The sequence below is a fragment of the Rahnella sp. RcJ3 genome, assembly GCF_009498575.1.
GTDB classification, from domain to species: Bacteria; Pseudomonadota; Gammaproteobacteria; order Enterobacterales; family Enterobacteriaceae; genus Rahnella; species Rahnella aceris.
Window position 1 is genome coordinate 1 of record NZ_QSNX01000028.1, and the last position, 47087, is coordinate 47087.

Genomic DNA, 47087 nt, shown 5'->3' on the forward strand with positions numbered 1-47087 from the left:
GGCGAAATGGAAAATGTGAAGGTAAACAAACCGACATTACTAACTGACGGTTGTATCTAATCCTGGGGGCAGGTCACCTTTTCATCCCTTTTCCAAGACATCTCGCAAAACTGAAAACTGCCTAAAAATTCCTCTCACTGTATAAATTCCCACGTATTAGACTCTCTTCGCTGCGGCAAAATCCGCAGTCAGAATTAGCGTTCTGTCCTAGTTTGGTGCCATCAACTCTATGAAAATAGGGTAAATATGGTACGGTCTGCACTCACCCAAATTATGGTGGCTCAGACAGTGGCTTCTCACGAAGCACCGGATTCCAGACTGGCCGGAACGCTAACGCTGTTTGAGCTGCCACCATCGGGATTAGCGTCTCTGGAGGTAGTTAATCAACTATCAGCTGGAGTATTAAAATGGAATTTTCTAACACTGCTTTTTCAAACACCTCCGCACCGGAGGCCCACAATGCCTAACCTTTACGACAATACCTCGCTGGAACTGGAAGAGATCGTCGATCACTGTCGTGCGTTATCTTATGCCATTGTGTCGCTGGATAATCCGCAGGCAAAAGACCTGCTGGGATATATTCTGTGTGAACGGCTGGAAGTGCTGTATCAGACGCTGGAAATGCCATTCAGCGATGACGATGTGATAAACGTCGAAGCAGCGGAAAAAATTCAACTTCAATATTAAGGGCTAAAGAATAAAGAACCAGCGCATTAGATAAATGCACTGGTTATATAAATTAAAGATTTTATTGAGAATCACTTCATATCATTGAGCATTTTTACAATCGAATTTCCAATAGCAAATGAAAGATTTACAGGAACAGCATTCCCAATCTGTTTATACTTTGCAGAGATAGGTCCAGTGAATTCCCAATCATCTGGGAAAGTTTGTATGCGAGCATATTCCCTAACGGTGAGAGGTCGGGTTTCTTCAGGATGGCATCGTTCAGTCTGCTTCTGAGCCGGCGCACAAGTTAAGGTCAAGCTCGGTTCATCCCAAGACAGCCTTCTTGCCATACCTGTTTTGCCTCCCCCCAAGTAGAAACTTTTAAGCATGTACTCTTTTTGGATATCAATGGGGAGATCTCGCCAGTATCCTCCAGGTGGAACCATGGATAGGATCTCAGCTTTTCGTTTAGGATATTTTTGCCCTTCTGATTCCTCAACATCGGAATCATATAACTCCCCTTTCTTCAAGGCATCTTTCAGAGTAAGGACTTTATTATATGTTGAAGGCCATTCAAATTTTGCCTTGCCAACTAAATCTTTTCGGATCGCAATTAGTATCAAGCGTTCTCTTTTTTGGGGTACTTTATAAAATATAGCTTTCATGACCCGCGGTTCTATTAACTCGTAACCAAGATCATAAATAACTTCTTTTATAGTTGTTAGAGTCCTTCCTTCATCATGTGATAAAAGCCCCCTAACATTCTCAGCTAGAATTATTTTAGGTGATGTTTCTTTTACTGCTCTCGCGAACTCAAAAAAAAGGGTTCCCCGAGTATCTTCAAAACCTAATTTTTTACCAGCATAAGAAAAGGCTTGGCACGGAAATCCCCCAGCCAGAACATCAACTTTATTTTTGAAACGGGTGAAATCGATGTTACTGACATCGTCTTCTTCAACTAACCATTCAGGTCTATTTTTTCTCAACGTATTACAAGCATGACGATCAATTTCATTTAACATTAGAGCTTTCAATCCTGCTTTCTCAAGCCCTAATGCCATACCGCCTGCCCCAGCAAACAATTCGAGTACACTAAAATTGGATATTTGTTCATTCAATTTTTCTTCGACCCATTCATTACTAAATATGAACTGTGCTTGCTCAAATTTTTCTAACTGCGTTTTATTATATGTTCTATAATTATTATCAGCATTTCTATCTGACAGTAAAGTTCCATTGGCATCCCAACGTCTCAACGTCTCCTTAGAAACACCAAGGATATCAGCCACTTCTGCGAGAGAGTACACTTCTTTAGTCATGAGTTAAAATCCAACGTTAATCATGGTTACCACTGTACATGCTTCCAGTAACCCTGTCAAACCTTAGTCATGGTTACTCATCACCATACGCAAGATTAAAATATTGCATGAATTCTTCTCTATTAGGTAGCACATAGTGATCTTCTTTAAATCTATCATGACTAATGAATTCGATTGCATCAGGTAATGCATTATGCATCTCTCTCAGTGCATTAAACCGACCTGTTACAAGGGAATAAAAACTTGCGCCATCTATAATTCTAATATTCTCATTAATAGGACAAAGGCTACCTATTTTTTTATCTGAAGGCGTAAATGGTTTATCAAATCGCTCAGTCTTCTTAGGAATAATATTAACAAAATAAGAACAGTAACCTTTAAAACCGCTGTGTTTAGGAGAAACGAGATCACTCAAAGCCTGATATGTGCCCGCTAAATCCCCCCCTGTCACAGTAGAATATTTGTTTTTAACTTCAGCTATGATTTTCTTATCTTTATTAACAAGATCGATAATACTCCCTATATTCATATCTTCCCATCCTTCAACATGGCCTAATATTTTCTGATGGAAAGTACCAACATGGTTTTGTATTGTCTTTTGCCGTTGCCTCGCCATTTCAGAATTTCGCCAAGCTAAATGGCTTGGAAAACTTTGCGCTTCAAATAAAGCCCCAAAAGGATCAATAACATTTCTGTTAAAAGTTTTTTCTGCCTTTGTTTTTTGTGCTCTTGCTTTTGATAACAAGTTTTCTACTTCTTTTAGAAAATCATCATCACTAATAAACTCTAAAATAGCCATTATTGCCTCCGATGCGTTTTTCAGAAAGTTTAACATGAACGCAATAAAAGGAAATTTCTTTCTTAAAAAAGCCAGCGCAAATGCGCTGGCCTGATGATCCACGAGGCATGTGAATTAGAAATCGTAGAAAACGGTAACCCAGGTGGCGTCAGCTTCGTCGTCTGTGGTGTGCGCTAATGTGCGCTCCACGTAAACAGACAAACCGTAACCGATGGTGGTACCCGCGCCCAGATAAACGTGGTTCGCGTGATATTCTTCGCCGCCTTTCAGTTGCAGGGAATCGGCTGCAACGTATGGCTGGATAGATTTCAGGAACGGCTTGTCGATATTAAAGGTATAACCGACGAAACCTTCCACACCGTAACCGCTGCCTGCGAAGTAATGATCGACAGGATTTTCACGGGTGCTCGGCACGAAATCTTTGTAATAGCTGCCGGTCCCGACGATGTACCAGTTATTTGGCTGCCAGGTTAAAGCCGTACCAGATAACTGTTGATGATAATCTTTTTCGTTATATTGATTATCTTTAACCGTGGCATCAGTCAGGCTATAAGCCGCACTCCAGACTAAATCTTTGGTGAGTTTATAATCGAACCCTAAACCGCCACCATTATTGCGGCGATAATGCTGATTCTCGCCCGCCTGAATTTCATCTTCCGGCAATAAATAGTTGGCATATAACGTCACAGGGCCAAAGTCGTTGGTATATTTCAGGCTACTTTTCGGCTTATTCGCGCCATCGTAACTGCCGTTAATACCAATACCCGTACCGCCCGCATGGCCATCGTTATCCCAGACGTCACTTTTAATCCCGACAACGGAATAATAAATACCGTACTGGTGGCCGTAGGTTAATGTCCCGTAACGATCGTCTTTAAAGCCCGCATATAACTGACGCTGAGTATCACGCTGACCGCCTTCCGGATAATGATCATTCATACCCAGAAGGTTCGCCATGTCCACACCCAGCTCGTAGTAAGCGATGACGGAGGTGTCTTGCGTCAGTTTATAATCACCACGGAAGCGGAAACGGGTGCCGCCATCGTGACCATTTTTATAATAACCCGGCTCCGGGCCGTTATTGAAAATCCACTCAGGGCGGATGCTCCCGCCTACCTGTAAACTTAATGGCGCCAGCAAAGCATTACTCTGAGGATTTTTATCTAAAACAGTAATCTCGGCCTGGGCGCTGGCAGATAATGCCGACAGCACGACGCCGCCAATTAAGATTGACGCTTTTAAATTGCTCATTATTACCCTGTCTTTATTATTTATGTGATGTGTGTGCGGTCTTGCGCCGCGTATAAATAATTAACATAGGTATGACGGAGGACAAAGTGAAAATTCAGAAAGTTCCCTATAAGAGAAAAATATGTTTAGGTGAATTATTAAACAAACAGGTTTTTAAATGTAACTCATAGAAACATTATTTGTATTATTGATTAAACAGGTATCAATACGATGAGTAATCCATCAATCGTAAACGATAAGAATGCCAGAATTGAAATACTTAATAACAATTACATCAGAAAAATAGCATCAATAAGTAAATCATGCCAGCGTGATAATAACACTACGTGACAACCCCCCGCTTTCATTATTTTAATTTGAGTGGTTTTCAACATCGCCAGAATAATATCCGGTAAATACTGTTATTCATTCACCCATTTCAATTTTTATCTCATGAATAGCGTTCTGGTGGTGAATATCCCCAATTCCCGGAACGGATTTTGCGAGACACATTCCAGATCTGACAACAAAACACTGTAAATATAAACAGGTTATTTCTTTGGCGTACGAACAGGCATAGAGTTCTCTGGCAGCGGCAATCACCTCGCCAGTACCGGGGGCCTCGACTCACTGACAATGGAATGACTTGTATGACTGATTCTGATAACCACACCGCGTTCACTACTAACTCTATCTCCGTCTTTCGCTCGCTTATCGCCGGGCTGGATTTCAGTCACTTTGATGATGCTCAGCTGTATGACCTCAATGCGCTGGCGTCAGAATCCGCCGGCGGGTTATGTCAGGGGCTGTTGTGCTTAAGCGAAGGACTGGAGAACAGCGAGATATTACTCCCGGAAGGGATTTCGCAGGTCAGCGATTATCTGAAAGCTTCCGCTCACCTGATCCCTGTGCTCTTTGAATTATGCGAGCAGGCCAACAGCGGGCTCGCAAGAAGCAAAAAGCTTACGGTGTATCCGATGAACTGACACGCGCGGCGATATCCTGCATCACATTACGCGCTGTCTGGCTGATTCCACCGAGTTGGAAAAAACCGTGGATCACCCCCAGATAGCGCTGTGCGGTGCAATTCACGCCCTGCTCTGTCAGCCGGGAGAACAGCGCTTCACCTTCATCGCATAGCGGATCGTATTCCGCCGTGATGATGTGAACCGGCGGCAACCCAGAAAAATCATCACGCCATAACGGGCTGACTTCTGGATGCATGAAATCCGTTTGCGGATAATAAGCTTCGAACCCGCTGAGCAGCGTGTCGCTGGTCAGCACGTAATCATCGCCATTGCGCTTGTGGCTGTCAGATGCTGCCATCGCGTCCAGCATCGGGTAAATCAGTACCAGCAGATGCGGCAGCCACTGCCCGGTATTTCGCAGGCGCAGCGCGGTGATCAGAGCCAGATGTCCGCCTGCGCTGTCGCCCATCAGCGTTATCCGGCCAAGCTCTATGCCAAGCCTTTCAGCATTCTGCCAGATAAAATTTGCCGCCAGTTCTGCGTCGTCATGCGCGGCGGGGTAGGTGTGTTCAGGCGCTAAGCGATATTGCACCGCAATCACCCGACTGCCGCTGTAAAAAGCAAGCTGACGGAGTTGATTATCATGCGTTGCAAAACCGCCACTGACAAAACAACCACCGTGATAATAGATAACGGCAGGCAGTGCGCCTTCTGCATTCAGCGGAGAGAAGATGCGTAACGAGATGCCGTCGATAACCATATCCTCAACCTCTGCACGTGGCTCAATATCACCCGCTAAAACTGTGCTGGCGATATATCCGGCGTGGCGCTGTGCAAAAGTCTGACTGCGCGACGACGGGCGACCTGCAGCGATGAAGTCATTAACAAGCCCGGCGATTGCGGGTTCCAGTGCCATGAAGAATTTTCCTGATTTGGGGGGCGGGTAATTATTACATCAGTGTAAATCGCATGAGAGGGGGTGGAAAGTGCACAAAAAGCCCAAATGAACTGATTTTAGACATAAAAAAAGCCACCCGCAGGTGACTTAATTTACATACTAATGGTGCCGAAGGCCGGACTCGAACCGGCACACCTTGCGGCGGTTGATTTTGAATCAACTGCGTCTACCGATTTCGCCACTTCGGCACTGAAAGTAGTATGCGGAAAACGTGGGCATTATACCCAGCCCAGCCGGTCACGCAATAGTTATCCCGCCTTGTTCGGTTTAAGTGTTGAAAAAACAGTCATACACCGCAGCTCAGTGAGGATTTGCTGACAAAAATCTTCTGTTTACCCACGTTTTTCCAATGCCGTTTCTCAAACTTCGCATTAGTATACAAATCACGAATAGATCTTGCCCTGTTGATGGATACCAGCTTGTTGAAAAAACTCTCACTTTCGCTCCTCGCGCTGGCCTTCGCCAGTACGCCTTTATGGAGCCACGCGCAGCAGAATGCGCGTCTGGCGTCGCAGGTCGTGGATGACCATGCAGAACACATCTTTTACGGCAGCGGCGCGATGGGAATGGCGCTGGTTGTCGTTGATAACAATCAGCAGGTTTTCCGCAGCTTCGGGGAAACCCGTCCCGGTTCCGATGTGCGACCGCGTGAAGACTCTGTGGTGCGTATCGCCTCGCTGACCAAACTTATTACCAGTGAAGTGCTGGTAAAAATGGCGCAGCAGGGCAAAGTCAGTATTAACGATCCGTTGCGTAAATACGCCCCGGCCGGTGCCCGTGTTCCTGCTTACAGCGGCACAAATCCGATCACCCTGCTGAATCTCGCCACCCACACCAGCGGTTTGCCGCGCGAGCAGCCGGGCGGTGTCGCACATCGTGCAGTCTTCACCTGGCCGACTAAAAGTGATCGCTGGAGCTGGCTGAGTGTCGCCAAACTGACTGTGCCGCCGGGTGCACGCGCCTCTTACTCAAATCTGGCGTTTGACCTGCTGTCCGATGCGTTATCGAAAGCCGCTAATCAGCCTTATACCCAGTTACTGCGCGAGCAAATCACTCAGCCGCTCGGCATGGTCGATACCACGCTGACGCCAAACGCCAGCCAGTGTTCACGCCTGATGGAAGGTCTGCGTCCGAGCCCGTGTATCAACACTATTGCGGCAGCAGGCAGCGGGGGGCTTTATTCCACGCCTGCCGATATGGGCCGCTGGATGCGTCAGTTCCTCGGGCAACGCACCACGACCGCCGATATGGCGCAGAAGATGTATTACAAGCGTACGGATCTGGTCTCGCTCAAAGGAATGGATGTACCGGGAATGGCGGACTCGCTGGGAATGGGCTGGGTAACGATGGCGCCGACGCCGTTGCTGCCACGTATCATTCAGAAAACCGGCGGAGGTGGTGGCTTTATCACGTATGTCGCGATGGTGCCGCAGCGCGGTGTAGGCGTGTTCGTGGTTGTGACCCGCAGCGAACTGACCAAGTTTAAAAATATGAGCGATGGCGTGAACAATCTGGTGGCCGATCTGGTGCGTAATAACGAGATCTGACGGCTCAGTTCTCAATATTCAGAATTCAGAATTCAGATGTAAAAAGCAGGCCTCTGAAAAGAGCCTGCTTTTTGTTTATCTGTACTGCCGGATTTAGCGTTTTTTCAGCAGTAAGAACATGCTGATGACGAAGAAAAGCCCGCTCGGCAGCAATGCGCCCAGAATCGGCGGAATGCTGTAAACCAGGCTTAACGGGCCGAATATCTGGTCAAGCACGTAGAACAGAAAACCGAAGCAAATACCGGTCACCACGCGCACCCCCATCGGTACGCTGCGTAAAGGCCCGAAGATGAACGACAGCGCCATCAGCATCATCACCGCAACCGACAGTGGCGAGAAGATTTTACTCCACATATTCAGCTGGTAACGTTTTGCTTCCTGCCCGCTCTGCTTCAGGTATTTCACATAGTTGTGCAGGCCGCTGATCGACAATGCATCTGGGTCGAGCGCAACCACACCGAGTTTGTCCGGCGTCAGGTTGGTTTTCCATACGCCGGTCAGCGTCTGCGAACCGGTGATTTGCAGTTGATCCGTCAGATCAGATTCATCCACCTGAGAGAGTTTCCACTCACCATTATCAAAGGTCGCGGATGACGCGTAACGGACTGACTGCAGTTTATTCTCTTCATTGAAATGATAGATGTTGACGCCGGTCAGCTCTTTTTCACCCGCCACGCGTTCGATGTAGATAAAATCGTGACCGTCTTTTGCCCACACTCCGTTTTGCGTGGAAAGCAGTGAGCCACCGTACATCTGTTGCGCACGGTAGTTACGCGCCATTTGTTCGCCCTGCGGCGCAACCCATTCACCAATCGCCATGGTCAGCAACACCAGCGGAATCGCCGTTTTCATCACGGAGGCGGCAATCTGCATGCGGGTGAAACCGGATGCCTGCATCACTACCAGCTCGCTGCGTGTTGCCAGCGTGCCGAGGCCCAGCAATGCGCCCAGCAGCGCTGCCATCGGGAAGAAGATTTCGATATCCTTCGGTACGCTCAGCAGGGTGTATAAACCGGCGCCAGCGGCGGAATATCCGCCCTGCCCGACTTTACGCAACTGATCGACAAACTTGATGATGCCGGAGAGTGACACCAGCATGAACAACGTCATCATGATGGTGTTGAAAATAGTGCGACCAATGTAACGGTCTAATACGCCAAACATCAGGCAGCTCCTCTCAGACGCGCGCGGATCTTGCGAACCGGCAAGGTGTCCCATGCATTAAGCACCAATGCCAGTGCAAAGTAGAGCAGGTTGGTTCCCCACATCCAGAGCATCGGATCCAGCTTACCTTTGGCACCGTTGGAGCGCAGCGAGGTTTGCAGCAGGAAGAAAATCAGATACAGCAGGATCGCTGGCAGCATACTGAGTACACGCCCCTGACGAGGATTCACCACGCTGAGCGGAACCACCAGCAACGCCATAATAAAGACTGAAACGATCAGCGTTAAACGCCAGTTCAGCTCTGCCCGCGCTTCCGGTTCGTTGGAATTCCAGAGTTGCGTCATGGTCATCTGATCCGACTGATTAGGGTCAAGCTGTACAGCCTGATGCCCGATAACCGCCAGATAATCGGTGAAATCCGTCACGCGGAAATCACGCAACAGTGCAGTGCCTTCATAACGGGTACCTTTATCCAGCATCACCTGCTGGGAACCGTCCGCACGCTGCAACATATGTCCTTTATCAGCGACCACAACGGAAGGCCGCTGGTTGCCGTTCGGGCGCAGTTGAGCCAGGAAGACGTTATGAAATTCTTTCCCTTTAACACTGCCAACGAACAGCACCGCATTGCCGTTCTGGGCTTGCTGGAACTGGCCTTCGACCATCGCGGCCATGCTCGGGTTGGCTTTCGCCTCCGCCAGCACTTCATCCTGATGTTTCGACGACCACGGGCTGAGCCAGATCGCATTCACGCCGGCAAAAACTGACGTAAATAGCGCCAGAACCAGCGCGGCGATGACCAGTGACCGTTTTCCAAGACCACAGGCGTGCATGACCGTGATTTCACTGTCGGTATAAAGTTTACCGAGTGTCATCAGCAGGCCGAGGAACAGACTGAGCGGCAGAATAAGCTGCGCCATCTCCGGAACGCCAAGGCCCAGAAGTGAGAGAACTAAATTTGTTGGGATATCGCCATCGACCGCTGCTCCGAGCACTCTGACCAGCTTCTGACAGAAGAAGATGAGAAGCAAAATGAACAGAATGGCAAATTGGCTCTTGAAGGTTTCCCTAACCAGATATCTAATGATGATCACGCTTAATACGCCTGTGAAAACTTGTCTTTTTGAAGGAAAATCGCTAGTTTCATCGCTAATCCGTCATTTATTCTCATCATATGGCAACCTTCGCAGCTAAAATAGTATTACAACACCGAGAATTGGGGTGTCCTATAGGAACTTGCTTATAGCCGCCAAAATAAAAACTAACGCCGTTTAAGGTTAACACAGGTCGTTAACACAATGACGGGAGAGTGTCTCCGGCGACTCATTCTAGCCGTACCTCCCGCCCTTGTCTTTAAGATTCAGGAGAGTGCATGGAGTTCAGCGTAAAAAGCGGTAGCCCGGAAAAACAACGCAGTGCCTGTATTGTAGTCGGCGTTTTCGAACCTCGCCGCCTGTCACCGATTGCCGAACAACTCGATAAAATCAGTGATGGCTACATCAGCGCCCTGCTTCGCCGTGGCGAACTTGAAGGCAAAGTGGGCCAGACCCTCTTACTGCATCATGTACCGAATATTCTTTCAGAACGCATTTTGCTGATTGGGTGCGGCAAAGAACGCGAGCTGGATGAGCGCCAGTACAAGCAGGTTATCCAGAAAACCATTAACACCCTGAACGACACCGGTTCTATGGAAGCCGTTTGCTTCCTCACCGAGCTGCACGTAAAAGGCCGTAATACTTACTGGAAAGTGCGTCAGGCGGTCGAAACCTCCAAAGAGTCGCTTTACACTTTCGATCAGTTGAAAAGCAACAAAACCGAGCCGCGCCGTCCGCTGCGTAAAATGGTGTTCAACGTGCCGACCCGCCGTGAACTGACCAGCGGTGAGCGCGCCATTCAACACGGTCTGGCGGTGTCAGCCGGTATTAAAGCCGCGAAAGATCTCGGCAATATGCCCCCGAACATCTGTAACGCCGCATATCTGGCGTCACAGGCCCGTCAGCTGGCAGATGCATTCAGCACCAACATCACGACCCGCGTTATCGGCGAGCAGCAGATGAAAGAGCTGGGAATGAATGCGTATCTGGCGGTGGGTCAGGGTTCGAAAAACGAATCACTGATGTCGGTGATGGAATATAAAGGAAATCCTAACCCGGACGCTAAGCCTATCGTGCTCGTGGGTAAAGGTCTGACCTTCGATTCCGGCGGTATTTCCATTAAGCCCGCCGCGGATATGGATGAAATGAAGTACGACATGTGTGGCGCCGCAGCCGTTTACGGTGCGATGCGTGTGGTGGCTGAACTCAATCTGCCACTGAACGTCATTGGCGTGCTGGCAGGCTGTGAAAACATGCCTGGCGGTCAGGCATTCCGTCCGGGCGACATTCTGACCACCATGTCCGGCCAGACTGTCGAAGTGCTGAATACGGACGCCGAAGGCCGCCTGGTGCTGTGCGATGCACTGACCTACGTTGAGCGTTTCGATCCTGAGCTGGTGATTGACGTCGCTACGCTGACCGGTGCCTGCGTGATTGCGCTTGGTCATCACATCACCGGTTTGCTGTCGAATCACAATCCGCTGGCGCATGAACTGATCGGCGCGTCCGAACAGGCGGGTGACCGTGCATGGCGTTTGCCGCTGGCTGATGAGTATCAGGAACAGCTGGATTCTAATTTTGCGGATATGGCAAACATCGGTGGCCGTCCGGGTGGTGCTATCACCGCCGGTTGCTTCCTGTCGCGTTTCACCCGCAAATACAGTTGGGCACATCTGGATATCGCCGGTACCGCATGGCGTTCAGGCAAGAACAAAGGCGCAACCGGTCGTCCGGTTGCGCTGTTGTCACAGTTCCTGCTCAACCGTGCAGGGCTGGATGGCGATGAGTGATTCCTCTGCTAAATAAGATATAATCTCCACTATCAGGGTCTGGTTCGCCAGCCCCTCCACAGGCGGGCGCACCAGTTGCGCCCCTGTTTTTTCTCAGCAGCACAGTGAACTCATCATGAAACAGGCAACCTTCTTTCTTCTCGATGCGCCGGACGCCAGTGGCGAGCTCAGCTCGCACGAAGCACTGGCCTGTCTGGTCGCCGCTGAACGTTACCGGATGGGCAAACGTGTTCTGCTGGCCTGTGAAGATCAGAAACAAGCTGAGCGCCTGGATGAAGCGCTCTGGCAACGCGAGCCGAACCACTTTGTGCCCCATAATCTGGCCGGTGAAGGCCCGCGTTTTGGTGCGCCGGTAGAATTATGCTGGCCGGGAAAACGCGGCAATGCGCCACGCGACTTGCTCATCAGCCTGCTGCCTGAGTTTGCAGATTTTGCTACTGCTTTCCATGAAGTGGTAGACTTCGTTCCTTACGAAGATTCCCTTAAACAACTTGCGCGCGAACGCTACAAAGCCTATCGCAGCGTGGGTTTCTCTTTGACGACGGCCACGCCGCCCTCAGTCACCACATTGACCGACGAAAATACGAAGCGAAATGGATAAGACATATAACCCGCAAGACATCGAGCAGCCGCTTTACGAGCACTGGGAACAACAGGGCTATTTCAAGCCACATGGTGACACCAGTAAAGAAAGCTTTGCCATCATGATCCCGCCGCCGAACGTCACCGGCAGCTTGCACATGGGTCATGCTTTCCAGCAAACCATCATGGACGCCATGATCCGCTATCAGCGCATGCAGGGGAAAAATACTCTGTGGCAGGCGGGGACTGACCATGCGGGTATCGCAACGCAGATGGTGGTTGAACGTAAAATCGCCGCTGAAGAAGGCAAAACCCGTCACGATTACGGCCGTGAAGCGTTTATCAACAAAATCTGGGACTGGAAAGCAGAATCCGGCGGCACCATTACCCGCCAGATGCGCCGCCTGGGTGATTCCGTGGACTGGGAGCGTGAACGCTTCACGATGGACGAAGGCCTGTCTGACGCCGTGCGCGAAGTGTTCGTTCGTCTGTACAAAGAAGACCTGATTTACCGCGGAAAACGTCTGGTGAACTGGGATCCGAAACTGCGTACCGCGATTTCAGATCTTGAAGTGGAAAACCGCGAATCCAAAGGTTCCATGTGGCACCTGCGTTATCCGCTGGCTGACGGCGCGAAAACCGCTGAAGGCAAAGATTACCTGGTGGTCGCCACCACGCGTCCGGAAACCGTGCTCGGTGATACCGGCGTTGCCGTTAACCCGGAAGATCCGCGTTACCGCGATCTGATCGGCAAAGAGATCATTCTCCCGCTGGTAGGCCGTCGTATTCCGATTGTTGCCGATGAACACGCCGATATGCAAAAAGGTACGGGTTGCGTGAAGATCACCCCGGCGCATGACTTTAACGACTATGAAGTCGGTAAACGTCACGGCCTGCCGATGATCAATATCCTGACTTTCGATGGTGACATCCGCCAGACCGCTGAAATCTTCGATACTAACGGCGAAGAAAGCGATGCATGCGCCAACGATATCCCTGAGCAGTTCCGTGGCCTTGAGCGTTTTGCCGCACGTAAAGCCGTGGTCGCCGCCTTCGACGAAGCCGGTTTGCTGGAAGAAATCAAACCTCACGATCTGACCGTGCCTTACGGTGACCGTGGCGGCGTAGTTATCGAACCAATGCTGACTGACCAGTGGTACGTGCGCACTGCACCGCTGGCGAAAGTTGCGGTGGAAGCCGTTGAGCAAGGCGACATTCAGTTCGTGCCGAAGCAATACGAAAACATGTACTTCAGCTGGATGCGTGACATTCAGGACTGGTGTATTTCCCGTCAGCTTTGGTGGGGACATCGCATTCCGGCGTGGTATGACGCCGAAGGCAACGTGTTTGTTGGTCGTGACGAAGCGGAAGTGCGCAGCGAGAACAACCTGGGCGCAGACGTCGTGCTGACTCAGGACGAAGACGTGCTCGACACCTGGTTCTCTTCCGGTCTGTGGACGTTCTCCACACTGGGCTGGCCAGCACAGACACCTGACCTGAAAGCTTTCCACCCTTCAAGCGTGGTCGTCAGCGGCTTCGATATCATCTTCTTCTGGATCGCGCGCATGATCATGATGACCATGCATTTCGTGAAAGACGAAAACGGTAAGCCACAGGTTCCGTTCCACACCGTGTATATGACCGGCCTGATCCGTGACGACGAAGGGCAGAAAATGTCCAAGTCCAAAGGTAACGTTATCGATCCGCTGGATATGATTGACGGTATCTCGCTGGAAGATCTGCTGGAAAAACGTACCGGCAACATGATGCAGCCGCAACTGGCAGAGAAAATCCGCAAGCGCACCGAGAAGCAATTCCCGAATGGCATCGAACCGCACGGTACTGATGCCCTGCGCTTCACGCTGGCGGCACTGGCGTCTACCGGCCGTGACATCAACTGGGATATGAAGCGTCTTGAAGGCTACCGCAACTTCTGTAACAAGCTGTGGAACGCCAGCCGCTTCGTGCTGATGAACACCGAAGATCAGGATTGTGGCCTGAACGGCGGCGAACTTGAGCTGTCACTGGCTGACCGCTGGATCCTGGCGGAATATAACCGCACGGTGAAATCTTACCGGGAAGCGATGGATAACTACCGCTTCGATCTGGCTGCCAGCATTCTGTATGAATTCACCTGGAACCAGTTCTGCGACTGGTATCTTGAGCTGACCAAACCGGTCATGAACGGTGGCAACGAAGCGCAACTGCGTGGCACCCGTCATACGCTGGTGGAAGTGCTGGAAGGTCTGCTGCGTCTTGCGCACCCGATTATTCCATTCATCACCGAAACCATCTGGCAGCGCGTGAAATCGCTGAAAGGCATCACAGCAGAAACCATTATGCTGCAGCCTTTCCCTGAGTTTGATGCAGCAAAAGCGGACGAACTGGCGCTGGCCGATCTCGAGTGGATCAAGCAGGCGATCATCGCTATCCGTAACGTGCGTGCCGAGATGAACCTGTCTCCGGCCAAGCCACTGGAACTGCTGTTGCGTGGCGCGAGTGCGGATGCACAACGTCGTGTGGAACAGAACCTGAGCTTTATTCAGTCTCTGGCGCGTCTGGAGTCCATCACCATTCTGCCTGCTGGCGACAAAGGCCCGGTCTCTGTTACTAAGCTGGTGGAAGGTGCGGAACTGCTGATCCCAATGGCCGGTCTGATTGATAAAGATGCCGAGCTGGCACGTCTGGACAAAGAGATGGCGAAACTGGACGGCGAGATTGCTTCCATCGAAGGCAAGCTGTCTAACGAAGGTTTTGTGGCGCGTGCGCCGGAAGCGGTTGTCGCCAAAGAGCGCGAACGTCTGACGGCCTGTGGTGAAGCGAAAGTGAAACTGGCGGAACAGAAAGCCACGATTGCTGCGCTGTAATCTCAGCCAGATGTAAATGTTAAAATCTATAAAAACAGATGCCAGTCAGGGAAACCTGACTGGCATTTTTTATTCCTGCTACACCCTGATTAACGCGGGGAATTATTCTGAAATTCCTGCAAAAAAGTATCTGTCATTTTTCTCACCAGCGTTGAGAAAAACTGGTTATTAAGTGCTGCTTTATTGTAAACCATATAGACCGGTTGAGAAGGCAACGTCATATCCGTCGACAACTTCTGGATATCAAAAGCATTTTTCATTTTTTCATAGAAACGTTCTGTGATAAAAGCCAGCATGTCGGATGTTTCTACCATCGAGATAATGGAGAGAAATGAAGGGCTGATAAACCGACATTTCCTGTCAACTTGCAGCAAAGTATTAACATCCAACCTGTTAGATAAAAGACTAGTACTCTCGGAATCAACGAAAATATGGCTCTCTTGCGCAGCCTGCTCCCTTGACAGGCTCCCTCTAAGGCGAGGATGCGATCGGCGGCAAATCATCACCGGCACTTCGCTGGAAATATGCTGGCTAACCCGGGAATGGCTAACGTGCGGATGAACGTCAAAAATGATGTCAGCCTTACGGAAAATCAGAGCATCTTCAGTTTCAGCAATCGAATTGCCGCTCGTGCTGTGCACTATTTCACAGTCGGGTGCAATTTCATCCAGTACCTTGCGCATCACGTTTATCGTAAACATTGAAATGTAAGGTGAGCAGTGAACAACAAGTCGGGTCGGCAGAGAATCAAACGAGATATTCTGCAATTTCGCCACTAAATTGTCGTAAGCCTCCGCCAGGCCTTCGTGTATCCCGATCGCAACGGTGGTCGGTGCCAGTGCCTTACCATCCCTGATGAACAATGCATCATTATAATGAACACGTAAGCGCCCCAGTGCCTGACTGACAGCAGAAGGCGTGATGCCAAGGGCATCTGCGGCTTTGGTTCCGCTACGATGAATAAAAACAGCCTCAAACGTAGTCAATAAATTGAGATCAAAATTTTTCACCATTTTAAAACGATCGGTGAGTGTGTTCTCTTTCATCCTGTCCAGTCCCCTGACCTCTGGTGAAATACGAGAGTTCGTATTCTCAACATCAATCATAGTCAAGATACTCAATTTTGGTCTCCTTACCAGCAATTAAATTTCATGTATCACTCTGTAAAAATAAGGTTTTTGTCTAAAAAAACAAATAATGCCTTTCATTAACACCACGGTATATAAAGTAAATAGCAGGCTGCAAGACAGTTTTAGTTAAACCTTACTTAACTATACCTTTAACAAAGTTAAAGTAAAATCCACTTTTTTTTATAAAATATATTTTTTTCTTATAAATTTTCTATGATTCAAAAAGATATAACCATAATTAACTTTTCTGAAAAATATATTCAGCAAATAACACGAATTGAACCTCATTTTAAGCATTGTCGTTTTCGCCAATACGACTCGTCTCCTGTCCATCCCGATAAATGGAAAAATAAGGCGTGTTATCGGGACGAGTGTGATTTACTCATCTGCCATTTGGGGCGGGTGGTGGTGTGTACGAATCTTCACATTGAAAAAGAAACAACGAAGCCCCCAGTTTTCACCAGGGGCTTCGTTGTTTACCGCAATTAATTATACTGGATAACAAATGCTGCAGTGGCTTTCAGTTCGCCCCCCGTGATCTGCTCGTCAGTTTGTACATAACGTGCCTGCAACGGAATAGTGACATCCATTTCCCGGGTTGTGTTAACAATATTATAAGAAGTATTAAAATCCAGATCCTGACCATTCATTGCCAGACGGATCCCAAGTCCTTTTGCTTCACTATCTGAAGAAACAGGAATGATATTATTGCGACCTTCATTATTGAATACGCGGAAATAGACCGGAGTATTGGCACCGCAGGTAAGACGGATATTTGCATTAGCCGTTTTACTCGATTCACTGCCGATACCATCAAAGTCCTGATTACTCACCGGCGGCATAGGAACCAAGATGGATGAGGAATCGATAAAATCACAGCCAATTTCATTAACTGTCGCTTCAAAATTGTATGACCCTACTTTGTATTGGTTGCCATTATCATCATGTAAATACACGCTAAACAAAACGCCAGTTATCCAACCCGGCGTAACCGTGCCGGTTTTCAGAAATTCAATATTGACCTGAGGTGACATGAGAGGTGAAACCGCGCTCGTTCTAACAACGGTTGAATCATTGTTGACCACCTCTCCGTCTATTTTAACTCTGAAACCGACTCCTCCGGCACTACCTTGACCGGTCCCGCTTGCGAAAATATTATTTCCCATAGGCGTACGTGTGGCTTGCGTTTTAATAGTATAGAAGTAGGTACCAGTGCAAGAATCGGCAAATTTCTTCCCCCCTGCCGGATTGGCATTGGTATAGACAACACTGCCTATGGGTGTTTCACGAGTTATTGACAAAGGGTCTACAACCGTAAGGAACCTATTTTCAGATTGCACATTCTGACACCCCGCGCTTGCGGCAAAACAGGTCAAAGCAATGGCAATGAATAACCCCAGATTACATATCGATTTCAATAAAGGAATATTCTGTCTGTTCATTATCTTTCTCATAATTATTTGCATTGTGCAGAGGCTTGCTTGATCAAATCTTCAGCAGTTTCCGGGGTGCTCGCGAGTTGATAACTGGCATAGCATTGCTTCTCTGTGCCATTACCCCATTTCGCCAACAAGCGCCCTTGTGCTGCCAGCCCGGTCAGATAGACCTCGCCATTCTCACCAACAATGCCTGTATTGTCTGTTTCGCTGTCCATGACAGAAACTACAGTACCGAACGGCAATGGTGCACCTGCGTAAGTCATCGTAATTAACGCACGATCGCCTACTTTGGCATTATATTTCGCCAAGACGACTGCGCCCTTGGTCGGTATAACGGTTAATGAAGGTTCTGCAATATCCAGTTTCGAACCCATACTTTCGGTTCTTAGCCTCACTTCATTTTTCTTGTACGGCTGAGCGTAAGGTACGACAGCATAACCACGCCAGTCGGTACTCACACCCGTACTGTTTTCAATGTAAACATCAGATGCCCCAGGTGCTTTAACAAGCGTCACACTGTCGCCCATATATTGAGAAAGCGTTACACCATTTTCATGTACTAATACGCCACCTGACAGGCCATAGGTCATTTGTTTATTTTGATCGGTATAGCTATACCCCACCAGCGCTTCACCGGATGAACCTTTATAATCTAATGAGGAAGACCCTGAGGCACCGCCGCCTTTATTTTCATAACCTTGTTGAACGCTATAACTAAGGTTATTATTTTCAAGTAATGTTCCATTAACACCCGCTTGCTGTGTTGTTGAACCATCTTTACGCGAAGTCATATTATAACTTGCCCAGGCCTGAGATGAATTCATGAATGCGCTGAACGGAATAGACATATTAAATGCCAGAACCTGATCGGATTCATCAATACCCGGGTTTTTGGTATAACTATAATTCAGGCCGTAAGTCATACCTTTAAATGAGCTGGTTAATCCGGTTTGTAATGATAGTTCTTTGCCATCGCCTCCCCAATAATCTTGTTCACTGGCGCTAAAATAAATCGTAGCAAGGTCGGCGATATTCTGATTAATGCTGGCCTGAATTTTACTGCGAGCATTATGGGTACGATTAAACTCGTCCAGCCCGTCTTCCGTTTCTGCGCTAAATTTCTGCACATCGTCAAAGGAATAATATCCTTTGGTGGAATAACGATAACCAGCAAGTTGCAAGTTGGTATCGGTTTGATCGATATTTTTCGCATACATGAGGCGGTAGGATTGCCCGGTCTTATCACCGATACCCTCAAGGGTACTGACTGCATGGGTGACGTCTAAAGACAACGCACCAATTCGGCCCATATCCATACCCAGGCCCGCCGATGAGGCCTTATAATTATCGGCAAACTGTGTGCCACCATAGGCGGTGATGTTTGACGAAAGACCATAAATTGCGGTCAACTGGCCAAAATAAGGCTCTTCTACATCTTCCACGCCAGAACGATAGCGACCTGCCGTGGCGCTGTATTTCAGACGCCCTTCACGTTGCAGGATTGGCACTGAACTGGTGGCCTGAGTGTATTGCGTTGTCGACCCATCGGCCTCTTTGATTGTTACTTTCATATCCCCACCGTTACTGGAGGGATAGAGGTCAGTAATCGAAAACGGTCCAGGTGCCACGTTCGTTTGATAGATGGTGTAGCCATCCTGCTCGATAGTCACCTGAGCGTTACTGCGCGCGATACCGCGAATTATCGGCGCATACTGGCGTAAACGGTCCGGCAGCATATTGTCATCAGAAGATAATTGCGCACCAGTGAACTGGACACTGTCGAAAACTTCACCCGGCGAGGAGTATTCACCGAGCGTCAGTTGCCCGCCCTGCAGGAAACGCACATCGCGTTGCAAATAGGTTTGAATTGAATCCCATGATTGCGTTTTATCGCCATCATCATTGGTATTATCAGCATAGGTTGAATAATTACGTAAACGCCATGCACCAAGGTTAATTCCGCTACGCAGGTTCAAATAGTTAGATTGCGAGTCACCGCTGATCTCATCGTCAGTATCGGAGCCGGAATAGTTATAGTTCACCATTAACGCAGGGATACCGTCATCCCAAAGAGAGGGATCTACAGCATTTCGGATATGTGGCCGAACGCCGATTTGAGGGACAGTAATGTAATACTTCCCCCCTGCCAGATCGAGTTTTTCTGTGGCGTCTGGTATATAGGTTACCAGCGGTTTTTCCAGCGTCTGACCTGGAGATTGCGTTTTTAATGCCGGGAAAACGTCGTCTTTTACACCATACTCATAGAGTTGCGCAGGCGTCACTTTACCGAAAATCTTCCCCGGTGAATCAGGAACATCAACGAAGATAACAGAGCGTCTTTCAATTAACTCATTATTCAGGAAGACATCCACAGAATAAGTGCCAGGTGCTTGCCCACCTTCATTGGCAAAATAATTAAGATCGACGCCATCCATGTTACCGCCGTTGCCGACAGCTTTGAGCATTTCCGCACTAAATTCTTCTGCTGCAAAAGAATTATAATTAAATGCCAATAAAATTAATAAGGGCAGACTTTTTAGTTTGAATATCTGCTGTACTCCGCAATGATTAACAGTCCCGAAAAAAAAAGAGTGTTGTTTTTTCCTTGCAGAAAATCCTTTTTCGTCCTGCATTATTCTTCCTTATTAAAAATGGTGTTGAGCGATCTTATTTTTCAAATTTAAATTTTGGCATGACTTAGTTTTGAGATTCCGCCGTAATCATCAATAACCGTCCAGGAGACGTCATTACCCATAGGCGCTTTTTTTATTTTCGTACTTGCCAAAGGCGGAACCATAACACTTTCAGTTACTGGTGAGTTGTTTACAGTAATTTTACCGAATGAGACGTAATATGGCGTAGGGTTAGTCACAGTTAGACCTTCGCCCGAGCGGCTGAATTTAACCTTTGAATATATATCTTTTAAATCTTGATTGTTTAACGCGGCAGGACGATAAATCAATTTCAATCGGTTATTCACTGAGAACTGTAAGCTACCGCCTTCATCACTTTTCTTTTGTGATGGTGGTATCACCAGAACATTCATCCAGTAAATTGATTCCCGATCTTGTGGCAAACCAGCGGCAGATTTCAGCGCAATACGAATAATGCTATTTTGGTTCTTTTCAATTCTGAAAAGTGGCGGGGTAGCGATAAAGGGTATGCTTGCTTTACTTTCATCCTCAAAATTGCTGACCCAGGAGCGGACCAAAAAAACTGAGTCGATGCCTGTATTATTAACAGAAAGCGATGTTTCTTTCATATCACTGGAGAAAACAACTCGCGTAGCACCCACTGTTACACCAGCGGTAGCCTGAAAAATAAAACATAACCCTAACAGGCCACATATAAAAATGGCTGCACGTTTCATACAATACCTCGAAAAAAAACGGAATAAGTCACCTTATTCCGTATATTTATTAAGATTCAAAATTATTGATAAGTAATTTCGAACGGAAGATTAAGAGTCCAGGAGCCGGTGCCAACATTACTAGTCTTGGTACGAGTCAGAGCAGCAACATAGTTAAGGGTGTTATCCCCTTCAACCAGGGCAGCCGGCATATCAGTATTTGGAACCTGAAGAGTACCATCGGCTGCTTTGATGATAGTACCTACAGCACTAGGAGTTGCATCAGTAAACTGGTTAGAGGTACTTGAGTTGCCTTTAAACTTCACGTTTGCGCTCGTCACGGATGCAGGGCAACCACGCAATACCAGACTAAATGGCTCTGATGCACCCGGAGTAGTTTCACCAACAGCTAATGCATTAAGGGTAGATGCTGCTACTTTCTCAATAGTTACAGTCAAATCTTTTGACTCCAGAGAACAAGCAGTAGATTTAACGGTACCGGTAAAATTAAGTGTACCATCAATAGCGAATGCAGCCTGAGAACTCAGTGCAGCAAATACAAATACAGCTGCTGAAACCATTTTCATTTTCATGAGATAATCCTTTATATATTCAAATATCAGCGAATTAAAAATTCACTTATTTTATTAATTGTAAGACAGAGTGAAACTGGTCGTTGCATCAAATGCGCCACCAGTTACAGATTCGCCCACTTTAACCGGAGCTGCTTTCAGGTTAATTACTGCGGTACCCAGTTCTGGATTTACAGCCACTGGGTTCGATTCTGTCTGAACTGCCAATTCGCTGCCATCTTCGTTATACAGACCAATACCAAAGCCCGTTGCTAAAGAAGAATCAGATAATTTCAGTAATTTATTGTTGGTGACGTCTTTATCACCGTTGGTGGTCAACTTCACATTCGCTACGGCCGGGCAACCGGTCAGGTTAATCGTGATGTCTTGTTTTGCAACGGAGCCATCAACAATTGCACTGCCTGAAACATCACCAAATGCGATCGGTGCAAGTTCACCATCAACCGTACATGCACCGGCAATAATTTCACCTTTGAATTTCAGGCTACCAGACTCATCTGCCGCATGAACACTTGCAGCAGCCAGGCCTGCAGCTAACAGACCCACTTTAAAATAGGTATTCATTTTCATCAACATATCCCTTTGCTTTTTGAGTTTACATTTCATAGACAGTACTGTCCGATTTAATAAAGCAGTAAGTTCTGTAAAATAATTACGCGCCCTTACTTCTGGGGCAGATAATAGTGCATCACAGGGATAACAATACAGCCGATCTCCTTAATTAATATTTTAGTAAAGTTAACGAACAATGTTTTAACCTTGAATTACATGCAAAAACCTATATATTCGCAAACAAAAATACTAGTAATTAAATAACTTTAGAACATACACCACATTAAATGTACAGACTAAACAATACCAGTACCTCGCATTATCCAGTTGAAATATAATGGGATATTTCATAACAGCGCGGGAGGCAATCCGACGAAAAAGTATCAACGGGCATGACAGTAAAAAAATTAGCGGAGTGCCTAAAAAACAATATGTTATTAAAGCTGGCCAATCAAAACCGGAAATAAATGTTTATTATAAATAATAATAATTATAAAAATCATCAGAGGAAATAGAAAATAGGATGAAAAGATAATAAAAACAAAAGCACAGTTCTGGAAGTAACGCTGATACCCGCAAGTCTTATTAACGACCTGATCAGTTTTTCCAAATTGTTATCTTCGCCCGACTTTGCTTTTTCATCTGAAGTCGTTGAGTTGAAGATACTTAATGCTATCGGCGAATGCAGTCGCGAATTTTACGGTGACCTACGAGTAAGACTTCACGTTCTGACGGGTTCTTTCGCGGACCCGTCAGAGGTTTTAGATCATCACTACTCCTTTGCCGCATCCCTGATATGCCCGATACGTGACTGCATCGCAGGATGTGTGCTGAGCCAGTCAGGTAACACGCCGTCCGCTTTCTCCTTCTGCGATTCTGCGGATACCCTGCTGTATATTTCCGCCATTTGCTCAAGCGAGCGCCCTTCCCGCTTCATTTCTGCTATCGCCCAGTTATCCGCTTCACGCTCCATACCGCGGGAAAATTGCAGTTCATTCGCCAGCGATGCCGTTTGTAATAAGGTATCGCCAATGCCGCTGACATCGCCGGTCATCCATAACAGCGTGAGGGACACCAGCGAGGAACGCACCAGCATGCGCATGGGATGCCGGTAAGCGTGATGTCCCATCTCATGCAGCATTACCCCTGCCAGCGCGTCATCACCCGGGCTAAGCGCCACCAGTTTATCGCTGAGGATCAGCGTGCCGTCCGTCAGCATGAAAGCGTTAGCCACATCGGGAATATTCATCAGCTTCAGCCGGACCGGCGTACGGTCGGTGCGTAATGACGGCGGGATCACCTGCTGGAAAAGCTGCTGAAGTGCTTTCTGTTTATCGGCAGGCAACGCCGAATCCCGGAAATCACTGGCGCTGAGCAGTGTCAGCGTATGACGCCCGAGGTTTTGCTCAACAGTGGTGGGAATTCGCTGCGCAATCACATTGCTGGCCCACGGCAATAAACCGTAGATATAAAAGAAAATCAGCAGGCAGGTCGCCAGTAAGGTGAGGAGCACCCCGCGCTTATGGCTTTCCATGCGGTATACCCAGCCGGGCCGGCGATGCTGCCGTAACCAGTGACGAAATGCACCGTCATCGGCAGGCACAAAACGGCCACCATCGGGAAAAGTGAGAAACAGCGGGATCGTGCCCAGCGCATCAGAAACCTCGATCTCGCTGAGAGAAAAAGTCGGGTTCAGGTTTTCAGCTTCCAGCGTCAGACACGGGTCGCCGCCCAAAAAAAGGCGGGCAGCCTTGCGAGCTGCCCGTCCAGGAGGCTGATAAAAGCCTTCAATGATCATGCATTACATTCCGACGCCAAGGTCGAACGCCTGAGTCACTTCTTCTGCCACTGCCGTGTTGGCGGTGTCAGCATGCGCCTGAACTTCCAGCAGGGATAAATCACCGGTCACCGCCGTGCAGGCTGCCATATAGCGGGCGGAACGGACATGGGCGACAGGCGTTGCCAGCCCCAGCGAGCAGACCACAATCAGCGCATTGGTGAACAGCAGACCCAGATAAGACATCGTTTTCATGGATGAACGCAGTTTCACGCGGTCACCGATTTGCGTCTGGTTAAAGACGTAATTGCGCACAGCCACCACCTGATAGCTCGCCACCACCAGCGCGCCGACAAACATGATGATGAAGGCCAGAATGAAGCTGAATAAATTGCTCATCAGCATCATGCCCGCCATGTCTTCAGACATGCCCCCCATATAAGCCATCTGTAACAGCGTAGTGAAGAAGGAACCCATCAGCCACAGGGCGATGATCAGGAAAGGCAGGAATAACACAATGCCCAGCAGGCTATATTTAATAAATGCGGCTTTTTTCAGATCAGCGCGGAAAGCGGTATTGCCGAAAAAGAGATTATTCACATACAGATCGTGTGTCATGGCGCTGATAATACCCTGCACCGCTGCCACACCCGGTACCAATGCCACCGCCACTAATACCACGCTGATCAGAATCGCGCTGATACTGGCCATCTGAACGGCAATTAATACCACCGCAGTGATCGGAATATACAGCGCCAGCATTAACAGAATCGGACACAGATACATTGTCCAGTACGCACGGCCTGTTTTGCAGTGATAGTTAAAACGCACACCACGGTAACTGGTCATGATCGCGTTATAACGCCAGCTGCGGATAATCACCCAGGGCAATAGCGCGAGGAAAACCAGCGCAATCAACAGAGCCAGCTGAGGCAGCAGTGCGGCCAGAATATAAAAGACGATAATGCCGCCAATCACCAGCAAACGTCCTTTCAATATCTGAACGGGTTTTGCGTGGTAATCAAAACGGTCGCCATTAATTTCGGTATTACCGAGGAAATAACGACGACGGCGAACGGTCGCCCATGCCGAATAAATCCCCAGAGTGATGATGGTTAATAATGCATTAACCAGCCATATTGCGAAATACTCTCCGCCCTTGCCATGAAAACGTACCTGATGCAGGTTATCGTTATATTGATTATTATCTGACATTTTTATCTTTCGTCCTGAAAGGAATGGGAAGCCGCCCTTCTTAAAATAAAGAAAGGTGGCAGAGCACATTGTGTAACGATGAAGATTTAATCATGTCTCTGACCTTTCAGGCAACGAATTATTCCCTCTGCCAATGAAAAAAATTCGCATTTGGGATAAGTAAAATCATCGGGAAACGCCTGCGGCGTTGCATCAGCACGCCCTAAAATGGTATTAAAACGGTCTGTTTGTTTGCCTGTTATTGAAACTGAGTGAGTAACATGACGACCTCCCTTCCTGTCAGCGTGCGGGTGCGCCCGATACGCCATGAAGATAACGCTGCCATCGCTAACGTGATCCGCCACGTTTCTGCCGAATTTGGCCTGACCGCCGATAAAGGCTATACCGTCGCTGACCCGAATCTGGATCACCTGTTTGAAACCTACAGCCAGCCCCGTTGTGCCTACTGGGTGGTAGAACTGGACGGGGTGGTCGCGGGCGGTGGCGGCGTCGCACCCTTATCCGGTGCAGATAACGATCTGTGTGAATTGCAGAAGATGTATTTTATGCCAGCACTGCGCGGTCAGGGGCTGGCAAAACGACTGGCCTTACAGGCCATTGAACATGCACGCCAGCAGGGCTTTGCCCGCTGCTATCTGGAAACCACCGCCAGTCTGACCCAGGCGATTGCGCTGTATGAACGTCTGGGTTTCCATCACATTGACTGCGCCCTCGGCAACACCGGCCATGTCGATTGTGAAGTGACGATGTTAAAACACCTCTGACACCGTTGACGTTCTTTATTCGCGCTTTGCAAACAGGCATCTGAATGTTCACACATAAAGCCATTTCAGCGTTAAACGAACTGGAACTGACGGTCTACAACTACATCGTCAAAAACGGCGATAAAGTCATGTACATGACCATTCGTGAACTGGCGGATGCCGCAGGTGTCTCGACCACGACAGTTTTGCGCTTCTGCAAGAAAATGGATTGCGACGGTTATTCCGAATTTCGTATCCGTTTCAAGTTGTTTTTAGAGCATGAAGAAAAGCCGCCAGTGTCGTTTGGCATCAGTGAGATCATCAGTTATTTCAAAAGTATTAATAACAGTGATTTTGATGAATTATTAGAAAAGGCCGCCCGCCAGATTGCCAATGCGCAGCGTATTATATTTGTCGGCGTCGGGACATCAGGTTCATTAGGAAAATACAGCGCACGCTTTTTCTCTAATGTCGGAAAATTCAGTACCTTTATTGATGATCCTTATTTCCCGATCAACAGTGATATGTATAAAGACGCTATCGCTATTATTCTTTCTGTCTCGGGTGAAACGGAAGAAGTGCTGCGTTTTGCTACGCAGTTCAGCCAGCATAATTGCAAAATCATCAGCCTCACTAACAGCGAGAACTCAACACTGGCGCGGCTTGCAGACCTCAACATCTCTTATCACATGCCGCAAATAGTCCTCGAAGGACAATATAATATTACCACGCAGATCCCGGTACTTTATATTATTGAGACCATCGGCAAGAAATTACCGTTAATAAAACGTGACTCAGCGCAATGAAAAAACAGGGTGTTTTTAATAAGTAACAAATCACCCGATTTGATTTTTGTTATATCGTGACAATACCTTTTCTTTTGCTACACTCCTGCCGACGAGTAAAAAAACAAAAAAGCTCACCTCTGTATTCCCGCAGGAGAATAATAAACAATGGCTATTGATTACGCTCAGACCGCTCAGGATATTGTTAAATATATTGGTGGCGATAATAATGTGATTAGCATCACACATTGCGCCACACGTTTACGCTTTGTTCTGAAAGATAATAAAGCCGTCGATAAAGAAGAATTAAAACGAGTGAAAGGCGTTATCACCGTTATCGAGGCCGGCGGACAAATGCAGGTGGTGATTGGCAATCACGTGAGCGACGCGTACAAGCAGGTGCTGAAACTGATCCAGATTGATGAAAATGCACCGGTTTCTGCACCGAATGTGGGTATTGTCAGCCGCGTCATGGACGTGATATCCAGCATCTTTACGCCTTTCCTTTATCAGCTTGCCGCCTGCGGTATTTTGCAGGGGATTATTTCCTTCCTGGCTGCCATCGGCATTATGGACGCCAGCAGCGGTACCTACCGTATTCTTAATTTTGTGTCGTGGACGGCCTTTACCTTCCTGCCGGTGATGATTGCTTTCACCGCCGCGAAAAAATTCAACGTCAATCCTTTCACCGCAGTCATTACAGCCTGCGCGCTGATCAGCCCCGATTACATGAATATGCTGACGGCCTTTAAGATAACGTCGATCAACTCCGCCGATCCGGCCATGCAGCAACTGATGCGTGAAGCGGTCAGCAATCCTGATATTGCGAATATCCTGCAGAACGTGGTCGGTATTCCGGTTTCCGCACCAACGCTCGATTTCCTCGGTATTCCGGTGAAATACCTGAGCTATACCGCGTCGGTTATCCCGATCATTCTGATGGTCTGGGCAATGTCTTACATCGAGCACTTCTTCAATAAAGTGCTGCCGGTGGTGATCCGCAACCTGTTCACACCGATGTTCTGTATCGCGATTATGGTGCCGATGACCCTGCTGGTGTTTGGCCCGGTCGGAAACCTGATCGGTGGCGCGATTGGCGGCGTTTATAACACCCTTTATCACCTGAGCCCGACCATTGCAGGTTTCGTGGTGGGCGCATTCTGGCAGCCGCTGGTCACACTTGGCGTTCACTGGGGCATTACGCCGGTCACCGTCGGCAACTACGCGACGCTGGGTTACGACACTTTTACCGGCCTGCAGGCTTCTGCCGTCTTCGCGATGACCGGCAGCATGTTTGGCGTGTATCTGAAAACCCGCAGCCGCGAAATGAAAGGGATCTCATTGTCTGCGGGCGTCACCGGCCTGTTCGGTATCACTGAACCCGCTATTTATGGTGTGGCGCTGCGCCTGAAAAAACCTTTCCTGTGCAGTTGTGTCGCAGGAGGGATTGGCGGTGCGATTGCCGGTTCCTTTAATGCAGTTTCATGGAGCTACTGCCTGCCGGGGATTGCCGTACTGCCGGTGTTCTTCAAAGAAGGTCATATGCCACAGTTCCTCGGTTTCCTGTTGTCCATTAGCGTCGCCTTTGTGCTCGGTGCGTTGTTCACCTGGCTGGTCGGTTTCAAAGATGAACCCGATGTTACCGCGACCCAAAAAGTACCGGCAGAAACCCGTCGGGCTGCGCAGGCTGAAATGAATTAAATCTGACATTACGATCTACAGGGCAGAAGCAATCTGCCCTCATCAAGTATCCAGGGAGAATCAAATGAATCATCAGTTACCGAAAGATTTCTTGTGGGGCGGCGCGGTAGCGGCGCATCAGGTGGAAGGCGGCTGGAACCAGGGCGGCAAAGGCATCAGCATTTGCGACGTCCTGTCCGGCGGCGCGCACGGCGTTGACCGGGTGATGACCGACGGCGTGCTTGACGGCTACAGCTATCCGAACCACGAAGCCGTCGATTTCTACTCGCACTACAAAGAAGACATCGCGTTGTTCGCCGAAATGGGTTTCAAATGCTTCCGCACCTCGATTGCCTGGACGCGCATCTTCCCGAACGGTGACGAATTACAGCCAAACGAAGCCGGTCTGCAATTTTATGACGATATGTTTGATGAGCTGCTCAAACACAATATTGAGCCGGTAATCACCCTCTCCCACTTCGAAATGCCGTGGCATCTGGTGAAGGAATACGGCGGCTGGAAAAACCGTCAGGTCGTCGATTTCTTTGTGCGTTTCAGCCAGGTGGTGATGGAGCGTTACAAAGGCAAAGTGAAATACTGGATGACCTTCAACGAGATCAATAACCAGCGTAACTGGAAATATCCGCTGTTCGGTTATTGCTGCTCCGGCGTGGTATTTACCGAGGAGGAAAATCCGGAAGAGACGATGTATCAGGTGCTGCATCATCAGTTCGTGGCCAGCGCTAAAGTGGTGAAACTTGGCCATGACATCAACCCTGATTTTCAGATTGGCTGCATGATCGCCATGGTGCCGCTCTATCCGTTCTCCTGCCATCCTGACGACGTGATGTATTCCGTTGAAGCAATGCACGAACGCTTCCTGTTCAGCGACGTCCATATGCGCGGTTATTACCCGGCGTATGCGCTGAAAGAGTGGGAACGTCGCGGCTTCAACATCAAAATGGAAGATGGCGATTTACAGGCACTTCGCGATGGCTGTGCGGATTACATCGGCCTGAGCTATTACATGAGCAACGCCATTTCAGCGCACAATCCGAGTGATGATAATGGCTTGTCAGGTTTTGCGGGCAGCGTGCCGAATCCGCATGTGAAAGCGTCTGACTGGGGCTGGCAGATTGATCCCGTCGGGCTACGTTACACCCTGAATATTTTGTACGAGCGTTATCAGAAGCCGCTGTTTATTGTCGAGAATGGCTTTGGTGCGATCGACAAAGCGGGTGATGACGGCGTCATTCACGATGATTACCGCATTGCGTATCTGAAAGCACACATCGCGCAGATGAAAAAAGCCGTGCTGGAAGACGGCGTGGATCTGATGGGTTATACGCCGTGGGGCTGCATCGACTGCGTGTCGTTTACCACCGGGCAGTACAGCAAACGTTATGGCTTCATTCACGTCGATAAAAACGATGATGGCAGCGGCACAATGGCACGCTCGAAAAAGGAGAGTTTCGGCTGGTATCAGAAAGTGATTGAGAGTAACGGGGACGTGCTTTAATTAACGCCTCCCCCTGCGAAGGGGGAGGCATTCAGATTAATGACGTTTTCCGTCATCATCTTCATCAACGAAATCGTCGTCTTCGCCTTCTTCACCTTCTTCGTCGTCATCGCCTTCGAAGTAAGTGCCCCAGCCGTCATAGTTGACGCCGTTGGCCTCGGCCAGATTCATCAGTTGCTCAACCTGGATGTCGATCAACTCCGCTTTCAGCGCGATTTCACTGATCACGTCGCAGCACATCACGGTTGAACCATCTTCCACTTCCAGTTCTTCAGCGTCAGTGACTTCATAACCCAGTTTGAATGCTTCAACTGCTGCTTTCTCCAGAACTTCAAACTTCTCTGAAGATAAGTGGTGTTCGATAGTGTAAAGCGCGTCAGGATCACTGCCATCATCCAGCAGTTCTTCGATGATTAAGCGAGTCTCTTCACGTTGTTCTTCCAGCAATTCACGGTTTGCCATATCTCTGTCCTCAATCAATGTGACGTTTGTACGCTATTTTCACACACCGCAGGGCGCGTCTCCACTATAAACGACAAAGTTTTTGCTGCGGGGTTGTATTTGCATATTCATCCAGTTAAATTGAATTTAAATTCAATCCGAAATGCTTACGCGCTATGGAGCGACATCATGAGTTTGTTGAGTAAACGTCATTTTCTCAGGTTACTGGATTTTACCCCGTCAGAGATTTCGTCACTGCTGAAACTCTCCGCAGAATTAAAAGCGGCTAAGAAAAACGGCACCGAAAAAGCCCGCCTGCAAGGCAAAAACATCGCGCTCATCTTCGAAAAAGACTCAACCCGCACCCGATGCTCTTTCGAAGTTGCCGCATACGATCAGGGGGCGAAAGTCACCTATCTCGGCCCAAGCGGCAGCCAGATCGGCCACAAAGAATCGATGAAAGATACCGCCCGCGTCCTTGGCCGCATGTACGACGGTATTCAGTATCGCGGTTACGGTCAGGATAAAGTGGAAATTCTGGCGCAATATGCCGGTGTCCCCGTGTGGAATGGCTTAACCAACGAATTCCACCCGACGCAGTTGCTGGCTGACCTGCTGACCATGCAGGAACACCTGCCGGGCCAGCCACTGAAAGGCATGCGTCTGGCCTATCTGGGCGACACCCGTAACAATATGGGCAATTCGCTGCTGGAAGCCGCCGCATTATGCGGTCTGGATTTGCGCCTTGTCGCACCGTCGGCCTGCTGGCCGGAAGCCGAACTGGTCGCCACCTGTGAGCACCTGGCGAAAGAAAATGGCGGCAGCATTACCCTGACCGAAGATATTGCGACCGGCGTGAAAGAGGCTGATTTCCTGTATACCGACGTGTGGGTTTCCATGGGCGAGCCGAAAGAAGTCTGGAAAGAGCGTATTAATTTGCTACGCCCTTATCAGGTCAACAGCGCGATGCTGGCGCTGACCGGCAATCCGCAGGTGAAATTCCTGCACTGTCTGCCAGCCTTCCATGACGACCAGACCACGCTGGGCAAACAAATGGCGGAAGAGTATGGCCTGCACGGCGGCATGGAAGTCACCGATGAAGTCTTTGAATCCAGCCACAGCGTAGTATTTGATCAGGCTGAAAACCGTCTGCATACCATCAAAGCGGTGATGGTTGCCACCCTCGGTAACGACTGATTTCCCCCAGGCGTGCAGCAAGGATAAACTTCCTGCACGCTGCAATCTTTACATCGTTTTGCACTTTATCCCGCCCGTTCCCGCCAGAAGACTGCATTTTCAGCTAACCTTTTTAAAGCGCTTTGGTCAAAAAAACAAAAATGCAGAAGAAGGAACCGATATGAGCTCAGTCAATCTTGAGTATGTTCTGCGGCTGGAAAGCCTGTTAAGCAGGATTTACCCCCGGGAACACATCGCCGACCTGCTGAAAAAAATCCTGCATCTCGCCGACAAATGGAATTACGGCAAACATCGCACCACCCGCTGGGTGGATGGTACCAATATTTATCTGATTACTTATGGCGATAATATCCGTCACGGCGAGCAACCGCCGCTGGCGACGCTCAATCATTTCGCTAACACTTATCTGCGCGACATTATCAGCGACATCCATATTCTGCCGATGTATCCGTACAGTTCAGACGACGGCTTCAGCGTCATTGACTACCGGCGGATCGATGAACATCTTGGTGGCTGGTCAGATATTCATCACCTTTCGGCCAATTTCAACCTGATGTTTGATTGCGTGATCAACCATATTTCCCGCTCAAGCGAATGGATGAAAGGCTATCTGCATGACGATCCGTATTACAAAGATTACTTTATTGCCGCTAATCCCGAGCTGGATTACAGCCGCGTCGTGCGCCCGCGCGCTTCGCCGCTACTCTCGCCATTTATCAAAACCGACGGCACCGAGCTGTATCTGTGGACGACGTTCAGTGAAGATCAGATCGATATTAATTTCAAGAATCCTCAGGTCTTGCTGGAAAGCATTGATGTGCTGTTGCAATACGCCGCCAGCGGCGGGCAGTCGATCCGCCTTGATGCGATTGGCTATATCTGGAAAGAAGCCGGGACGCGCTGCATTCACATGCCACAGGCGCATAACATCATTAAAGTCTGGCGCACTATTCTCGATGAAGTGATCCCCGGCACGCGGATCATCACTGAAACCAACGTTCCGCATCACGAAAATATCAGTTATTTCGGCGAAGGTGACGAGGCACACATGGTGTATCAGTTCCCGCTGCCACCGCTGACCTTGCACGCTTTTTTGCGTCAGGACACCACCACGCTCACCCAATGGGCGCAAAGCCTGAATGCGGAAGCCCGTTACCCTGACACCACCTATTTCAACTTCCTTGCCAGCCACGACGGCATCGGTTTACGTCCGACCGAAACCTTCCTGACCGATGACGAACGTAAATACATGGCGCAGGAAACGCTGCGCAAGGAAGGCCGCGTGTCCTATAAAGACAACGGCGACGGCACCCATTCGCCTTACGAACTGAACATTAATTACCTGAGCGCGCTGACCGAACCGGAAGATAATACCGAGATGAAAGCCCGCAAGTTTCTGGCGGCACAGGCGCTGTTATTGTCGTTTATCGGCGTCCCGGCGATTTATATTCACAGCCTGCTGGGCAGCGAGAACGATCTCGACGGCATGCATCAGTCCGGGATCAACCGCCGCATCAACCGTAAAAAGCTGGATCTGATGGATATTGAAGCTGAACTGGAAAAAAAAGACGGCTTACGCGCCCGCATTTTTTACGGATTACAGGCACTCATCAGGCACCGCCGCGAGCACCCGGCATTTTCACCGCAGGCTGGCCAGCGCGTGTTTGATCTGGGCAAATCGCTGTTTGCGATGGAACGCTATGATCCGAAAACCGAAGACCGGATCAGCTGCATATTCAATATCAGCGATCATTCGCAGATGCTGAAGCTGGCGGTCGAAGGGAAGGATCTGATTAGCGGAGAAGTATTTAACGGCCAGATGCGTCTCCAGCCGTGGCAGGTGGTGTGGATCAAACACAAACTCAAAGCGCCGGAACGTCTCGGCAGGCTGCGTCGCTGGCGGATGAAGCTGATCAAGCGCACAAAGCGCTACACAATAAGCATTAAGCGGACAATGCGCTGACGTTCATTTTCACCACGGCTTTACGCACATTGGCCGGTTCGCCGACGGCGCACAGCGGTTTATGCACTTCGCCCGGATAAAACACCACGAAATCGCCGGTCTGCATGATCATGGTTTTTTCCTGCTCACCGGCAGCCAGGAACGCGATGTCTTTCTCTTCCAGCCAGTCGGTATCGACATATCCTGCCGGTAAGTTGCTGAACGTCATGCCTTCGGTGCCGTTGAGGATAATCTGGATATCCAGATTACGTGCGTGGAACTCGGCACGGCGTTCAGCCTGTGGCGCAGTGGAATCATTGGAAACCAGCACAAAAACGTCGTTGCCGCGGATATCGTGTTTACCCAACGGGGTGTCCGGCGTGATGTGTTGTTTAACGTATTCAATGGCCTCGCGCAGCTCAGCGGGCAGATAAGGGACGAGATGCAGTGCGTGGATGTTTCCTGTGATCATCATAACCTCGGGTTTGTAATGCATGAGTGAAACAGCGTTTCATAAATACTAATCCTGTTTGCTGTCTGCTTGCCAGAGCGGGATCAAAATTTTGACTTTCTGGGGGATATTTTTGTGGCTGAACATCACCCGTAGCCGGTAAACAATGGTTATGCAGTCAGATTGCATAAACCCTGAAAACGTATTCAGTGTGGCCCTTTCATCCTGTTGGTATTACGGATTTTTTATAAAAACTCACTCACAGATCACAAAGTTAATTAAACCGAAAACACCCCAAATAAATCATAGTTATTTAAGGTTTCAGAGTATTTATAAATATTTAATCATGAAAAAAGACATTCTATGCAGACGAGAAATAAACCCCTTATTTTTTAGCGGATTATAACTGAGTAAACATTATCTCAATCGGTCATTTACTGTCAGGATAAATAATTACGCTGATATTTCGTTTATTATTCACTTTACTGCGCCCGCTAATAAATAAAACAATGACGCTTATCAATCAACATATAACCTCTTTCATCCGTTTATTCTGATGCGATCTGAATCACATATTAAATGCCTGAGCGGAATATTATTCACTCCGTTGCGGGCACATTCCATTTCAGGTTGAATATATTATTTATTCTCCGCGTAATTCATTTGCCCAAAACATTATTTGGTCTTCTTTTTATAAAAAGGGATAAATATGAAACGGCATTATGTAGGATCCGAAATAGGCCAACTTCGCAGCGTGATGCTTCACCGGCCAAATTTAAGTTTACAGCGACTCACCCCGTCGAATTGTCAGGAATTATTATTCGATGACGTACTTTCCGTTGAGCGCGCCGGAAAAGAGCATGACGTCTTCAGTCAGACCTTGCGCCAGCAAGGTGTGGAAGTCTTATTGCTCACTGACCTGCTGACGGAAACCCTCGATAACCGCGAGGCCAAAGACTGGCTGCTCAGCCGGCAAATCTCGGATTACCGGCTTGGGCCACAATTTGCCGAAGAGATTCGTGGCTGGCTGGCCGATCTTCCTCACCGGCAAACGGCCCGGTTTATGAGCGGCGGATTAACATACAGTGAAATTCCCGATACATTCCATAATATGGTCACAGATACGCATCAGTTAAATGACTTCGTGATTAAGCCTTTACCCAATCATTTATTTACCCGTGATACCTCCTGCTGGATATATAACGGCGTATCAGTTAATCCGATGGCAAAGGAAGCACGTAAACGGGAAACCAATAATTTACGGGCCATATATCGCTGGCACCCGCACTTTACCGATAACGAATTTATTACTTACTTTGGCGACGACGAATTTAATTACGACCACGCCACGCTGGAAGGTGGCGATGTTTTAGTCATTGGCCGTGGCGCAGTATTAATTGGTTTATCAGAACGCACGACACCGCAGGGTGTGGAGTTCCTCGCGCGTTCACTGTTCAAACATCAGCAAGCCACCAAAGTGATTGTGCTGCAATTACCGAAACACCGTTCCTGTATGCACCTTGATACCGTCATGACACATATCGATCTGGACACTTTCTCGGTGTATCCGGAAGTGGTGCGCGACACCACGTTGTGCTGGACGCTGACCGACAATGGTCACGGTGGCCTGCGTCGCACCGAAGAACCACAGTTCGTGCGGGCAATCGGTAAAGCGCTGGGCATTGACGACATCAGACTCATCACCACCGGTGGCGACAGTTTTGAAGCCGAACGCGAACAGTGGAATGACGCCAATAACGTCCTGACCGTGCGTCCCGGCGTGGTCATCGGCTACGAACGTAACACCCGGACTAACGAAAAATACGACAAAGCCGGAATCACCGTTCTCCCCATTCCGGGTGATGAACTGGGAAGAGGCCGCGGCGGCGCGCGTTGCATGAGCTGCCCGCTTGAACGCGACGACATCTGATCACCTATACCGGGAAAATTTCATGAACAAACCTGTTCTGGTTGTCGCCCTCGGCGGCAACGCATTGTTGCGCCGTGGCGAACCGCTCGAAGCCGAACTGCAGCGCAAAAACATCCGTCTGGCGGCCGAAACGCTGGCTGCGCTATGCCAGAAATGGCGCGTCGTGCTGGTGCACGGCAACGGCCCGCAGGTCGGATTGCTGGCGCTGCAAAACAGCGCTTATCCGGCAGTCGCGCCCTACCCGCTCGATATTCTGGTGGCACAAACACAGGGGATGATCGGCTATCTGTTGCAACAGGCGTTGAAAAATTGTCTGCCTGAGAGTCGCGTCTGCACCCTGCTGACGCAGGTGGAAGTCAGCCTACTCGATCCGGCATTTGATAAGCCGACGAAATACATCGGTCCGGTTTATACGCAGGCGCAGTCGGAAAATCTGGCCGCCGAAAAAGGCTGGGCGATGAAAGCCGACGGGCAGCATTTCCGCCGCGTGGTCGCCTCTCCTCAACCGCAGCGCATCCTCGAGATTGATGCCATCCGTGACTTGCTGGAAAAGCACTATCTGGTCATCTGTAACGGCGGCGGCGGTGTGCCGGTTCATCAGACCGCCGACGGGCTGGCAGGCGCAGAGGCCGTCATCGACAAAGACCTTTCGGCGGCGCTGCTGGCGCGTCAGTTACAGGCCGACGCGCTGCTGATCCTGACCGATGCCGATGCGGTGTACCTCGGCTGGGGCACGCCGGAGCAGCGTCCGCTGCATCAAATCACTACACGGGATCTCGCCGGTATGACCTTCGACGCCGGATCCATGGGGCCGAAAGTCAGTGCCGCCTGCCAGTTTGTCGACGCCTGCCACGGGCTGGCGGGGATCGGCGCACTGGAAGAGGGTGAAGCCATTCTGGCCGGTCTGAAAGGCACCTGTATCCGCGCGGAATAACCCGCCCTCACTTGATTATTTCAGGATGATGTTATGACTACCACATTGAAAAACCGTCATTTTCTTAAACTTCTTGATTTCACACCGGAAGAAATTCAGCAACTGATCACCCTGGCGCTGACGCTTAAAGACGATAAGCAAACGGGTCAGGAACGCCCTTGTCTGCGCGGAAAAAATATCGCGCTGATTTTTGAGAAAACCTCGACCCGCACCCGCTGTGCGTTTGAAGTCGCCGCGTTTGATCAGGGCGCACACGTGACCTATCTCGGCCCTGGCGGCAGCCAGATCGGACACAAGGAATCCATGAAAGACACCGCCCGCGTGCTGGGGCGAATGTATGACGGCATCGAATACCGGGGTTTTGCACAAAAGACGGTGGAAGAACTGGCGGAATTCTCCGGCGTACCGGTGTGGAACGGGCTGACCGACGAGTTTCATCCGACCCAAATCCTTGCCGACCTGATGACCATGCTTGAACACTCGCCGGGTAAAAAACTCTGTCAGATCAGCTTCGCTTATCTGGGCGATGCCCGAAACAATATGGGTAATTCCCTGATGGTCGGGGCAGCAAAAATGGGAATGGATATCCGTCTGATCGCGCCAAAATCCTTCTGGCCGGAAGAGACACTGGTCGCGACCTGCCGCGATATCGCCCGCACTACCGGCGCAAGGATCCTGCTGACAGAGCACGTTGATGAAGGCGTACAGGGCGTCGATTTTCTTTACACCGATGTCTGGGTGTCAATGGGCGAAGCCAAAACCGCCTGGGCAGAACGTATCAGTCTGATGACCCCGTATCAGGTTAATGCGGCGGTGCTTAACGCCACCGGCAATCCTGACGTCAAATTCATGCACTGCCTGCCCGCCTTCCATAACGAAGAAACCACCCTCGGCAAAGAACTGGAAATCGCTTACGGCATGAAAGGGCTGGAAGTGACGGATGACGTTTTTGAGTCCCCGCATTCCATCGTTTTTGATGAAGCCGAAAACCGTATGCACACCATAAAAGCGGTCATGGTCGCCACCCTTGGCGATGACTAAGCCCCTTGCGTGAAGGCGTTTTGCCTTCACGCTTTTTTTAAGGATTACGTTTATGCGTACATTCAAATTCCCTTCTGCCTACACCATTTTGTTTGTGCTTATCGCGCTGGTTGCGGGCCTGAGCTGGATTATCCCCGCCGGTCAGTACGACATGGCGATGAATGTCGGGCTGGGTAAAGAAGTTCCCGTCTCAGGCACCTATCACGCCGTTACCGGCAACCCGCAGGGGCTGGTGGATATTTTCCTCGCGCCCATTGATGGCCTGTACAACCACACCACCGGCCAGGCTGGCGCAATTGATGTCGCTTTATTTATTCTGATCATCGGCGGTTTTCTGGGCATCGTCACCAAAACCGGGGCAATCGACGCCGGAATTGAACGGGTGACTGTCCGGCTTAAGGGCAAAGAAGAATGGATGATCCCGATCCTGATGGCACTGTTCGCCGCCGGTGGCACCATTTACGGCATGGCCGAAGAGTCATTGCCATTTTACACCCTTCTGGTACCGGTGATGATGGCGGCCCGTTTCGACCCGCTGGTCGCGGCGGCTACCGTACTGCTGGGCGCCGGGATTGGCACGCTCGGCTCAACGATCAATCCTTTCGCGACAGTGATTGCCGCCAATGCTGCCGGGATCCCCTTCACCCACGGGATCGGCCTGCGCGTGGCGATTCTGATCGTCGGCTGGCTGATCTGCGTGATCTGGGTGATGCGCTATGCCCGTAAAGTGCGCCGCGATCCCTCGCTTTCTGTTGTGGCTGATCAGTGGGACAGCAACCGCGCCCACTTTCTCGGTAACCGCAGCGATGAACTGCTGCCCTTTACCGGCGTACGTAAAATCATTCTGCTGATCTTCGCGCTGGCTTTTGTGGTGATGATTTATGGCGTATCGGTAAAAGGCTGGTGGATGGGGGAAATCTCCGGCGTTTTCCTGGCCGCAGCGATCCTGGTGGGGCTGATTGCCCGCATGAGTGAGGAAGAACTGACCTCGACATTCATTGATGGTGCACGCGACCTGCTCGGCGTGGCACTGATCATCGGCATTGCCCGTGGCATCGTGGTGATCATGGACAACGGCATGATCACCCACACCATTTTGCACAGCGCAGAAGGCATCGTTTCCGGATTATCCAGCGTGATTTTCATTAACGTCATGTTCCTGCTCGAAGTGGTGCTGTCGTTTCTGGTGCCCTCTTCATCCGGTCTGGCGGTGATGACCATGCCGATTATGGCGCCTCTCGCCGATTTCGCCCACGTCGGGCGTGAACTGGTGGTGACCGCTTATCAGTCGGCATCGGGGCTGGTGAATCTGGTCACGCCGACCTCCGCCGTCGTCATGGGCGGTCTGGCCATCGCGCGGGTGCCCTATGTCCGCTGGCTGAAATGGGTCGCACCTTTGATGGGAATTTTACTGGTATTGCTGATGTTCGCGCTAAGTCTCGGTTCTTTGGTTTAACTCTTTGTAGAAAATGATTTTTTTGCCATGTTGACGTCCTTTATTTACCGGGAACATAACCATGAAAAGAACGTTGTCTACACTTGAAAAAGAACACCAGCAACTGATCCTCTGCCATCAGCTTATTGCCAGCCGGAGTTTTTCATCACAGGAAGAACTGCGTGTGGAATTCCAGCGGGCGGGATACCGCAACATCGGCCAGTCCACCATTTCTCAATTGCTGAAAATACTGGGCGTCGTGAAGGTACAGAATGCCAAAGGCAAAAAGATTTACGCCCTCAATGAGCAATCTCAGCTTATCCCTGATGCCCTGAGGCCAGTGAGTGAAATGGTCACCGATGTGGATCACAATCCTCAATTTGTCGTGGTACATGTCATGCCGGGCTATGGTCGCGCCGTGGGGCGGATTATCGATCAACACCGGTTGCCGGAGGTGCTCGGCGTGATCGCATCGAGTACTTCCGTGCTGGTTGCGCCACGGGAAATGACAGAGCTGGACAGAGTTTGCAGGATAATCAGGCGAATACTGGCGATAAAGGAAAACCACGGCAGCAACCGTTTGCCTTAGGCCATTTTTCCGCTTGATGTCGTCAATGACCCGCGTATAATGCGCCACAATTTGTCGGGAGAACCCATGAACAATCGCCAGGTTTTGTGCTCAGATGATCGACCAAACACCGTGCCATCAGGCAGCCCGCTGCCGTTGTTCTTCCGTGGTATTACCGTTTTACTGAAAGCCCCTCATTGAGGGGCTTTTTTTTGTCCGGAATTTGAGCGCCACACTTTTTACGCGTAAAGAACAGGAGAATGACGACTATGGCCAATCCGCTGTATCAGAAAGACATCATTTCTATCAACGATCTCAGCCGCGAAGAGCTGGAACTGGTACTGGATACCGCTGCCAGCCTGAAAGCCAACCCGCAGCCTGAATTGCTGAAACACAAAGTGATCGCCAGTTGTTTCTTCGAAGCCTCAACCCGCACCCGTCTGTCATTTGAAACGTCGATGCATCGTCTGGGCGCCTCGGTGGTGGGTTTCTCCGACAGCAGCAACACCTCGCTCGGCAAAAAAGGCGAAACGCTGGCCGATACCATTTCGGTCATCAGCACCTACGTTGATGCGATTGTGATGCGCCATCCGCAGGAAGGCGCGGCGCGTCTGGCGACCGAATTCTCCGGCGGTATTCCGGTGCTCAACGCAGGCGACGGAGCGAACCAGCATCCGACGCAAACCCTGCTGGATTTGTTCACCATTCAGGAAACTCAGGGCCGTCTCGACAACATCAAAATCGCCATGGTTGGCGACCTGAAATATGGGCGGACAGTACATTCCCTGGCACAGGCACTGGCGAAATTTAACGGCAACCGCTTCTACTTTATCGCGCCGGACGCGCTGGCGATGCCGGGGTATATCCTGACGTTGCTGGAAGAGAAAGGCATCGAATACAGCCTGCACAGCAGCATTGATGAAGTGGTGTCTGAAATCGACATTCTGTACATGACCCGCGTGCAAAAAGAGCGTCTGGATCCATCGGAATACGCCAACGTGAAAGCACAGTTTGTCCTGCGGGCTGCCGATCTGACCCATGCTCAGCCGCACCTGAAAGTGCTTCACCCGCTGCCGCGTATCGATGAAATCACGCCGGATGTGGATAAAACGCCATATGCCTGGTATTTCCAGCAGGCCGGTAACGGAATTTTTGCGCGTCAGGCTTTGCTGGCGCTGGTTCTGAACGCAGACACTGCACAGTAAACTTGAGGAGAAAACGATTATGACGCACGACAACAAACTTCAGGTTGAAGCGATCAAATGCGGTACGGTAATCGACCATATTCCGGCCCAGGTCGGATTTAAATTACTGTCGCTGTTCAAGTTTACCCAGACGGAACAACGTGTGACGGTCGGCCTGAACCTGCCTTCCGGCGAGCTGGGCCGCAAAGACATCATCAAAATTGAAAACACCTTTCTGACCGACGAACAGGTCAATCAGCTGGCGGTGTATGCCCCGCGCGCGACGGTGAACCGCATCGACAATTACGACGTGGTGAAAAAGCTGATGCCGACGCTGCCGGACCGGATTGTCGGCGTACTGCGCTGCCCGAACGGCAACTGCATCAGCCGTTTTGAACCGGTGGACTCCAGCTTTGCGGTGAAACAACGCGCAGACGGCGTGCACCTGAAATGCAAATACTGCGAGAAAGAGTTTGAGCATCAGGTGGTGCTCAATAACGACTGAGCCTTTATACTGGGGAACAATTTCTTGTTCCCCTTAACGCAAATCAGGAGACATTATGTCCCGCGAAATCAGCACTGAAAACGCCCCTGCCGCTATCGGTCCTTATGTTCAGGGCGTGGATCTGGGCAGTATGATCATCACTTCCGGCCAGATCCCAGTGGATCCTAAAACCGGCTCTGTGGCTGACGACATTTCTGCACAAACGCGCCAGTCACTGGAAAACGTACAGGCGATCGTTGAAGCCGCTGGCCTGAAAGTGTCAGATATTGTGAAAACCACCGTTTTCGTGAAAGATCTGAATGACTTCGCCACCGTTAACGCCACGTATGAAACCTTCTTCACCGAGCACAACGCGCCATTCCCGGCCCGTTCTTGCGTTGAAGTCGCCCGTCTGCCAAAAGACGTAAAAATCGAAATCGAAGCCATCGCCGTCCGCCGTTAATTCGCGTCAGTGATGCACCAGACCAGCCTGCGGGCTGGTTTTTTTGCCGAAATCAATACCTGACAATGACTCTAATTAACATCATTGCGGATGTGAGCAGCTTTTTTTTGCCAAGTTCACATAAAAGCCATAGCTATAATCAATTTTTCTTTTTGTTGGAGGATAACTTGACAACCTTCCCTTTTCAGCCTCACCAGGAATTAATGTATAATCGAACTTATAATAAACCCCATTGATTTTAATAATGCTTTCATACATGTCAGTTAAAATACCATCTTCATTAAATATGCTGTAATTATAAAGAAAACTGTTAACCCAATGCGGCGCGCTTATTATTTTTAATGCATCTCTATTTGTATCAAACTCTAACAATCTAATTTTATAAATTTTTCCCAAGTTATTTTCAATCCACTCCCTATCGATTATACTCATTTCAGCCTTATCCTTTTTATATAGCGTATCTATTTCACAATTTATATAATAGTCCTTACTATATGAATCAACCACTTTATAGCCTAGTGGGCCAGAAGATATAATATATCTTGGCCACATATAATATAAACCTAGCAATAAAGAAACCAACCCCAGTGCTATTTTAATATTTACTTTCATTTTGGAAGGTAATCCTTATATTCCTTTGAAAGATTATAGGGCGTGGTGCCTACTCCAACATCATTCAATGCCCCATCAATGTTATATGAAGCCCGCATATTTTTATATTCATCTCACACTCTGAGGAAAGCATCTCAAACCAAGGGGTTTTAATTACCTTACTAGGTAAATATTACGACCCTGACCCCATGTATTCTCGTAATTACCGATGATAATAAACCCACCACAGGAATACTAAAATAACTCGCCTTTTCATACCCGGCCCTCCTTAGAGATAGGAATAGAACAATAACGTTGAAATTAACATCATTGCGGATGTGAACAACTTTTTTTTGCTAAATCAACATCAAAGTCATAACTATAATTTTTTCTTTCCGTTGAAGGTCTGAAACTTGCGAAATAGCCTTTCTGTATATCTCCTTTTCTGGGAGTATATTGAAAATGATAATACAATCCACTTATGAAAAATATACTTTCATAGGTATCACCATCAACATCACCACTCACATCAAAAAATGTGTATTTATACTTAAATGAGTCAATCCATAAGCCGCTTGTAATTGCTTTATAATAGCCTGTACTTTGGTCAAACTCCTTCAACTCATCTTCATATATAACATTTGTGTTATTTCTTAACCAATCTTTCGTTCTTTCATCCATTTCTGGGGCTTTTTTTTGTATAATGCTGGTCTTTCACAGTCTATGTAATATTCCCTTGCATATGAGTCAGCTATTTTATAGCCATAGTCATCTGAATGTATAATATATTTAGGGAAAAACAAATAACCTAAAATACAAAAAGAAACAAAAATAAAGATAGCTATCTTACTTTTCATTTTGGCATGAATTCCATGTAGTCTGGCCCGAAATGAATTATTACAGGCGTTGTCCCCGCAACAACATCATGTAAAGCACCCTGGACATTATATGCGGCCTTACAGTAGTTCACACTCTCATCGCGTTCTCGGCTCAACTCATTAAATAATTCGTCTTTTTTTATCTTACTTTCCTGACGTTCCATCCTTGTTCCCCATGCATTCTTATGATTACCGCAAATAATAAATCCCCTACGGGAATACCAAAATAAACTGCCATTTTCATACCCAGCCCTCCTCCGAGAGGAGAATCGAGCGATAACGTTGAAATTAACATCATTGCGGATGTGAGCAGCTTTTTTTTGCCAACCCCACATTAAACTCATAGCTATAATTAGTTTTCATTATTGAAGGAGTTAGGCTTGAAAGAACGCCAGAGTTCACACTTCCATTTCTAAACGAATATTGAAATTTATAATAACGGCCTGACATGAAAGTTATGTTTTCAAAAGTATCGACTAAATCCCCATCATAATCGAATAAGCTGTGCTTGTACAAAAAACCATCAACCCAATGATTGGATGTTACCACTTTTAAATAATTCCCGTCCTTGTCAAACCTCATTAACTCATCTTTATATAAATCAAGAACATGGTTTTCTATCCATTCTTTTTCAGATGGAAGCATAATGATAGGTTTTTTTTTGTATAGAGTCGCAGTCTCACAATCAATAAAATATTCCTTAGAGTAAGAATCCACCACTCTGTATCCTAACTTACCTGACTCTATTATATAATTCGGAAAAATTAAATATACGAAAAAAATAATAAATAATAAAATTATAAATAATATTTTATTGGCTTTCATACTGGAAGAAACTCCATGTATTCATCTGTCAAATTATATGGGGTAGTTCCTGCCCCAACATCATTTAGTGCGCCATCAATGTTATATGAGGCCCCGCATAATTTTATATTAACCTCACGCTCTAAGGAAAGCTTCTCAAACCAAGGATCTTTAATCACCTTACTAGCTAAACGTTGCGACCTTGCCCCCCATGTATCTGCATAACTACTCCGAATAACATATGCAAAAACTGGAATATCAAAATAATTAGCCATTTTTTGCGCTAAACTTTCATTTATCTTGGGTGTGAATTCATAATCACTATGTCCATCAAGTCTTCCCATAGCAGTACGGCAAGCATAGGAATTAATTCTTCCCAACCGACTAAATATATTTTCATTTATCATTGTGTAGTTCTGTAAGTTCACACTCAACTTTTCTGAAACAGCATATTTATATCCAAATGCAAACTCACTTTGCAAACCGTGACAAAAAATAGATAACTGTTTGACGGGAATGCAATGCCTGTCACTGCCTTCATTTAGATATTTAAATAAATTAGTATTGCATTCAATTTTCTTATATTTAAAGCCAAACTTCATCGCTGATGATTCAAGCATAGCATAATGTTTATCTTCATAACCCTCTTCAAATATCAATACAGTGTATACTCCACGATTGCCTTCCTGCATATACTTCCTCATATACCTCACCGCCTGACCGATAAAAGACAGTTTATTTGCTGGGTCATTGTGTATTTGCGTCCCAACCACTGCAATATACTCAACCTGTGAGGCCTTATTGATATGCATAATAAAAGCAGCAGGGTTGAAATGCCAGACCCTTCCTGATAATGCTGTCCGGGCGTCAGCAGGTAATTTGCCAAAAAAGCTGAGTGCATTGGCATGATTAAGAAATTTATCCCAGGAAGGAGGATTAAAAGCAGGTTGCACGAATTTATTATCCTGCTTTAACCAACTGAACCGTGAGTCAACGGTGGTTTCATCCCATTCAAACGGGAACCGGCAAATCGCGTAAAAATATTTTTCTTTTAAGCTTTTTTCATCTTTTATTTGCTGCTGCCATTGCTGAATAACCGGTGAATCACACTGGCTGTCTGCATTACTGTCATCATCAACAAGTGACCACCCCGTCCAGTGAGGAAAATCGGCATCAGAGTATTGATTAATACCCGGTGCAGTCATTTTCACCCACCCCGAACCGCCGGGATAATTAGCACAAATCCATTCAGCTTCATTCCAGGTCACTGTTTCGCCGTAATCCCTTGCCGGTACGGCAGGCAAACGGACACCCGCCTCACTGAGCTTCGTGTAAATGCTGCTACCTGCCGGATTTTCCTGACGGGTAAAGACCTTCTTATTCGTAAAAGTGACGAAAAGCTCAGTGTCGCTGATATACAGCGGGGGTCTTGTCGCTTTCTTTTCGTCAGGAGAGGCCATAAAAGGCGTGCCGGAGGGCAAATAATAATGCTTATCACCATAGGTGATATCGCTGCGCCCAGGTTTGCTGATATCAAGATTGCCTGTGCTTCTCCCCGCAAGCTTTTGCAGGTTCGTATCATCACAGCAAATCTGAAAATGGAATCCGTTCTTGCCGTCTACGCGTCCGGATGTGCCCAATATCGTGCCTTTTTTAATGAGGGTTCCCACGCCTTCCAGTACATTCCTTCTCACCTGTTTCAGGTGCTGACACAACGAATAGAAAACGATGTTCACTTCGGGGTCACCCAGCGTCAGAGTGTGACGCAACAGCACCACCCCGTCGTCTGTCGCCCCCAGATAGCACAACGGATCCTCACTAATTCTGTCGGAAGGATAGCGACAAAAAACAATTTCTCCTTCCGCAATCGCCCTGACCGGATTGGCAGTCCCCCCCGCATCGGTATGAGGAATATGCACACCACCGTGCCAGGCCCCGAGATTATTTACGGGGAAGTCCCTGTATTTATCGACGTGAATACATCGCCTGACCCAGTCATCGTCAGTTTCTGTTTTTCGCTGTGAAAGTAAAATCGGGGGCGCTAATAACATATTTTCATCCTTGTTCAGCTTTCCGCTTGCTGGAATGTTGATTGCGATACTCGTGGGTTATATACCCTGTGCTCAGGAAATTCCGGCGCGGGTTATATCGTTTGCAGGCTCATTCTCTGCTTCCTGTTCCGTTAATCCGCTTATCACCGGTGGAACCGACGGAAAGTCATGCGGCATCGTTTCCGCCACCGTCAGCACCGTGTGCGGCGTTTTCCTGAAATACTCACCGGCCGTGCCGTACTCAATTTTGCCGTCCTGCAGGATGAGATAACTGCCGCCGCCTATCAGCGTGATGCGCTTTTTCGCGCTGAACAGGATGTCGCCGTCCACCGCCGTGATGCTCACTTTTTTGCCCGCCGCAAGCGCCAGCCGGTTGTTCTGCGCCTGAACGTCGACCCTGCCTTCGCCGGCCTTCAGGCTCATTTCGCCCTTCAGCGCAAAGATGCCCATTTCCTCACCAGTGTTGACGGTCAGGTTCTTAATCACCCCGATATCCGCATTGTTACCGGCGTTCAGTATCATGTTTTTGGCGGCGGCCAGTTGCATATGCTCGCCGCTGGTCAGCGCCATGCCTTGTGGCGCGCTGGCCAGCACCACCTGATTTATCGGCTTCAGCCGTTCGCTGAACATCGCGATTTGCGCCGCGATGTCGGCCTCCAGCGCGCTGGCTTCGGCGGCGGCCTGGCTGAGGGCCTTTACCTGACGCTGCAGGTAGTCGATTTCAGCCATCGCCGCGCTGTTATCCAGCACCTGACCCTGACCCTGCGGCTGTGCGTCCGCGCTCAGAAAGACGCCCTTACCACCGCGCAGGACGCCGTGTTCGTCGGTGCGCAGCTCAAAACCTTGCCCGCGCGGCGCGTTTTGCGCATCGACGATATGCCCGCTATTCAGCTGGGTTTTGCCGTATTCGGTGGCGAGCTTGAT

At 48.8% G+C, this 47087-nt stretch carries 41 protein-coding genes and 1 tRNA gene; 20 read left to right on the forward strand and 22 right to left on the reverse strand.

Features of this window, described 5'->3' with window-relative positions; translation table 11 throughout:
- Window positions 1-459: 459 nt before the first annotated feature.
- Window positions 460-687 (forward strand): hypothetical protein, encoded by a 228-nt coding sequence (locus tag DXU84_RS22880; RefSeq protein ID WP_153376716.1) that lies wholly within the window; start codon window positions 460-462, stop codon window positions 685-687.
- A gap of 71 nt (window positions 688-758) precedes the next feature.
- Here DXU84_RS22880 and dcm read toward each other — a convergent pair whose 3' ends face one another.
- The 3 genes from dcm to DXU84_RS22895 all read right to left on the reverse strand — a co-directional run bounded on the left by dcm (window position 759) and on the right by DXU84_RS22895 (window position 4038).
- The gene (dcm, locus tag DXU84_RS22885; RefSeq protein WP_153376717.1) at window positions 759-1988 is read right to left on the reverse strand and encodes a DNA (cytosine-5-)-methyltransferase; all 1230 of its coding nucleotides are present in this window, start codon (window positions 1986-1988) and stop codon (window positions 759-761) included.
- Between the two features lie 73 nt (window positions 1989-2061).
- Window positions 2062-2787, reverse strand: coding sequence for an Eco47II family restriction endonuclease (locus tag DXU84_RS22890; protein WP_153376718.1), 726 nt, complete (start codon window positions 2785-2787; stop codon window positions 2062-2064).
- A 114-nt stretch (window positions 2788-2901) separates the two neighbouring features.
- Window positions 2902-4038 (reverse strand): porin, encoded by a 1137-nt coding sequence (locus DXU84_RS22895; RefSeq protein ID WP_112151027.1) that lies wholly within the window; start codon window positions 4036-4038, stop codon window positions 2902-2904.
- 629 nt (window positions 4039-4667) lie between these two features.
- Here DXU84_RS22895 and DXU84_RS22900 point away from each other — a divergent pair.
- Complete coding sequence (locus DXU84_RS22900; protein WP_013577141.1) at window positions 4668-5003, forward strand: hypothetical protein; 336 nt, start codon at window positions 4668-4670, stop codon at window positions 5001-5003.
- On the opposite strand, the gene DXU84_RS22905 is transcribed toward DXU84_RS22900, so the two are convergent.
- Complete coding sequence (locus DXU84_RS22905; RefSeq protein ID WP_153376719.1) at window positions 4981-5901, reverse strand: alpha/beta hydrolase; 921 nt, start codon at window positions 5899-5901, stop codon at window positions 4981-4983. The two genes, DXU84_RS22900 and DXU84_RS22905, sit on opposite strands and share 23 nt — an antisense overlap.
- Window positions 5902-6046: 145 nt before the next feature.
- A tRNA-Leu gene (locus DXU84_RS22910) sits at window positions 6047-6131 on the reverse strand.
- Between the two features lie 219 nt (window positions 6132-6350).
- Here DXU84_RS22910 and ampH point away from each other — a divergent pair.
- Window positions 6351-7490 carry a D-alanyl-D-alanine-carboxypeptidase/endopeptidase AmpH gene (ampH, locus tag DXU84_RS22915; protein ID WP_013577143.1) on the forward strand — a complete coding sequence of 380 codons (1140 nt, stop codon included), beginning with the start codon at window positions 6351-6353 and terminating at the stop codon, window positions 7488-7490.
- 93 nt (window positions 7491-7583) lie between these two features.
- On the opposite strand, the gene lptG is transcribed toward ampH, so the two are convergent.
- Both lptG and lptF read right to left on the reverse strand, forming a co-directional pair.
- Window positions 7584-8654 carry an LPS export ABC transporter permease LptG gene (gene lptG, locus DXU84_RS22920; RefSeq protein WP_013577144.1) on the reverse strand — a complete coding sequence of 357 codons (1071 nt, stop codon included), beginning with the start codon at window positions 8652-8654 and terminating at the stop codon, window positions 7584-7586.
- Window positions 8654-9748: an LPS export ABC transporter permease LptF gene (gene lptF / locus DXU84_RS22925; RefSeq protein WP_013577145.1), complete on the reverse strand. Its 1095-nt coding sequence runs from the start codon at window positions 9746-9748 to the stop codon at window positions 8654-8656. Before lptF ends, lptG begins: the two co-directional genes overlap by 1 nt.
- A gap of 278 nt (window positions 9749-10026) precedes the next feature.
- Between lptF and pepA the strand changes: the two genes are divergently transcribed.
- The 3 genes from pepA (at window position 10027) to DXU84_RS22940 (ending at window position 14987) form a co-directional block, all read left to right on the forward strand.
- A complete protein-coding gene (gene pepA / locus DXU84_RS22930; RefSeq protein ID WP_013577146.1) occupies window positions 10027-11538 on the forward strand; it encodes a leucyl aminopeptidase in 1512 nt (503 codons plus the stop codon).
- A gap of 115 nt (window positions 11539-11653) precedes the next feature.
- Complete coding sequence (locus tag DXU84_RS22935; protein WP_013577147.1) at window positions 11654-12139, forward strand: DNA polymerase III subunit chi; 486 nt, start codon at window positions 11654-11656, stop codon at window positions 12137-12139.
- Entirely contained in the window at window positions 12132-14987 is a 2856-nt protein-coding gene (locus tag DXU84_RS22940) for a valine--tRNA ligase (RefSeq protein ID WP_112151030.1), read from the forward strand. Before DXU84_RS22935 ends, DXU84_RS22940 begins: the two co-directional genes overlap by 8 nt.
- 89 nt (window positions 14988-15076) lie before the next feature.
- Here the strand turns inward: DXU84_RS22940 and DXU84_RS22945 are convergent, their stop codons facing one another.
- The 8 genes from DXU84_RS22945 to DXU84_RS22980 form a co-directional block, all read right to left on the reverse strand.
- Window positions 15077-16108, reverse strand: coding sequence for a LysR family transcriptional regulator (locus tag DXU84_RS22945; protein ID WP_205569701.1), 1032 nt, complete (start codon window positions 16106-16108; stop codon window positions 15077-15079).
- A 494-nt stretch (window positions 16109-16602) separates the two neighbouring features.
- Window positions 16603-17559: a fimbrial protein gene (locus DXU84_RS22950; RefSeq protein WP_158537031.1), complete on the reverse strand. Its 957-nt coding sequence runs from the start codon at window positions 17557-17559 to the stop codon at window positions 16603-16605.
- A gap of 14 nt (window positions 17560-17573) precedes the next feature.
- Window positions 17574-20189: a fimbria/pilus outer membrane usher protein gene (locus tag DXU84_RS22955; RefSeq protein ID WP_153376720.1), complete on the reverse strand. Its 2616-nt coding sequence runs from the start codon at window positions 20187-20189 to the stop codon at window positions 17574-17576.
- 47 nt (window positions 20190-20236) lie between these two features.
- Window positions 20237-20926: a molecular chaperone gene (locus DXU84_RS22960; protein ID WP_013577152.1), complete on the reverse strand. Its 690-nt coding sequence runs from the start codon at window positions 20924-20926 to the stop codon at window positions 20237-20239.
- A 62-nt stretch (window positions 20927-20988) separates the two neighbouring features.
- Window positions 20989-21498, reverse strand: coding sequence for a fimbrial protein (locus DXU84_RS22965; RefSeq protein WP_013577153.1), 510 nt, complete (start codon window positions 21496-21498; stop codon window positions 20989-20991).
- A gap of 54 nt (window positions 21499-21552) precedes the next feature.
- Window positions 21553-22068, reverse strand: a complete 516-nt coding sequence (locus DXU84_RS22970) for a fimbrial protein (protein ID WP_015690498.1) — start codon at window positions 22066-22068, stop codon at window positions 21553-21555.
- A 754-nt stretch (window positions 22069-22822) separates the two neighbouring features.
- Window positions 22823-23848 (reverse strand): M48 family metallopeptidase, encoded by a 1026-nt coding sequence (locus DXU84_RS22975; protein ID WP_013577155.1) that lies wholly within the window; start codon window positions 23846-23848, stop codon window positions 22823-22825.
- Window positions 23849-23851: 3 nt separating this feature from the next.
- On the reverse strand, window positions 23852-25042 hold the full coding sequence (locus DXU84_RS22980) for a YjgN family protein (RefSeq protein ID WP_013577156.1): 1191 nt from the start codon (window positions 25040-25042) through the stop codon (window positions 23852-23854).
- Window positions 25043-25302: 260 nt separating this feature from the next.
- Here DXU84_RS22980 and DXU84_RS22985 point away from each other — a divergent pair, with 260 nt between their 5' ends.
- From DXU84_RS22985 to DXU84_RS23000, 4 genes are all read left to right on the forward strand, one after another.
- Window positions 25303-25806: a GNAT family N-acetyltransferase gene (locus tag DXU84_RS22985; RefSeq protein WP_013577157.1), complete on the forward strand. Its 504-nt coding sequence runs from the start codon at window positions 25303-25305 to the stop codon at window positions 25804-25806.
- Between the two features lie 44 nt (window positions 25807-25850).
- The gene (locus tag DXU84_RS22990; RefSeq protein WP_013577158.1) at window positions 25851-26591 is read left to right on the forward strand and encodes a MurR/RpiR family transcriptional regulator; all 741 of its coding nucleotides are present in this window, start codon (window positions 25851-25853) and stop codon (window positions 26589-26591) included.
- 147 nt (window positions 26592-26738) lie between these two features.
- Window positions 26739-28271 (forward strand): PTS transporter subunit EIIC, encoded by a 1533-nt coding sequence (locus DXU84_RS22995; protein WP_013577159.1) that lies wholly within the window; start codon window positions 26739-26741, stop codon window positions 28269-28271.
- Window positions 28272-28335: 64 nt separating this feature from the next.
- Window positions 28336-29769 (forward strand): 6-phospho-beta-glucosidase, encoded by a 1434-nt coding sequence (locus tag DXU84_RS23000; RefSeq protein ID WP_013577160.1) that lies wholly within the window; start codon window positions 28336-28338, stop codon window positions 29767-29769.
- A gap of 36 nt (window positions 29770-29805) precedes the next feature.
- Here DXU84_RS23000 and rraB read toward each other — a convergent pair whose 3' ends face one another.
- Window positions 29806-30231 carry a ribonuclease E inhibitor RraB gene (rraB, locus tag DXU84_RS23005; protein ID WP_013577161.1) on the reverse strand — a complete coding sequence of 142 codons (426 nt, stop codon included), beginning with the start codon at window positions 30229-30231 and terminating at the stop codon, window positions 29806-29808.
- Window positions 30232-30399: 168 nt separating this feature from the next.
- On the opposite strand from rraB, the gene argF (DXU84_RS23010) reads away from it, so the two are divergent.
- Together argF (DXU84_RS23010) and DXU84_RS23015 are read left to right on the forward strand one after the other, a co-directional pair.
- Window positions 30400-31407 carry an ornithine carbamoyltransferase gene (gene argF / locus DXU84_RS23010; RefSeq protein WP_037035102.1) on the forward strand — a complete coding sequence of 336 codons (1008 nt, stop codon included), beginning with the start codon at window positions 30400-30402 and terminating at the stop codon, window positions 31405-31407.
- A 160-nt stretch (window positions 31408-31567) separates the two neighbouring features.
- A complete protein-coding gene (locus tag DXU84_RS23015; protein WP_013577163.1) occupies window positions 31568-33370 on the forward strand; it encodes a sugar phosphorylase in 1803 nt (600 codons plus the stop codon).
- Here DXU84_RS23015 and DXU84_RS23020 read toward each other — a convergent pair.
- Window positions 33351-33821, reverse strand: a complete 471-nt coding sequence (locus tag DXU84_RS23020; RefSeq protein ID WP_013577164.1) for a YhcH/YjgK/YiaL family protein — start codon at window positions 33819-33821, stop codon at window positions 33351-33353. The genes DXU84_RS23015 and DXU84_RS23020 overlap by 20 nt on opposite strands.
- 688 nt (window positions 33822-34509) lie before the next feature.
- Between DXU84_RS23020 and arcA the strand changes: the two genes are divergently transcribed.
- From arcA to ridA, 8 genes are all read left to right on the forward strand, one after another.
- Window positions 34510-35730 (forward strand): arginine deiminase, encoded by a 1221-nt coding sequence (gene arcA / locus DXU84_RS23025; RefSeq protein WP_013577165.1) that lies wholly within the window; start codon window positions 34510-34512, stop codon window positions 35728-35730.
- 22 nt (window positions 35731-35752) lie between these two features.
- Window positions 35753-36664 (forward strand): carbamate kinase, encoded by a 912-nt coding sequence (gene arcC / locus DXU84_RS23030; RefSeq protein WP_013577166.1) that lies wholly within the window; start codon window positions 35753-35755, stop codon window positions 36662-36664.
- 33 nt (window positions 36665-36697) lie between these two features.
- Entirely contained in the window at window positions 36698-37705 is a 1008-nt protein-coding gene (gene argF / locus DXU84_RS23035) for an ornithine carbamoyltransferase (protein ID WP_153376721.1), read from the forward strand.
- Window positions 37706-37757: 52 nt separating this feature from the next.
- Complete coding sequence (locus tag DXU84_RS23040; protein ID WP_013577168.1) at window positions 37758-39161, forward strand: YfcC family protein; 1404 nt, start codon at window positions 37758-37760, stop codon at window positions 39159-39161.
- Between the two features lie 61 nt (window positions 39162-39222).
- Window positions 39223-39729 (forward strand): arginine repressor, encoded by a 507-nt coding sequence (locus DXU84_RS23045; RefSeq protein WP_013577169.1) that lies wholly within the window; start codon window positions 39223-39225, stop codon window positions 39727-39729.
- A 248-nt stretch (window positions 39730-39977) separates the two neighbouring features.
- The gene (gene pyrB / locus DXU84_RS23050; protein WP_013577171.1) at window positions 39978-40913 is read left to right on the forward strand and encodes an aspartate carbamoyltransferase; all 936 of its coding nucleotides are present in this window, start codon (window positions 39978-39980) and stop codon (window positions 40911-40913) included.
- 19 nt (window positions 40914-40932) lie between these two features.
- The gene (gene pyrI, locus DXU84_RS23055) at window positions 40933-41397 is read left to right on the forward strand and encodes an aspartate carbamoyltransferase regulatory subunit (RefSeq protein ID WP_013577172.1); all 465 of its coding nucleotides are present in this window, start codon (window positions 40933-40935) and stop codon (window positions 41395-41397) included.
- 55 nt (window positions 41398-41452) lie between these two features.
- On the forward strand, window positions 41453-41839 hold the full coding sequence (gene ridA / locus DXU84_RS23060; RefSeq protein WP_126125223.1) for a 2-iminobutanoate/2-iminopropanoate deaminase: 387 nt from the start codon (window positions 41453-41455) through the stop codon (window positions 41837-41839).
- Window positions 41840-41920: 81 nt separating this feature from the next.
- Here the strand turns inward: ridA and DXU84_RS23065 are convergent, their stop codons facing one another.
- The 5 genes from DXU84_RS23065 to DXU84_RS23090 all read right to left on the reverse strand — a co-directional run.
- Complete coding sequence (locus DXU84_RS23065) at window positions 41921-42451, reverse strand: hypothetical protein (protein ID WP_153376722.1); 531 nt, start codon at window positions 42449-42451, stop codon at window positions 41921-41923.
- Window positions 42452-42757: 306 nt separating this feature from the next.
- Window positions 42758-43111 (reverse strand): hypothetical protein, encoded by a 354-nt coding sequence (locus DXU84_RS23070; RefSeq protein WP_228389047.1) that lies wholly within the window; start codon window positions 43109-43111, stop codon window positions 42758-42760.
- Between the two features lie 491 nt (window positions 43112-43602).
- Window positions 43603-44133: a hypothetical protein gene (locus DXU84_RS23080; RefSeq protein ID WP_015690501.1), complete on the reverse strand. Its 531-nt coding sequence runs from the start codon at window positions 44131-44133 to the stop codon at window positions 43603-43605.
- Window positions 44130-46163, reverse strand: a complete 2034-nt coding sequence (locus DXU84_RS23085; protein WP_153376723.1) for a M23 family metallopeptidase — start codon at window positions 46161-46163, stop codon at window positions 44130-44132. Before DXU84_RS23085 ends, DXU84_RS23080 begins: the two co-directional genes overlap by 4 nt.
- Window positions 46164-46235: 72 nt before the next feature.
- Window positions 46236-47087 (reverse strand): type VI secretion system Vgr family protein (locus DXU84_RS23090; RefSeq protein ID WP_153376724.1); only part of this gene is annotated, 852 nt, incomplete at its 5' end.

Coding starts and splice junctions, on each gene's coding strand:
- DXU84_RS22935 (WP_013577147.1), top strand. CDS start 11,654: ATGAAACAGGCAACCTTCTTTCTTCTCGATGCGCCGGACGCCAGTGGC.
- argF (WP_037035102.1), top strand. CDS start 30,400: ATGAGTTTGTTGAGTAAACGTCATTTTCTCAGGTTACTGGATTTTACC.
- DXU84_RS23000 (WP_013577160.1), top strand. CDS start 28,336: ATGAATCATCAGTTACCGAAAGATTTCTTGTGGGGCGGCGCGGTAGCG.
- arcC (WP_013577166.1), top strand. CDS start 35,753: ATGAACAAACCTGTTCTGGTTGTCGCCCTCGGCGGCAACGCATTGTTG.
- DXU84_RS23065 (WP_153376722.1), bottom strand. CDS start 42,451: ATGAAAGTAAATATTAAAATAGCACTGGGGTTGGTTTCTTTATTGCTA.
- pepA (WP_013577146.1), top strand. CDS start 10,027: ATGGAGTTCAGCGTAAAAAGCGGTAGCCCGGAAAAACAACGCAGTGCC.
- DXU84_RS23040 (WP_013577168.1), top strand. CDS start 37,758: ATGCGTACATTCAAATTCCCTTCTGCCTACACCATTTTGTTTGTGCTT.
- DXU84_RS22955 (WP_153376720.1), bottom strand. CDS start 20,189: ATGCAGGACGAAAAAGGATTTTCTGCAAGGAAAAAACAACACTCTTTT.
- DXU84_RS22975 (WP_013577155.1), bottom strand. CDS start 23,848: ATGATCATTGAAGGCTTTTATCAGCCTCCTGGACGGGCAGCTCGCAAG.
- DXU84_RS23085 (WP_153376723.1), bottom strand. CDS start 46,163: ATGTTATTAGCGCCCCCGATTTTACTTTCACAGCGAAAAACAGAAACT.
- rraB (WP_013577161.1), bottom strand. CDS start 30,231: ATGGCAAACCGTGAATTGCTGGAAGAACAACGTGAAGAGACTCGCTTA.
- DXU84_RS22990 (WP_013577158.1), top strand. CDS start 25,851: ATGTTCACACATAAAGCCATTTCAGCGTTAAACGAACTGGAACTGACG.
- lptG (WP_013577144.1), bottom strand. CDS start 8,654: ATGTTTGGCGTATTAGACCGTTACATTGGTCGCACTATTTTCAACACC.
- DXU84_RS22940 (WP_112151030.1), top strand. CDS start 12,132: ATGGATAAGACATATAACCCGCAAGACATCGAGCAGCCGCTTTACGAG.
- DXU84_RS22950 (WP_158537031.1), bottom strand. CDS start 17,559: ATGAACAGACAGAATATTCCTTTATTGAAATCGATATGTAATCTGGGG.
- DXU84_RS22965 (WP_013577153.1), bottom strand. CDS start 21,498: ATGAAAATGAAAATGGTTTCAGCAGCTGTATTTGTATTTGCTGCACTG.
- arcA (WP_013577165.1), top strand. CDS start 34,510: ATGAAACGGCATTATGTAGGATCCGAAATAGGCCAACTTCGCAGCGTG.
- DXU84_RS23070 (WP_228389047.1), bottom strand. CDS start 43,111: ATGGATGAAAGAACGAAAGATTGGTTAAGAAATAACACAAATGTTATA.
- DXU84_RS23080 (WP_015690501.1), bottom strand. CDS start 44,133: ATGAAAGCCAATAAAATATTATTTATAATTTTATTATTTATTATTTTT.
- DXU84_RS22980 (WP_013577156.1), bottom strand. CDS start 25,042: ATGTCAGATAATAATCAATATAACGATAACCTGCATCAGGTACGTTTT.
- pyrI (WP_013577172.1), top strand. CDS start 40,933: ATGACGCACGACAACAAACTTCAGGTTGAAGCGATCAAATGCGGTACG.
- DXU84_RS22995 (WP_013577159.1), top strand. CDS start 26,739: ATGGCTATTGATTACGCTCAGACCGCTCAGGATATTGTTAAATATATT.
- DXU84_RS23045 (WP_013577169.1), top strand. CDS start 39,223: ATGAAAAGAACGTTGTCTACACTTGAAAAAGAACACCAGCAACTGATC.
- DXU84_RS22905 (WP_153376719.1), bottom strand. CDS start 5,901: ATGGCACTGGAACCCGCAATCGCCGGGCTTGTTAATGACTTCATCGCT.
- ridA (WP_126125223.1), top strand. CDS start 41,453: ATGTCCCGCGAAATCAGCACTGAAAACGCCCCTGCCGCTATCGGTCCT.
- dcm (WP_153376717.1), bottom strand. CDS start 1,988: ATGACTAAAGAAGTGTACTCTCTCGCAGAAGTGGCTGATATCCTTGGT.
- DXU84_RS22960 (WP_013577152.1), bottom strand. CDS start 20,926: ATGAAACGTGCAGCCATTTTTATATGTGGCCTGTTAGGGTTATGTTTT.
- DXU84_RS23020 (WP_013577164.1), bottom strand. CDS start 33,821: ATGATCACAGGAAACATCCACGCACTGCATCTCGTCCCTTATCTGCCC.
- pyrB (WP_013577171.1), top strand. CDS start 39,978: ATGGCCAATCCGCTGTATCAGAAAGACATCATTTCTATCAACGATCTC.
- DXU84_RS22890 (WP_153376718.1), bottom strand. CDS start 2,787: ATGGCTATTTTAGAGTTTATTAGTGATGATGATTTTCTAAAAGAAGTA.
- DXU84_RS22985 (WP_013577157.1), top strand. CDS start 25,303: ATGACGACCTCCCTTCCTGTCAGCGTGCGGGTGCGCCCGATACGCCAT.
- ampH (WP_013577143.1), top strand. CDS start 6,351: ATGGATACCAGCTTGTTGAAAAAACTCTCACTTTCGCTCCTCGCGCTG.
- DXU84_RS22970 (WP_015690498.1), bottom strand. CDS start 22,068: ATGAAAATGAATACCTATTTTAAAGTGGGTCTGTTAGCTGCAGGCCTG.
- argF (WP_153376721.1), top strand. CDS start 36,698: ATGACTACCACATTGAAAAACCGTCATTTTCTTAAACTTCTTGATTTC.
- DXU84_RS22895 (WP_112151027.1), bottom strand. CDS start 4,038: ATGAGCAATTTAAAAGCGTCAATCTTAATTGGCGGCGTCGTGCTGTCG.
- DXU84_RS23015 (WP_013577163.1), top strand. CDS start 31,568: ATGAGCTCAGTCAATCTTGAGTATGTTCTGCGGCTGGAAAGCCTGTTA.
- DXU84_RS22880 (WP_153376716.1), top strand. CDS start 460: ATGCCTAACCTTTACGACAATACCTCGCTGGAACTGGAAGAGATCGTC.
- DXU84_RS22900 (WP_013577141.1), top strand. CDS start 4,668: ATGACTGATTCTGATAACCACACCGCGTTCACTACTAACTCTATCTCC.